The following is a 42,160-nucleotide window of genomic DNA, read 5'->3' on the forward strand; positions in this document are numbered from 1 at the left end:
ATATGGTAATAGAAATGCAACCCGAAACCATAATGTCAATAACCGGAAACAAACACTACCTAAAAATTTTCAATGCGGCATTTTGTATTTAAAATAGTATTACCGCTTCCTGTAATGAAAGTTCAGTGGTATGTTCGTCTTTACCGCCCAGGCATTCGCCGTATAACAAGAATCGTTATCGGGTGATCACTTTGACCGTTTTTTCCACCAAGGCAAATCAACCTCGTTAATTCTGAACTTTTTCCAGTTGTACTTCATAGATTACCGGTCCGTCAGTATCAATAGGATTAATAAAACCGGCCTTCAAAACAGCCGTATAATTGCCCGGTTTTTCAATACGAATCTTTCCAAAACGGTTTATAAATTCAGGCCTGTAGGCTGAACGAATATGACTTATTTGCACTTTTCCCTTAATTGTTCCGGACACTGTCTGATTATCAATTGTAAAGAAGAGCTTATTAAAGTCATTATTATTTTGATATATTGACTCCCATCTCTTTTTGTAACTTTCATAGCTTCTCACTGTTGATACGCTTATAACATTTACATGAAATAATCCCGGTTCTGTAACAAAAAAATCCCATTTTAGATAATCTTTAGTGCTATTCCAGTTTTTCGTGGCAAAATAGGGCCAGTTGTTTGTATCTATTACTCCATCCATTCCTGAAATCTGTAAATTTCCATTATCTCCAATGACTTCTGCCATACCTGCCTGTAAAATTATATTTCCCGAACTCATCTGTCCTGGTCGATCATTTACTTGTAGCTGCCCTTTTATCTTTACCTTAAAAACAGGAAAAATTTTCTCCTTCCAATTATCTGGAACTTTGATTTTTAATTCCGGCAAGTCCAAATCCTTTACTTCCCTGTATTCATAAGGAATTGAAACTTCATTATGGATATCAGTAACTTTAATCACCTCGCTTTTAAGCCCATAAAGTGTTATGGCTTCCATACATTTATCCAAAAGCACAATATATAGAGCGTCTTTCCCTGTAGTAACACGAATACCATCCATTTCCTGAAACCAGGGACTTGGACCATTTTTGTATATTGCTTCTCCGTTTTCAATAACCCATTTACCAATTTCCTTTAACCGATCAACACTTTCCTCAGGGATTGATCCATCATCCTTAGGTCCAATGTTCAAGAGATAGTTAATATTTTTTGAAGATAAATCAATCAGTTGGAGAAGCATATCCTCTCGTGATTTCCAGGCACTGTCAGCACAATGAAAACCCCAGGTATGGTTCATGGTTGCAGGGCATTCCCAAACTCCGTCAAGTACTCCGGGGGGAATCTGGTTATCTCCCATAACTCCATAATCACCCAGGCCTGCCCCTATTCTTGTGTTAATGAGGCAAGCCGGCTGTATTTTTTTCACATAATCATAAATATCTTTAGCCTGTTCTTTTGAGATATCGCCCGGAGTATCGAACCATAAACAAAATATTTCGCCGTAATTTGTGAGTAATTCTTTGAGTTGAGTTTTAACCTTCTTGTCAAGATAAGTCTGAAGATTTCTGTTCGCGTCATTTTTATCCCAGTCCCAATTGTTTCCATACTTATCAACCGAGTGATATTCATCCCAATCCCTTACATGAGAATAATACAGACCTAATTTAATACCCTGGTTTTTACACTCTTCACTAAGTTCCTTCAGAATGTCCTTCCCGTAAGGTGTGCCGTCCTTTATATTGTAATCATCATAATCGGAGTCGAACATGGCAAAACCATCGTGATGTTTGGCGGTAAAAACGATGTATTTCATCCCGGCTTGCTTTGCCAAAACTACAATTTTATGGGCATCAAAATTATACGGATTAAATTTCTTTGCCAGCTGACGGTATTGTTCCTTTGGTATAGACTTCAACCTCATGATATGTTCTGCAACCGTTCCCGAAGGTAATGTATCACCTTCCCAGATACCTGCAGGCAGCGCATAAAGACCAAAGTGGATAAACATTCCAAACCGGAGATCTGTAAATTCCTGTTGGCTCACGGTTTTAGTATGTTCCCTCTCTGATGGAACACAGGAAGACAAAACAATAAAGCAGATGCAGATATAATATAATTGCTTAAGTATAATCTTCATATAAAATCAGTTAATAGAAATCAATTTACAAACAGCCTTCGCTGTCCTTATTCCCACTTCTTTTTTCTGAACGGGATGAATATTGTGCAATTCACCCAAATCCTGAATATCTACCGATACTGTATAACTAGTATTTTGAGCAACAGTAGCCTGAACATCCTGAAGAATTTTCCAAACGTTCAGACTTTCGGTTGTGCCCGGATCATAAACTGGAAGCTGAATTATGGCAAACGGTAAATCAGGCTTGTCAAAGTGTTTTCTGTAGGAAGAAATAAGATTCTTCAGCCAAAAACGGTATTCAGTTGCCTGGCTTACATTGTCAGTATTACTTTCTCCCTGATACCAAACCACACCAGTAAGAGGGAGTTGACCAAACGGACGTATAAGTCTATTAAAAAGCGTTGCCGGAACAGCACGCCCCAATCCCCATTTTGCCAACCTGTGTTGCCCATATGGTTTCATGTCGTCTTCATCCTCTTTGGCAGCTTTTAAAACGAGTGGATCATTAACCAGAGTACTGAACCTGTTTCCGGTTTCGTTATCAGGGAACGCCTCTTCGGGCACCCATGCTTCAATTCCTGTTCCTCCCCTTGCTGCCACAAAAATACCTATCGGTTTCTTTCTTCTTCGCTCCATTTCAGCAGCAAAGAAGAAAGCCACTGCTGAAATACTCTGTACATTTTCGCTTGTGACCTTTTGCCATTGTTTGCCATTGAAGTAACGTATATCAGACGAAAATAAATCCTCTCCGGCTTCGATGGACTCTTTGGAAGATTTAACGTGTATTGCCATATTTGACTGCCCTGCACACAACCATATATTTCCTGAAAGCACTTCTTTTATAACCTTTGTTTCACCATTACAAACAAACACCATATCGGCGAAAATACCAGGTTTTACAGAAGGAAAATTTATTTCCCATAAACCATCTTTATCTGACTTGGTTGAAATTTTTATATTATCAAAACTGACCGATACCTCCTGAAATGGACCGCAACTTCCCTTAAGTATCCAGTTAGTCTCAGAAGGAAATATCATATCATCCGAAATCCACAGTGGCAAACTGAACTCTCGTGATATTTGTCCTTCCGATTTCTGAAAAGAAAAAATCAACAAAATAAAAGCAATGGCTAATACTCCAGCGTACTTCTTATTCAAAGCATTGGCAAGCATATTCTTCAACAATTAATTCTTCATATTATCACATTAGCAGTACCCTACCCATACAATCATTATCTAATTAGTGACTTACAGGTATCAAACTGATACTCTGGAAAGTAAATCCCATATTTCCATCCGACAGCTCTTGTGGTTCTAATGAAAGTGTATATTCTCCAGCCTTTTTAAGATTTATATTACCGCCATCTGTATGTATTTTTTTCCAATACTGGGTACGCTGGTTATATTCACTAAAATCTTTTTTAACAACAAACTCAACTGACTGACCCGATGTCTGTATTTTAACTTTATGTCCTCCCTGCCACAAGGGATTTCCATGAGAACCGGTTTCGGTTGAAACTAAATCAATTTTGTATTGTCCGGGTTCTTCTACTTTAAAATTCCATGTAAGATTTACATTTTCGTCCTTCCAGTCAGCGCCTCCCCCCCTTGCCGTAAATTTTAAATCATAAGGTTTCCCGTCCTTTCTGGCATCTGCCATTGCTCCATGTAATAAAACGCTTCCATCTACATTTTGGCAAATTTCATGTTCAACTTTTGCTTTTCCTTTTATTTCAAGAACAACGACTGAGACTGCCTCATCAGGAGCAGCATCCGGAAGTTCAATCTTTAAAGTATGATGTTTTAAATTCTTATTGTAAATAGATTTAAAAGGGAGTGGTGTTTGATTTGCATCGGATAACAAATATACCTTATTGACCTTGTTTTCAAGCCCTTCCAGATAAAAATCACCGGAAGGCCAGTCAAATATCCCCAGATAGAGTTTTCCGGATTTCTGTGTTATGTTTCCCCATTTAAATTCCACATTAAACGGGTTTGGAAGGGCTCCATATACCGATTCACTGTTTATTTTCATCCAGTCGCCTACATTGGCAAGTATATCAACCGATTCCTGCGGAATCAATCCTTCGGCGGTAGGACCTACATTCAGGAGGTAGTTGCCACCTTTTGCTGTAATATCAAAAAGAAGACGGGTAAGATCTACAGGAGATTTCCAATGATGATCATTCTTTTTATAACCCCATGTATTATTAAGAGTTGCCGGAACTTCCCAATCTCCGGGAACCACGGTTGCCGGGATTACATTATCACCTGTTGACATATAATCAGTTTCAACTCCTCCTCCTAATCTGCCGCTGATTATACATTCGGGTTGAAGTCTCCGTACTAAATTTTTCAGGCTTTGTGCCTGTTCTTTTGTTATACTCATGGGTGTATCGAACCAGATTAACCCCACCGGGCCATAATTGGCTAGCAATTCAGTAAGCTGAGGTTTTACTTTTTCCTCCAGATACTTCTGAAAGTTTCTTTCTTTCGGGAAATCCCATTCATTGTCTAGTCCGTTTGGTTCATTCCAGTCGCGCGATTGAGAATAGTAAAAGCATATTCTTAATCCCTGTTTATGGCATTCTTCAGCTAATGCTTTAATCACATCTTTTCCGTAAGGAGTTGCATCCACTATATTGTAATCTGAAGCGTCAGACTTAAACATAGCAAAACCATCGTGATGCTTCGAAGTGATAGTTATATACTTCATTCCCGCGTTTTTTGCGGTAGTTACAAAATCATATGCATTAAATTTTACAGGATTAAATTCTTTGGCAAACTGGCGGTACTCGGTAGCAGGTATCTGGGCCCGTTTCATAATCCACTCCCCTATTCCTTCAATTTCTTTTCCCTCCCATTCGCCGGCGGGTATCGCGTAAAGTCCCCAATGGATAAACATTCCGAAATGAGCATCGCGCCACCATTGCATTCTTTCGTTTTGACTTACAGACTGTGCCCCGGCAAAGTCTTTTATCCCTATAAGTAAAGCTATCAGAATTAATATCTTTTTCATTATTTGTAATTTTAAAATTGTATATTAGCTATTATTGATTTTTCCCTTCATCAGCACTCCATCTTCTCTTTTCTGTATTTTTTATTTCTTTCCATGATTTTCTATAATCTTTCATTACATCGGAAAACCAACTATCCCACTTCCGTGTCAGTTCGTTTACAATTTCAGGATGATTGGCAGAGAGGTCATACAATTCAGCAGGATCCTCGACTAAATTAAAAAGTTGTGGATTTAATGGAACAATATCTTTCCAATGTGGTATTACTGTATCGCATGGCATTTCCCAGTGTGGTTCCGTGGCTCCTTTCCAAACCGAAGGATTATCTTTATCTTCCTTTTTCATTGTTACCTTTATTCCAGGCCAGTATAATTTCCACTTTCCTTTTACTATTGCAGCATCGGAATGTGGCACCGGGTAATACCTGTTTTTTTGGAAGTACAAATCCCGGTCATAATTTGATTCATTGCTTTTCCCAAGCAAAATTTCGGAAATATCATGCCCATCGGTATTCTTAATTATGCCGGAAGTGTTATTTGTAAGGGATAGTAATGTGGGTAACCAGTCACAACCGTGCACAGGACCGGTAAATATTTTATTTTGAGGAAACTTCCCTGGCCATGAAACAATTGCAGGAACTCTTATACCCTCCTCGAGAACAATACCTTTTGTCCCAGACAGGCCTGCCTGATAACGCAAATTTTCACCAGTATTTTGTGCTCCGTTGTCACTAGTAAATACAATAATAGTATTATCACTTAATCCCAAATCTTTGAGTTCATTTACGACCATTCCAATTCCCCTATCCATAGACTCAATCATGGCGTAAAGTGTAGCCACCTTCTCATTGAACACTCCCTTCCCTTTCTCCATGTATTTTTTTACAAGTCTTTCGGGCGCCTGATATGGAATGTGGGGAGCATGATGTGCAATAAAAAGAAAAAATGGTTTTTCTTTATTCCTCATCATAAATTCAAGTGAGCTTTCTGTAATAACATCTGTTAGATATCTTCCATCGGAAGGGACATTGGTTCCATTTAAATCAAGATTCCAGCTCCAATAATCCTGAATACCATTCAGAAATCCGAAAAAATAGTCGAATCCTCTTTTATTGGGATGATATTGAAGATCATACAAACCGTTGTGCCACTTTCCTATCAAACCGGTAGAATAGCCTTCGCTTTTAAAATAATCTCCCATTGTTTTATAGGAAAGAGCAATCCGATCAATCCCCCTGTTGGATGAAACATCTATTGCCCCAGTCCGGTGATTATACATACCTGTTAATATTGCAGCGCGCGCCGGGGCACAAAGCGGGGCCGGGCTGTAATAATGAGTGAAAAGAATGCCATGATTCGCCAGTTTGTTAATTTCCGGCGTTTCAATGTATGGATTTCCGTAACACTGTAAATCTCCGTAACCTAAATCGTCGGCAAGTATAAATACGACATTGGGTTTCACCGGGCTTTTCTTTTCAGAAGAACAACAGCCTCCCAGCAAACAAAACAGTAATATACAAGATATTAATCTCATTGACCTGAAAGATAGTTTGCAATAGATTCCGAAGTATAAAGAAACCGGTTATAAACCCTGAATAATAAAATATCTCCTTTAAATTCAGACGAAAACCGGACTTTTGGATCACCGTTTACATCCCACATAAACGGATTAAATCGAGCATATCCAAATGGTCTCTCACCTCCATCCCACAAATCACCATTAATAACAAAAGTGAGCATTTTAGACTTTGCATCAACGTTTATTACAATATGATTAACTGTTTTGGGTATTATTACTCCGGATTCAGTTGACCAAATTAACGGCGTCCTGCCATCATCCATTAAAAATTCCAACGCTCCCGATTTTAGAATACTAATTTTAAGCCCATTGCCAATGTATTTTGCTGCATTTTGATAACCTTCGGTCTTTTCGCGACGGGTATCAAGTAACAGCTGGTCTTTTTTAAGATTGTCGGTTTTTAATTTAAATTCCAGAGAAAATCCATCTCCCTTGTATAAATTCCCTATCCCGGGCATTGAAAACTCTCTGCCCTGTTTACAGGATTCTCCTTTAAGATCCAGCACAAGCCCCTCTTTTGTCTTTTGCTTATTAAGCGCCTGGGTCCAAAGCATCTCAAGGTACTCCGCTGGTATTTTATGAATTCGTGCAATCGTCTTTTGTGTTTCTGTAAAATAGTATTCTCCTTCATCTTCAATCCAGTCGGGATAGGAAATCCCATTGAAATAGTTCATGTCATAAAGAAAAACTTCGGGTTGACTCCAGTAAATATATCCATCTTTTTCAATACCTCCCGCAAGCCAGGTTGGATTGCGGTTTCCAAGAGGATGGCTGCTGTAGTTTCGGGATCCGTTGTTATGAAAAAACATCGCATATTTCCCGTTACTAAATTTATAAATCTTGTTAAAACACCGCGGTTGTTTCATGAGCTTCCCACCGGGTGAATAACTAGCCCATTTCGGTGTTGTCCATGTGTGTCCATTGTCTCTGCTATAAACCTGGACATTATGTCCCTGATTGGTTCGATATACACAATACAGGCTTCCATCGCTTAACGAAACAATATTATGTTCATCGGCGACCTGTCCCTGTGGTGGGAGTAATCCTTTGTTTCCATCAGGGAGTGTTTCCCATTCTATTTTCTCAGGATCTTTTTCGTAAAGGATGTTTGAACTTTTCAAAATCGCCCCTGAACCGCTTTCCATAAATCCTTCACCAAAATTACCCACTTTTGAGAGTGGAAAATACACTGCATTTTCATGAACAATTGGCAAGGCCACACTCCAAAAAAATTGAATTTCTCCTTTATAAATATTTTTATCATCGATTTCGAAATTTCGTACAGGGACTTCATAGTGTTTTTCCGACCAGGAATATCCACCATCATCGGAATACTTCATCATCATTTTCCCGAATGTATCTACACGTTTTATCGGAACGCCTTTTGAATTCAGCACCTCACGTCGATTTTCTGAATTGTAAGTATAAAACACATAAATTCGTCCTGATGGAATTATTAAAGGAGTTATCCATGATGCTTCTGGTCCGGTAGCAGGTTCGATATCTATCAACGGACTCCAGGTTTTTCCTTTGTCCTTGCTAATTGTTGAAACAACATGTTGCCCTGGTTGCCCTTCATGACCGGCACCTGTAGTTAAAACAACCACCCACTCACCTTTGCTGTTTATCACGGAATAAGGTTGATCACAGTATCCCTCATCGGGGATAACAGCTACTGCATTTTCAATATTCCTCCAGTCTTTTTCCTGCGAATAAATATCAGTTGAATGTAACAGAAAAACAAAAAACAGTGCCAAACCAATGAAATTGTATATATGCTGTCCTCTCCTGAATTGCTTATTTTCCATTTTTTTCATTTTTTAGTTAGACAAATCCGAATAAATCTTTTACGAAACTCTATTGAACATCATCCAAATATTTTCCCAACAGAAACCTTTTCCGATCGGGATACCAAAGTATTGTTCTTCCCTGAAACTCAGTAATACTGGGATAGGTGCCAATTTCTGCCGACATTTTTGGAGGAACAGCAATATCATGCGTATTAAGCAGTTCCACCGGTTCACTAAACCAAACAGGTTGGTCTCCATCCTGTTTAAATTCCCCAACTGCATAATAAGTTGGATTTCGTACAATATTTGCAACATTTATATACCACTTTTTATCTGCCTGATCGTACCCAAGCCTTTTTCCGTTGTTATTATGAAAAACCAGAATAAAATTTCCATTGTCAAGTTTGTATAAAGGGCATGGCGACATTGGGTGTGGAATTCCCTTTCCATCATCTGAATATTTTAGCATTTTCGGTATTTCCCATGTTTTTCCGTTATCAGATGAAACTGAATAATAAACAAATCCAGTCATGTTTCGCATAACGGTAAATAACCTGCCATCGGGTAATAAAACTACCGCCGGTTCCTGAGCTACCGACATGTGAGGATATACAGGATTTTGAACTTCCAATCCTTGATCATTTTCAGGATACCATTCAATTTTTATTTTTCCAGGAGATGGATCTTCATCGATGTTTACAAATCGCATAAAATAACATCTCGAATCCGCATTTACCCAGTTCTTTTCGCTTTTCATGACAGTTTCTGATGTGATAAGGGTATATCCGGCAATCCACTTCCCTTCGTTGTCTTTAATTGGTTTCTGCCAAACAATCCAGTTCTTTGGATATTTTGCATCAGGATTATCGTATTTTGACCGGGGCATTTCAATTTCTCTGGGTTCCGTCCATGTATGTCCATTGTCATCTGAAAAGATACATCCCATTGTTCCGCTTCCCTGCCTGCTGTTATCATATATTTCGATTTCTTTTGTATAAAAAACGTATATTCTGCCATTTTCTGAAACGACAGGAAAACCCCAGCTAGCCTGCAGACCTCCCTTACCATATTTTGCGCCAACCAAATATTCAGGTTCTGACCAATTGATGGCATCCGAACTTCGTGCCAGAACGAGATGATTGTCGCCCCTACCTTCGACTGAACTTTGTGTCCATAAAGCGATAAGTTCTTCGCTTTTAGGCGCCTTAAACACAAGAAAATGCTCGTTATCCCCATTATAAATCCCGGAGCCTGTTGGGACAAAAACACAAATATCTGGATTGCTTCTTTTCCACTCAACATCCGGGTCCCCGAGTGGTATATCTTTACCATATTTCCCGAAAGGATACCCCATTTCAATAATTTCGTCCCTGCTAAAAAGACTCTTAATTCCTGATTTTTCCTTAATTTTATCCTGTTCAGTGTTTTTTTCTCCTATGTCGCAGGAAGAAATTAAAACAACTAGTACAAAAAGCAGAAATAAGTTACAATTCTCCTTTATTCTAATTTGAAATCTGATTTTTTTATCCATTACTAATTCTGTTTGTATTTTCACAAAACGAAACTATTTTTTCCCTTTCGTCAATGAGTAGTAGTTACCTATTGCTTCTGAGGTTGTAAGATATCTGTTATAAATTCTCAGCATTTTAACCGAGCCGTCAAAAGTAGGGGCAATTTTTAACTGCTTATTTCCATTGATATCTTTAATATCCGGGCTAAACCATGACCAGCCCTGCAAACGGTATCGTCCGCCGTCGCATAATCTTCCGTTTACTACAGACGTAATAAGATTTGCCTGACCATCCATTATAAAGACTACATGATTCTTTCCTTCCGTCACCATTCCAGGGTCAGTATCCCAAAAAATTTTTTGCTCCGCATCCTGCAAACTCAGGCCGATGGTTCTTTGGGGAGTTACTTTAATTGTTATTCCATTCCCGCTTTTATCGGTATTATCCAAAATGACCTGATTGGGTTTTAATTCATCACTATCAATGAGTATTTCAATTGAAACTGAACCGTTTCCCAAATCAGGAAGTTCAGGGGAAGGTAAATCCGTTTTGGAAGGAATATTATCTTTCTCAAATACCAACCCATTTGTTGTTACGTTTTTCATCAATTCCTGATTCCAAATCCCCTCCAGTAAATCCTTATTAATAAGATGAACCCTGGCTACGGTTTTTTGTGTTTCAGTTATCCAGTAATTTCCATTCTCTTCGATTAAATCGGGATAACTCATTCCGCGTATGTCCTGCGGACCATAGAGTAATACTTCCGGTTGCGACCATTTTATTTTTCCCTTAACTTCAATACCACCTGATATCCACACCGGGTTCCGATGTCCGGTATACCCCTTTATATTATTGTTGTGATGCCATAAAAGATATTTACCGTTTGAAGTTTTAAAAACCCTTGGACAAGCTCTCGGATTTTTTATAACCCTACCATCTGCATAAGTAGCATATTCCGGTGTACTCCAGGTTCTCCCGTTATCTGCACTGTAGGAATTTGCAGGGTATCCCTCACTGGTTCTGTACATACAATACAACCCGCCGTTATTCAGCGGAACAACATTATGCTCTTCCTGTGTAACTCCAAGCGGCGTGTAACTAATCCCTGTATTACCCTCGGGAAGAAGTTCCCAGTGAAGTTTGGCCGGATCCTTTTCCGTGTTAATATTATCTGATTTATATAAAAAACCTTCTCCCATATCCTGTGGATGAATACCCATTTTTGTAAAAGAAAAATACATGGATTTCTCGTGAGTGAAAGGTTTTGAAATTCCCCAAAACAATTGAACTTTACCATTCCATGGATTAATATAATCAACTGTGGTTTTTCGCATTGGAATACGGTATCTATTAGACCAGGTACGTCCATTATCATCGGAATATTTATAACAATACCAACCCAATTCTGTATTATGGTTTCTAACAACAGGTTCGCCATTCGGGTAATTTTTAATGGAATCCCCGTTAAAGGTGAAAAAAACATATATACGACCATAAGGAGTTATGTAAGGGATTCCCCATGATGAAGGTGGAGCATCCGACTCTTCAATATCAATTAGCTGCGACCAGGTTTTTCCCTGATCAGAACTTATAGCTGCTACCATATGCTGCCCCACCTGGCTTTCAGTGCCGGGGCCAGTGGTTAAGACACATACCCAATCGTTATTTTTTGCAACTATAACATAAGGCTGATCGGCATAATTTTCATCGGGGATAATTCCCTCAGCATTATCTATAAATCTCCAATCCGTATTATCCTGTGCATAAATAACTTCTGCCAAGCACAAAAAAATTATAAAAATTGCTGTTTTCATATTCATTTTTAAAAATTTCTTTTCGAAGGAAAGGCTATTCAAATGATTTCTATCATAGAACACCCTTTCCTGTAACTAACTAAACTATTTAAATCGAATTTCATTTAATTGCATTATCCTATATACTTTCCCCATATTTTACTAGCCTCATTTTCATCTTGTACCACTGTTATCACTGCCAGTCCTTGCGGTTGGAGGTTACTAAATATCCACTCCAAATCATTTTCCGGAATATCACCCCAAATAATTAATGGCTTATTTTCCATAATTTGAGTATATACAGATTGAAGTGATTCGGCAGATGGTCCACCGCTGTCGATATGTAATTCCAGTGCGGTAAAATCCATATTTACATAATATTCATATGGGAAATAGCCATTGGCATGCTGATGCATAATACACCCATCAAAAACATTTACAATTTGTTCGTCCCATTTTCTGATAAAGGTGTCATACAAATCGGGAGACAAAATTGCTGCAGCATCTTCCTGGTGCCATATTGTGCCTTTGGGAGCCCAGGCATTGTAATAAAACGAACCGATTCCCCCATAAAAATCAGAAATATGTTCAATCTGCATCTTTCCAAACTGAATCCAAAAATCCGTTAGTTTTTCTGCAACAGCATCTACCTCATCCGGTTTTTCAAGCATTGCAAAAATGAGGTTCTCTGTCCCATATAGTAACGACAACAAATCAGATATTCCACGCATACGGGTAGTTGCCAGTGGATAACGTCCGCTACTTCGTTCCGTCATTTGTTCAAGAAACTCAATAGCCTTTTTCACCCACTTATTTTCCAATGAGAACTCAGGGATACCGGCGGCTCCTCTAAAACCCGGTAGAGGCTCAGCATGAATCGAACCGGAAGAATAACTACTAAGGAGTATTGGACATCCAAGCGCGGCTTCGACCCAAGGGATTCCCCAATAAATGCTGGCACTCCAGATAAAATCGCCTCCACATTTTTCATGCTCCTCAAACAAGTAGTCGTAATCGTTTAAATATGCTTCAATACTAAAATGGTCTGGGGAAAGTACAGTTCTTTCGGGAATAGATTTTGCGGCCGGATACCTGTGCACCGGATATTCACTTCCCCAGAAAAATCCCAATAAAGACCGGTCGTTTTTACGAGCATAAAATAATTTGAATTGTTCTACACGTTCTTCTATATTTTTTTTCCAGTCGCTATTCATAATTAAACCAATTCAATTCTCTTTTGAATTCAGATTCAAAAAAAGCTCTTTACCTAAAAAATTACGATGGTTCCCGATAATTTCGGTATTCATTAGCGGTCTGTTATACACTCTCAAAATCTTTAAGGTGCCCTTGGGGCGAATTTGACCACTATTCAAATCACCCACCTCAATTTCTTTAAACGAAATATTTTCCAAATTCGATTTAAATCTGGTCCAGCCAAATTGCCTGAAGTCTCTGCCGTTACAAACGGTTCCATCTACTACGAATTGAATAATTTTAGGCCCATTGTCAACCGATACGGCAACACAATGTTCTCCGTAGGCATTTATTAGTCCGGGATCAGAATTCCATTTTTCTACATTATTCCCGTTTTCTATGATAATTTCCACGGAACCATATTCACCTGTTTGTAAAATAACATCTTTATTATCCTGAGTCTTTGCAGCAAACAGTACCTGCCCCGATTGTATGTCTGTCAAACTAATTTTAAAATCGAATGTAAAACCTGACTGATATTGATTCTTTTCAGTCTGAGGAATTTTGAATGTTCGACTTGTTTTATGATTTTTTTCATTCCATTGGGCAACCAGACCATCTTCAGTTAACGCATTTCTCTCTAATTGAGACCAGATTATATCAAAAAAACCATCAGGGACCGGATGACACCGTGCGTTCTCTTTATTTGTTTCAGTAATCCAGTATCTGCCATTCTGTTCAATCAAGTCAGGGTAACTCATTCTTATGTCGGGCTGCTCTTCATAAATTAATATTTCTGGCTGGCTCCAGATAATTTTACCGTCCTTTTCAACTCCTCCACTGACCCACGCCGGATTTCTCGAATTAAAATCTTTCCCTCCGTTGTTATGATACCAAAATAAATATTTACCGTTTTTACATTTCCAGATTCTCGGACATGCCCTTGGATTTTTAAGTTCTAATCCATTCACATACATAGGTGGAACAGGCAATGTCCATGTTTTTCCTCCGTCATAAGAATAGGATTCAGCAGGAAATCCGGAAACAGTGCGATGCATGCAGTAAATGGAACCATCATTCATTTGGAAAATATTTTGTTCGGCGTTGATTGGTCCCAAATCTGTGTTTTTTAAGCCATCCTGTGATTCAGGTAAATTTTGCCATTTCAGTTTTGTAATATCCCTTTCAGTGTTGATGTTATCGCATCTGAAAAACCAGCCTTCACTGTTGTCAAGCATATATTTACCAATTTTTGTAAAGGCAAACATCATCCCTTCATCCACATCAACCGGTTTGCCAATGCCCCACAGAATCTGAACTTTACCTGCCCAATCATTATCCAAATCGACATTTGTTGTACGAACATCTAAACGATATCTTTCTGACCATGTTTTTCCCTCATCGTCGGAATACTTGTAACAATACCATCCGAGCATGTCTTCGCGTATGTTTTTCCGGGTACCCAGGTCATGGATTCTATCTCCGTTATAGTCGTAAAAAACATAAACCCTTCCGTAATCAGTTAGATACGGCATTGCCCAGGAAGCTGACTCTTTACCTGGTTCTTCAATCCTTACCGGCTCTGTCCATGTTTTTCCCTGGTCATCGCTTAAACAACTTACAATATGTTGTCCCCCGCTTCCTTCATGCCCTTCGTTTGTAGTAAAAACACAAAGCCATTTGCCGTTTTCAAGAACCACAACATAAGGTTGATCGCAATAACCATTTGTATAAATAGACGTGCCATTTTTTGCATTACGCCAGTCTTTTGGCTGCGCCAGAATTGTATTTACAAAACCTGTTTGTATTAGGAGCAAGATTAATATAACTCTACCTGTGCTCATCTTTAACGCACAAATTAGCGGACAGAAAAAACAGAATTTTGTCGGTTGATTTGTTTTAATGATTTGTTTCATATGGTTGTTCTCCTTTATTTTAGCTCAAGCAATAACAGAATCGGATTTTCTCCGGGTTTCATATTGTCAATTAATTCAAATATTTCATCGTTTGTACATTTTGTCCTTCCGTTATCCAAAACCTCCAGAACATCCGCAATCTTTGTTCGGGGAATTTGAACAATAAAGTTGTTCTGATATACACCTGCTATTTCGATTTTTATACCACACTTACACGATGGATCAAGAAGCATGTTATATAGAGTTGAGCAGTTTGTCTCTTTATTGAAGATCCCAATATAATCACCATCTGTACTCGAAAAAGTTGTATACAGTATACTGTCTGATTCAAAATAATCTATATCATAAACATATTGAGATACATCTACGTCACCGCTAAAAAATGCACCGTAAATCTTATTGACAGGTAGAACCGGTTTAGGAAAAGTAAAAGTTGATTTTATGTCACATTTCTTTAGTCCGATTTCGTAGAGGGTGTTTGTTCCTTCCTTTAGAAACATCACATTATCACCTCTTTTCATCAGGGTTATTCTCTTATTTTGTAACGGCTGATTTTCTTTTTGATATTCAAAATATGTGTCTAAAAGTTTATCATTTTCGTCATATACGATGATCTCATCGTTAATATCTGATTCAGCATCTGATTGTATTGTATGTAAAACCACAAATACTTTTCCTGCCTTAACTCCATAAGCTATTTCTCCTGCCAGATAATTGATTGGGGTACTTTTTACAAATCTTCCATCCTCTTTAAAGAATACAAGTTTTTTTTGCTTTTGGTCAAGAAGACAGATATCTCCGGTCACAGGATGAATATCAAAATCGATAATACCGGAAAAACTTTTTGTTGAATTATTTCCACTACTTATTTTATCAATATAATCCCCTGCCTGGGAAAATATGAGAATCTCCTGCCTATTCTCCCAGTGATTAAGAACATAAATATGTTCGTTGTTAATAAGAACTTTCGTGATGACATTAATCTTTGATTCCTCAGCAGTTTCCAGTTTAACGATGGAATAATTGGAGATTGTTTCACTAAAAGTAGATTCACTTAGCTTTTGCATACTGAAATCAATATTACTTTCCTTGTTGCCCTTATCAACACACGAGTATAGTAACATAATCACTACAAAGAATTTGATTAGATTCTTTCCCCGCCTATTATAAATGACATTTGCAATCATCCTAATACTGTTATCTATTAAAGAAGTTTATATTTATTTAAATTCTGAATCAAAAAGTCGGCATATCTTAAAAATCCCAAATCAGTCAGATGAGTGCCATCTACCGTTGCCTCGTGGTCTTTCCCCAGAGCGTTTTTTCCAGCCATATAATAGATATTTTTGAACCCGTCATTTTTTAATTTTTTAAATTCACCTTTCAATGCCAGATTTTTTTCGCTTATGCTTTGCATTATCTTGTTATCCAAATAACTTTTCTCATAAATTAAATTCTCCACAAAAACAACAGGTGTGTTTTTGCGCTTTTCCCTAAGTATTTCCATAAATGGAGAGATTCTTTCCAAAACCTCTTGTTTTGTCATATTGGGCAAACATTCAATTACATAAAATTCAGCATCAATTTCCCTGATTAATTCAGCCAATTCTGGTTCCATTTTTCCGTTACCGCGAAACCCGAGATTTATACATTCTATACCTGTTTTTCTTGAAATTATATTTGTATGAGCCATCCCCGGTCGGGAAGCACATCCCCCCTGAGTAATGCTTGTTCCGTAAAAAACAATTGGTTTACCGGAATCTTGGACTGCTTTCTCAATTTTGCAGCTTTCCTCGACTCCTATTTGGATATCAGTTAATTCAATGTATAGTGGTAAATACAACCTGAATTCCTTCCTCTTGCCATCCATATTTTCAACCAGCAATTCTTCGAAGTCTTTTCCGTTTGGCCTCGCCGTATTAACATATTGCCATTCTTTACCATTTTTAAAATAAAGATCGGCTCCCTTAACTCCTGTGGCGGCCATATGATTTCGATTTGCTATTGAGCTGTTTACAACACTCCACTTTACATAAATATAGGTTGAGTTTGTAAAAAACCGGACAGACATTCCCGATGAACATTTAGATAAGTCCCAAACCAGATCCCTAACTTTTCCATGATATTTATCGGGTAGCCTCTGATAACGATTTTCTTTTACATCATTAGTAAAAGCAGAACCTTCCAGCAAAAACAAATCTCCATTATAATATTTGATTTTGCTTTCATTAATTTGATTTTCCGATTGTCCAAAAAGTGAACAGGAAACAAAACAAACCGTAAATACTATGTGTAATAAGTTACAATTCATAGAATTAAATATCTAATCCTTAGATCTCACCCGTACTTTTTGTAATCGTATTTGTTCCTTACCCTGCGTTGCCTGAAAGTTAGTGATGTATTTTGACAGTAATTGGCTTGTCAGGTCGGCAGTAATTGCATCGTATCCTGGGACACCGGACAGATTGTTTCTTTCTTCAGGATCGTTTATCAAATTAAAGAGATAGCAAACTCCTCCCTGTTCAGGGTCGAAAACCATTTTCCAGCTCGCAGTCCTTATCATAGCGCAGGTACCGAGTTCGGAAAAAACAGCACTACGAAGGGCAGATGGATTACCGTTAGCGATTTCAATCAGATTTTTGCCGGGTCTGTCCATGTCCGAAATATCGACACCGGCAACTGAAAGTATCGTTGGATAAATGTCAAGTGTTGATACCAGCGCCTTTGACCTTACCGAACCAAATCTTATATTCCGTCCTGGAATACCTTTACCGTAAATAACCATAGGCACACCAACACTTTGTTCATAAAAATACCGCTTATCCCAAATTCCGTAATCACCAAGATTATCCCCGTGATCTGAAACAAATAGTATTACCGTATTATCCAAGTATTTCATTGACTCAAGTGTCTCAATAATATTCCCAATATAATGATCTATATTGGCGCACATATCGGTATATACAGCCCTACGCCGGCTTGTATTCAAACTTGGCGGAGCTAATTTGGGTGGTTTAGTATCTTCCGGTTTGGTTTTAACCTCGCCAGGCACCATGTAAGGAGGATGAGGTCCGATAAAACTTACGTTTAAATAGAAAGGCTCAACCTTATCGTATTTTTTTATAAAGTCGGCTGCTTGTAACCCGATAAATCCATCCTCAGAATCATCGGGGGCCAGCGGATGATGTCCTGATTTAATACCCTCATTTACCTCTTTAAAATACTTTTCAAGAAGCCTTTCTTTCTTTAGATAATTTATGTAGTCATCTACATTTTCCGTTTTGTCTTTATTGGGTACGTGTTCCCCCACGTCAAGACATTGGACCAAATAATCTATTCCATATCTACCGATTTCTGCTTTATCCTCTTTGGTGACATCTATTCCTACGGCATACCTGTCGATATAGTGATGCTTTCCAATTAAGGCAGTATAATAACCGGCTTTCTGCAGATGGTTCATAAAGGTTTCATCTCTTAAATCATTATGAATTGGCCCGGTTTGATTGCCGTATATTTTAGTCCGACTTGGATAAAGTCCGGTTATTATTGAGGTTCTTGAGGGCTGGCACAAAGGTGCTGCCGTATATGCATGTTCAAAAATAACACCGTCGTTGGCGAGTGTCATCAATTTTGGCATATGACTCAAATGATCCGGTCGCATCTGGTCAACCTGGATAAGAATGATATTTGGCTTTTTCTGACTGATTTGTGCCCCTGCCGGAATCGATAGGCTCAATATAATTGCTCCAACCAGAAAAAATGAAGTGATATTTATACGTTTAAACATAATCAAAATTTTAGGTAATTAATTTGCTTTAAGACCGGCATTATAATTGGAAATTGCTTCAGAAGTTTTTAATGCACGGTTATACACTTTCATAAGATGAATTGTTCCATCAAACTCTTTATTAAGAACACATTTATTTGTGTCGTTCAATTTCCCTAAATAAGGGTAAATCCTTCCCCACCCGTAATCTCTTGTTTCCACATCTCCGTCGCTAAGTATGCCATCCACTACAATAGTGGCAATTTTTGCAGCACCATCAATTATAAATACAACATGATGTAATTCTTTTTCTGCGATTGTATTTTGATCTGAAGTAAAAATTCTGTTTTGGCGAAGATCTGTTTCCCTGATTTCTCCATCACTTATCTCGATTTCAATTGTATTGTCTTTTTGCAATGAAACCTGCATTCCTTTATGTTCCGGACCGATTGTGCTGAATAATTGTTGTCCTGTTTTTAATATGTTTGCTGTCATCCAAAATTCCATTGTAAAACTACCCCCGGAAGCCAAATCTGGTATTTGTGGGAAGTTTATTTCTTTCTGCGACAGCATTTTCTCATCTGAATTCATAATCAACCCGTCAACTGTTAGATCAGTTACTTTCCCCTGATTCCACATTTCCTCAATTATGTTAGTATTTATTTCGTGAACTCTGGCAGCATTTTTTTGTGTTTCCGTAATCCACAATCGCCCGTCCACTTCAATAAAATCTGGATAACTCATCCCAAGAATAGCAGGATCATTATCATATAAAACTATCTCAGGCTGAGACCATATTATATCTCCCCGTTCTTCTATTCCTCCGGAAATCCATACGGGATTTCGTCCATTGTAAGAATTTTTTCTAAAATTATTATGAAACCAGAACAGGTATTTCCTGTTTGCAGTCTTGAATATTTTAGGACAAGCACGTGGGTTTCCTATACGTTGCCCATTTGCATATGTCATATACTTTGGTTTGGAAAATGTCTTTCCATCATCTGAACTTATCGAATATGCAGGAGAACCATCGATGGTTCTGTAAACTACGTACAAATCACCGTTATTTAGAATAACCATATTATGTTCCGACTGTACTTTCCCAAACTCAGGGTTCCATATCCCTGAATCTCCTTCTGGCAGGGTTACCCATTCAATTTTTTCAGGATTATTATCATAAAGAATATTTTTACTCCTCAGAATAAATCCTTCGCTCCTTTTGAAAAATTCAGGTTGCTTAGGGTCTTTACGAAGTATTTTAGTAAATGTGATATATGCTGCATTGTCTGTAACAACCGGCTTGTCGATGCTCCAAAAAAACTGATGTTTTCCGTGTGTGTAATTTTCTCTATCAATTTGAGTTGTTCTAATGGGAACTTCGAATCTTTTTTCTGACCAGGTTTTACCGTTATCGTCAGAGTATTTATACATAAAAGGGCTACTCATAACTCCTTCTATTCCTTCAAAACCATATTTATTGTAATTATAAAATACGTAAATACGCCCGCCCGGGACTTTTAACGGAACAGCCCATGATGACTGTGGCACACCAGGAGGTTCAACATTTACAGGTTCTGTCCACGTTCTGCCCTTATCATAACTTCTGGTTGCTATAATATTATTCATGTAAGCATGTTCAATTCCTGAAGAGGTTGTTAAGATGCAAAGCCAACTACCGTCATCACATACAATAACATAGGGTTGGTCAGCATAAGTTTTGCTCGGGATTTCGTTTCCATTTCCAATATAGCGCGGATCTGAATTAGACCAGTCAATATATTGTGCAGATACACAAAAATGGGAAATAAGTCCGAAAATAACAAGTAAGATTCTAGTCTTCATCAGGATACAGAAGTTAGTTTTATTATGTAAGGCTCCCTAATTATCCAAATAAACGGCGAGTATGTTAAACGTTTACTATTATTAGGCGAACCGGATATTTCTTTAACACCCGATTCGCTTAATAAAATTACTTATTTGTATCTTATCAAATATATTGGTATCCTACCAAGCAGGGTCTTGTTGTAATACACCTGCCTGAATATCAAGCTCACTTTCCGGTAAAGGCCAGTAATCATTTTTTTCAAGATTAAATACTGCACCTTGCATAAAAGACCTGAATTCTGAGTCTTTGGTTATATATGCAGGAATTACTTCATCCAGTTTTCCCCAACGACGAAGGTCAAAAAACCGGTTTCCTTCCATAGCGGTTTCCAAACGAATTTCCATATGAACGGCCTCCCTGGCGTATTCCTGGCTTGGAAAGCTTGCATACTCCCCTAGCAAATAATTTGCAGCCGGCTGGTCCCAATCAACGTCAGCTCCTTCTGATGATGGAGCATTTGGAAAAACATAGGAAGTACATTTTCCCATAACAAAGTCATTAGCCGACCTTCTTCTAACTTGATTTACCAAATTTTTGGCCAATTCAAGATCATTATCTTCAACTGCACATTCTGCTCTCCACAATAAAACGTGTGCATATCGTATTAACCTTGTATTTAAAGCTGTTGAACGGGCAAAAGCAGCGTGCGAAGCAATTCCAACCAACGATTTTGGGTACATTCTCTTTTTGAGTTCAAATGGCCCACCATTAGCAGGATCACGCGCCCAACCGGTACAAATCCCCCAATCCATAAACGGAATACCGCGCCTGGCAACAGTCCAATCCAAACGAGGATCTACTAAATCGTCTGCCGGAATAAACTCATCATTTGGCCCTAATCCCATATCATTTTTCAAATTTGTATCGTCAAATTTGGGCCCGTTTATACCTAACAGCGGCAATCCATTCTCGTCAACTTTAAAAGCATCTACTAAATCCATTGATGGCTGATACATCCCGCAACAAACAGGTAACCCTGATGTTGTCGGTGGATTGGTTGTCCATATATCCGGAGTCCCATTAAATCCCTGGGCAGTTCCGTCATTAACCGCTCTTTGAATTTCAAAAATTGATTCCTGATTATTTTGATGTTCATAATCAAAGTTATCAAAGTAATGATCGGCTAAACTATACTTTTCACTATTTATAATCTGATCCAGAAGCGTTTTTGCTTCACTGTATTTTCCCTGGTGTAATTGTACATAAGCTTTTAACGCCATGGCCGCATATTTAGTTGCTCTTCCTGGTTCTCCCGGAAAACTTTCAGGCAATAATGATATTGCGTCGGTTAAGTCCAGTTCTATTTCAGACCATATTGGGTGATCATTTGGAACTTTCTCAATTTCTATTTCTTCGTTTGATACAAAAGGAACCTGATAATGCATTCTTTGTAACCTGAAATGATAAAATCCCCTCAGAAATTTAGCCTGCCCCATGGCTGCATTTTTCTCAGCATCGGTCATATCATCGGCCGCCAATATTGCATTTATACAATCATTCGCACGGGAAACTCCATCATATAAAACTACCCATTTATTAACAATATGCGGGTTATTCGGCATCGCGACAAAACGTTCTATTTCTCCCCCTTCTGCAAGATCAGATAAGGTAGATCCTTTATAGGCATCATCTGATGCACAATCCCAAACCCAATTCGTAGGTGAGGCTGAATATGCTTCCCTTGGCCAACCCGATTTTATTGCTGCACCTTTCACCAATGTATAGCTTGCCGTTAAAAGCAAATCAACACCATCTTTAGTGTTAAAATCTTCAAGTGAAACAACACCTGTTGGTTTTTTATATAAAAAATCTTCCCCACATGAAGTGGATAATAATATTGCTATCAAAAGCAACAAAATACTAATTTGCTTTATGTTTGCTATTCTTTTTTTCATGATATATTGATTTATAAATTACAGATTAAAAAGTTACATTTATACCAAACATATAGGTTTTAACAGTCGGCCATCTGCCAGCATCTACACCAAAATTGATACCTGAACTATAGAAGGCCGGGTCAAGACCATCATATCCTGTGATCGTTAGAAGATTCTGCCCAACAACGTATAAACGTAGGTTTTCCAATCCAATATTTTTGATAACAGTATTTGAAAAAGTATAACCAACCTGCAGATTCGTCAATCTTAAATATGAGCCGTCTTCTACATAGTAGGAACTCGGTAATTGACTTACCTGATCGTTTATCTCAGCCAATGGCATTTGTGCATCTGCGTTATTCCCCAGATGTGGACTTCCCCATGATTCATATAACCTTCTTGTCCCTCTCCAAAATTCCATATAGTTGAAATCCAATATACGACGATCAAGATTTAAAACATCATTTCCAATACTGGAATATAACATTGCTGAGAAGTCAAAATTCCTGTACGCAAGATTTAAGTTAAGACCAAGTGTCAAGTCAGGATGCGGATTACCGATCGACGTCCTGTCATCTGAATTAATTACCTTATCATCATTAATATCGGCAAATATAAAATGACCAGCTTTGTTATATGTTGGATCTAATTCATTTGGAAAATATGCATCTGCTTCTCCATCAGTCTGGAATATTCCCAATACTTTATATCCGTAAAATTCAGGAAAAGAAGTACCTTTTTTGGCGTAAGTATAAGATTGATCTCTGTAAATGGAACCGTAATTTACTTCATCTTCCTTATCCGATAAGTTTTCCAGTTCATTTTTATACCTTGAAGCAACCAGGTTTACATGATAGGTGAAATCGTTGTTTGAAGATTTTCCTTTATAGTCAAAAGACAAATCAAATCCTTTGTTCAACATATCGCCAATGTTGACAGACGGTGCAGAAGCATATCCGTATACTGCGGGAATGGCTTTGGGATAAAGCATATCACTGGTTTTTTTATTCCATATATCAAGTCCCAATGAAAATTTTTCCAAAACAGTGATGTCTAGACCAAAATTAATGGTGGTTGTTGTTTCCCATTTTGCATTGCGATTACCAAATGCCCTTGTTTCAAAACCAGAGCTCGGACTATCATTTGACCCATCAATAGGATAATAGGAAAAATTAATATTGGTTTGAAATGTAGAGAAACCATTATATGTTCCAATTCTATTGTTTCCGGATTGTCCCCAACTTGCACGGAATTTTAACAAATCCAGCCAACCAACTGAATTCATAAATTCTTCATTAGAAATAATCCATCCTCCAGCAAACGACGGGAAAGTTCCCCATCTGTAATTTTCTGCAAAAACAGATGAACCATCATGCCTTACAACACCATCAAAAAAGTATTTATTCTTATATTCATAATGTAATCTTCCAAAATACGAAGTAGAAGAGCTTTCTGAATAACCACCACTATTCGTTTGTGTACCTTCACCTGCACTCAATACAAAATATTCTTCGGTTTGTAAAAAGTACTCTTCACGAGAAGCAGTCATATCGTCAGAGCGACTACTTGATGCCTCAAATCCTGCCATAATATCAACTCGATGCTCTCCAAATGTTTTTATATAATTTATCGTGTTGGTCCAATCCCAGTTCCTGGCCTTGCTGGAAGAAACAGTAAGCTTATCAATAGAAGTTCCTGAATAGTTCCATGGATTTGCTTCTGTGGGCTGATTTATCCATCCGTTACCGCCATATACACCAAGAATCGTTTTTGCTGTGAAATCCTTTAAAAACCGAATATTTGCATATACATTTCCCTCCAGTGACAAATATTTATTTGTATAATCACTTTGTCTCCATATCTCTGAAGGTTCGTTCCTATTTGATGAGAATCCAACTAACTTTGTAACAGGAGCCCAATTACCTTCAATATCGTAAACAGGACACAGGCGAGGCATAAGCATAGCCATGGACACAGAACTCCCTTCACCTCCATCGGATTGCCTACCCCAGTCGTCTTGTGACCTAACACCAAAGTTTTCTCCTATTTCCAGCCAATCGAATAGATCTATGGATAGGTTTGTTCGAAAATTAAATCTATCATATCCTGATTCCTTTACCGAACCCAAGTTATCAGTATAACCAAATACAACACCATACGTTAACTTGTCTGCTCCACCAGTAATTGTCATATCATAGTCCTGGGTAATTGCATTCTGATAGATATAATCAAACCAATTGGTTCCTTCGGGAGTCGATTCAACAATTTGATAATCATAAGCACTATATTTGCTTAAGTCAATATCATTGGTAACACTTGGATAAATATATTTAGGTATAACAGGAGTAGCACCATTTCCATAAAGAGGATGGTTAGGCTCCATTCCCGAATTTGCATATGACATCCACAACATTTCACCATATTCTGTTGGGTTTAACATATCATACTGAGGAGGTAAAGCACTAACGCTAGCTCTCGCGTTTACAGTAACCTTTGGCGCTTGTGACTTACTCCCCTGGATGGTTGTTACTACAATTACACCATTAGCCCCCCTTGCACCATAAATTGCAGTAGATGCAGCATCTTTAAGTACCGACATCGACTCAATCTCCGCCGGATTTAAACGTCCAATATCAGACGGAACTCCATCAACAATTACAAGTGGAGAAGTACTATTAATCGTCCCTATTCCCCGGATCTGAATATTCGCACCTGACCCAGGAGTGTTTCCACTATTGGCTACGACTCCAGGTACCATTCCCTGTAATGCGTTTGTAATATTATTAACAGGATTAATCTTCTTTAACTCAGAAGTATTAACATTTACAATACTCCCTGTTAGAGCCTGTTTACTTCTGGTTCCATAACCGATAGCTACTACTTCTTCAATACCTATTGCATCAACCTGTAAAGTAACTTCGAATCTTCGCTGGTCTCCGACAGGTATCTCCTGCTTAAGCATTCCAACAAATGAAACAACGATTGTTGCATCTAATGATGCATTAAGTGCAAACTCACCATCTACATTAGTAACAGTACCATTAGTTGTTCCCTTTTCAACAATTGTTGCCCCTGGAATGAGACTTCCATCTCCTCCTTTTACAATTCCAGTTACTTCAATTTTTTGTGCAAAACTGCTAATTACACTTACCATCAAAACAAGTGTAATCCATAATTTTAGATGAGAATAATCTCTCAAAAGTTTTTTTTTCATATTTACTTGATTAGCAATTAATTAAATCAATGATTATATCACTCAAACGTTTTAGCATTTTAAAATAAAAATAACGATCAGTTATTTCTATCAATAAGTTTTGCTGAATAAACTGTTTTATTTTTCATTCTCTTTGCTCTTTTATTTTTTATTTCGTCGATTAAAATTCTTACACTTTCAATTCCCATTTCTTCAATTGGCTGTAGTAAAGAAGAAACCGGAGGCATCAATAACTTAAAAAATTCATTATCATCAAAACATATTACCGATATATCTTTACCTACTCTAATGTACCGTTCATATAAAATTTGTATTCCTGGAATAGCTGTACTGTTAGTTTGAAAAAAGATAGAATCAATATTTAAGTCTTCTACTAAATGTGGTATATATTCTCCTAATAAAACTTCACTTTTTTCATTATCTAAAAAGGGCACCTCTTTAACCAACTGTCTATCAAAGCGGATGTTGTAGTCTTTTAATGCAGCTTTATAACCATCTAGCCTTTCTGCCATATGAAAAAAATTAGTTGCATAAGAAAATGTCGCGATTCGCTTTTTTCCTTTCTTTATTAAATATTCTGTTGCATCATAGGCTGACTGCCAGTTATTCATAACAACATAGTTTGCATCTATCTTGGGAAAATGTCTATCGACCAACACAAAAGGAATCTTAAGATTGGTTAACTGCGCAATCTTTTCCTCAAGCCCCTCAGCCGGAATTATAATTAATCCGGCAACCTGCTGATTTAAAAAAGTATTGACAACTTCTACACATCTATTCTCGTCCTCATCCGAGCTAGCAAAAAGGACTCGATAGCCATATTTCATTGCTTCTTTTTCTACATAACGTGCTAGCTTTATAAAAAATCGGTTAGAAACATCAGAGATAACAAATCCGATAGTATTCGTCACCCCTCTCCTCAAGCCTCTGGCTAGTGTATTTGGTCTATAGTTTAGCTCTTTCGCTGCAGCCAGTATCCTCTTTTCCAACTCTGCACTTATCCTATTCTCCGCCGCTTTCCCGTTCAAAACAAGTGAAACAGTTGAATAAGAAACTCCCACAAAAGCAGCTATATCTTTAATTGTAACGGACATTTAATACGCTATTATTTTGGATGCTAAGATATGAAGAAAATCAGCCAAAAAAAGAGATATTAAATATGCTTAAAAACATAATATAAATAAAACTCTAATAATCAAAAAGATAAAGTGCTAAAACTTTTTAGCATTTTATCTAGTATTAACCTTCAATAAATTACAAAATTACAATATAAAATCCTATATATAAAAACATTAAGATAAAATGTACATATCCATACCTCTGTAAAGATTTCTATACCGAAACATGATCTAACAATCTACCATTAACTTTTTATTCAAAAGAATAAACTCACTATAATAATATAAATAACTGATAAACAATCAATTTAAAATTAATTTTCAAATTTTGTATTATTATAAAGGAAAAAATATATACATTTGCTAAAACGTTTTTATGATTAAATATGAATTCAATTTCTAAATTTTCAATGTATATAAAAAAAATATCTGACAATATTCTTGCATCCTTATTGGCTCTAATCGTTGCGATTATGTTCACACAGGTTGTATTCAGATATACGTTTAACAACTCGCTTTCCTGGAGCGAAGAGATTGCAAAATTCCTCTTTATCTGGATCACTTTTATTGGAGCCGCGTTGTGCTTTAGAGACTACATGCATCTAGGTGTAGATTTTTTATTAGAAAAGGTATCTGGAAAACATCGATCCTTTTTACTCATTTTTAATACATTCCTCACAACAGCTTTTAACGGAGCTATGATAGTTATCGGATTTATTTGGGTACATGATGTTTCCGGCACTTTAAGCCCCGCAGTTGGTCTTCCATTGAATATAGTCTTTTATGCTGCTTTTCCCTGCTCTGCACTGCTATCATTTATATATGGTTTGGAAAGATTACAATCAGAATTTAAGAAAAACAATCAAAACAAGATAGTCAAATGATATTTCTAATAATATGTATGCTGTTGTTACTGGTACTCGGGGTAAGAATCGCCTATGCGCTCGGCATAAGCTCTTTGCTTTATATCATACTTTTCACAAATATATCTCCGATGGTGATAGCACAACAGATATCAGCAGGCTCAGACTCAATCGTTTTGCTTGCTCTTCCATTTTTTTTATTGGCCGGGGAAATTATGAATGCCGGGGGAATTACCCATCGTTTAATCAGGTTTGCAATGTCATTGATTGGCAATATCAGAGGAGGATTATCATTTGTTGTTGTTATTACAAATATGATCATGGCAGCAGTATCAGGCGCTGCAATTGCCAGTGGGGCAGCAGTTGGTTCCGTTATGATTAAATCAATGGAAGAAAAAGGATATAATAAAGGATTTGCTGGCGCAATAAACGCTGCAGCAGCTACAATTGGACCAGTGATACCCCCAAGCGTTGGTTTTATCATATATGCCTCTGTTTCAAATGCTTCAGTAGGAAAACTATTTATTGCAGGCATAATCCCAGGAATAATCCTTGGTTTGGGAATGATGCTATTTTGCTATATTCTATCGGTCCGCCACAATTTCCCCGCTGGAGAAAAAAGGAACTGGAATGAAGTAGTTTTAAGTTTTAAAAGTGCAATATGGTCATTATTAATGCCGGTTATAATAATTGGAGGGATAATGTCTGGAGCAGTCACAGCTACTGAAGCAGGTGTAATAGCGGTTGTTTACGGATTAGTTGTCGGCATATTTATACACAAGGATATTTCCATTAAATCTCTTCCAGCCATTTTTACCAATACCGCTAAACAAACCGCGCGTATAATGATTGTGATAGCATGCGCTTCGGCATTTGGCTGGATTATTTCCCGAGAAATTGAACCTAGCCTCTTTGTTGAAAATGTTTTGTCTGTTGCTGGTCAGAAATGGATTTTCATGTTTCTCATCATCACAATTATTATTGCATTGGGTACATTCATGGAAGGGGGAAGCATAATGATAATATTAACGCCATTGATACTTCCAATACTGTTGACATTGGGTATTGATATAGTTCATTTTGGCGTAATGTTTCAGCTGGCCATTATGCTTGGACTAATTACTCCGCCAGTTGGAATATTGCTATTTGTTATATCCGGTGCAGGTAATATAGAGATTAAAGATATAGTAATGAATATTTGGCCATTTTATTTGGTGATACTGTTGGTAATAATCACATGTGCGATATTCCCGGAAACAACACTATGGCTAATAAACACACTCGGTGATAAAATAAGCTGAGTTTAAATATATATACAAAGAGATTAATATTGAGATACTAACTCAAAAAAAGGGAATGGTGCGAAATTCAAAACATAGCAAATTTGACAAACCATTGTTGGCTGATTATTTGGCAACACAACAAGTAACAAAATCTCTTTTGGAATATTATTCCCTCAAAAATGAAAGCGAATTACTTAATAAACTTAAATGTGATTTTTATTACCTGTCATGCCGGGATATAAGCCAGAATGAATGTTGTTTTCCATTTTACAGAGGGGCTAAGCTTAAAATATCTGAAACCGAAAGAACTTGTCCTTTAGGGATTCAATGGAAAAGATTGGTATATGATGATAAATTTGGAGTGGATGAAGCAATTAATGGACCCTTGTCTTCAGAATTTATTAAAGAAGACGATATATTAAACTTCAGATTGCCAGATCCCTGTTGGTTCGATTTTTCACCCCTTACTGAAGAATGTGATTTAAATGAAAATAGAATTATTGTCGGGGAACTGTGGTCTGCCATTCATGGTGACAGCTACAGGATGATGGGATATAAAAATTTTCTCTTAAACATTGCATTAAACAAAAACCTGATCCAGCTATTGGTAAATCGAATGACTGACTTTTATATCGAAATGAACTCCCGCTATTTTGAGGTAGTTAAAGATAAAATGGACGTCTTTTTTATGGGCAATGATTTTGGTTCCCAGCCTGGATTAATGACAAGTGAGGACGATTGGTATGATATCTATTACACCAATTATGAAAAACTTATAGACCTTGCCCATTCCTTTAACCTCAAGGTAATGGTGCACTCGTGTGGCTCTATTGAACCGTTAATCCCACATTTTATTAAGCTTGGTGTTGATATAATCGACCCGGTTCAAACAACAGCAAAAGGAATGGATCCGAAAGTTTTAGGAGAAAATTACAGGAAACAAATTTCATTTCTTGGCGCAATCGATACCCAATCAGTAATACCTTATGGAACTTCAGAGGATGTTGAAGCACATGTTTCAAATTTGATACTACACTTAAACAAAAACTACATTGCTGCTCCCTCAAACAATTTTATGACCGCCCCCCCGCAAAATATTGATACCGTTTATGAAACTATTAATAAATTAAAAAATAATGAATTTTTACAATAAAATAATAATACTTCTACTGGTAACATTTATTGTAAGTTCCTGTTCAACAAAAAAGGATTATAAAGAATTCCGGCTCGCATACGTAATGGCTCCCGGAGGTACATCTCATGCTGCAGCCGAAAAATTTGGGGAACTAGTGTCCCAAAAATCTGAGGGAAAAATTAAGGTAAAACTCTATCCGAATGGAATTTTAGGAAACGACAGAATTCTGGTCGAAGGACTGAGTCTGAGAAGTGTTGATATGATTATTGCGGGACCATCTATTATTGGATGGAATGCCCCCAAGTATGGAGTAATCGAAGCCCCATTTGTTTTCAACAGCTACACGCATATGGAAAAAGTAATGTATGGAGAAATAGGAAAAGAGATTGAAACAGCCATTTATAAAAACCGGAAGATTCATTTTCTTGCTTTTCTCCACCGAGGGCCAAGATACTTAACTACGACTAACAAAATTATAAAAACTCCCGATGATCTAAATGGACTAAAGCTTCGAGTTCCTGAATTGCCGATTTACATAAAATCATGGAAGACATTTGGTGCGAATCCTACCCCATTAGCTTACTCCGACATGTTTATGGCACTAAAACAAGGGGTCGTAGAGGGACAGGAGAATCCACTGGAAGTAATTTATACAAGCCATTTATATGAGACACAAAAGTATATCATGAAGACAGAACATCTCATTAGTTTTTATACAGCTTGTATTGGCGATTATTTTTTAAAAAAATTTGATAAAAATGAACAAAAAATAATTATCGAATCAATCAAGGAAGCTGCCAAATATCAGAACGATATGGTAAAAAAATATGAAGAAAAGTTCACGGATGAACTAAAAGCTGCTGGTGTTGATTTTATCGATGTAGATAGAAATGCCTTTGAAAAACTTGCAGTTCAAAAACTACCTGAATTATTTAAAGATACCTGGGCACCGAATATTTACCAACGAATACGAGATGTAAAATAAAACAAATTAGAGCATAATTAAATAAAGTGTAAGACAAAGCTGAAATGATAGGAAATGGCGTTACAAATAGGCCTTAAAACTTAAACTTCCTATTGATTTAGTGAAAGAATAAAAACAAAACTCGTTTGGACATTCACTTTAATAGTGAACACTACACAAGATACAATTGAAGTCTAACCCAAAAAGAACTCAAGTCATACACAGTGAAAATAAAAAGAATTAATAATAACCATATGATAAAACCGAATATAGTTTTAGAGAAAATAAAAAATGGAGTTTTCTCTCTAGGGGGATGGGTTATGTCAAACTCAGTAACCTCTGCAGAAATTATGGCACAGGCAGGATTTGATTGGGTATGCATTGATGCTGAACATTCATCTGTCTCCAAAGAAACAGCAACTAATATGATTAGGGCAATTGAATTACACGGTGCTGAGCCATTTGTCAGAATTAGTCTGAATGATGAAGTAGAAATAAAAAAATATATGGATATCGGTGCCAGAGGCATTATCGTACCCATGATAAAATCTTATAACGAGATAGAAAAAGCAATTTCATTTATAAAATATCCACCGTCAGGAAGCCGATCTTATGCCATCCCCAGATGTACAGGGTATGGAGACTGGTCAAATGAATATTATGAAAATGCCAACGAACAAACTTTTATCGCTATCATGATTGAACATATTGATGCGGTTAAAAATATTGACAAAATATTCTCACATAAAGAGATAGATGCTGTTTTAATTGGGCCTTACGATTTATCAGGCTCAATGAATATCCCGGGGCAATTTGAAAATGAAAAATTTGTGGAAACACTGGATTATATCCACAAAAAAGCAATAGAGTATTCTATTACAATGGGTATACACGAAGTACATCCATCTTTGAAAAAAATTAACAATTTCATCAATCAAGGTTATAAATTTATTGCCTGTGGCATTGATACTCTCTTCATTTTGGAACGGTCAAAAGAATTCGCCCAACTTAATACTTAATAATTTTAAAATACAATCATTTTGATTTTAGGATCGTTAAAAAATACCGAAACAGCTGAAAAAGTCCACTACCTTTTTAAAAAAGCTTTTGACTATATCAAAACTATTGATCTAACTACAGTTCCATCTGACGGAACCAGAATTGAGCTTGAAGGAAACAAACTTTATTTCGTTATCAATGAATATTTAGGTAAGACACGTCAGGATGTAATAGGAGAAGCCCATCGAAAATACATTGATATTCAGGTTTTGTTAGAAGGAACTGAATCGATGGGCTGGATTGAACTATCTGAATGCAGAAAATTATTAAAACTGTATGATTCAGAGAAAGATGCAGTCTTATACAATGATACGCCTTCCTCCTATATTCAGGTCTCTCCCGGAGAATTTGCAATCTTCTTTCCTGAAGATGTGCATGCGCCGGGGATTGGCACAGAAAATATAAAAAAATTAGTTGTAAAAGTGTTGATTTAATGCGTCGCTTATTGTTTATAGCTTCCCGCAGTATTTATATAAAGTTAAAGATTCTGAGGAAGCGAGCTACCCCAATTACAATTTGTGTATTTTTTAAAATAAAGTTATGAATACGAAATACTGGAATACAGACAAGGGACTTTTTGATATAATCAGGAAAGAGTTATATACGGCAGTTATCGGTGACATAATGGACAAGATGAACCTGAAACAACAGTTTCTGCCTCCTCAAATCCGTCCTCTCAAAGAAAAAATGTTCATCACCGGACGGGCGATGACTGTACTTGAGGCTGATTGTTTTGAAGAACTAAGCCCTGGTTCAAATAATCCTTTGATGAATAAGCCTTTTGGGCTCATGCTCGAAGCTCTGGATAATATAAAACAGGGAGAAGTATACATATGTTCCGGCGCTTCGCCCTCATATGCCTTGGTTGGCGAATTGATGATGACAAGGATTAAAATGTGCGGAGGTGCAGGTGCAGTGGTTAATGGTTATTCTCGTGACACATTGGGAATTTACAAAACAGATATTCCTGTTTTTTCATATGGACCGTATGCCCAGGATCAGGCACCAAGAGGTAGGGTAATTGACTACCGTGTCCCGATTGAAATGAACGGAGTACGCATCATTCCGGGAGATATAATTATCGGAGATATTGATGGAGTATGTGTAGTACCGCAAAATCACGAACAGGAAATTATTGTCAGAGCTTTGGAAAAAGCCAGGGGAGAAAAAGCCGTACTAAACGCAATAAAAGGAGGAATGAGCGCCGTTGATGCGTGGAATAAGTACGGAATCATGTGATGAATAAGCTCTTAGAGAAATATTAAAAATTCATTCAGGATGAAAATAACCGATGTTAAGGTTTGGCTGGTTGAAGGGATAAAGTACAACTGGACCATGCTAAAAATATATACCGATGAAGGGTATACCGGTGTGGGAGAAGCAACCAACTGGCCGGGGAGCCAAATTGTTGAAGCTGCCGCAATTGAAGTTGGACAACGAATTATCGGGTATGACCCCATGCGCACCGATTTTATCTGGACCAAATTATACCGCGATTTAAACTGGGTTGGCCCATTTGGGGCCAGTATGTGCGCCATCTCCGGGATCGACATGGCTTTGCTAGACCTAAAGGCTAAAGTACTGGGAGTGCCAATGTATGAATTATTAGGGGGAGCATTTCGGAAAAAAATCAGGCTTTACGCAAATTACTGGTTTACCGAGGGCGGACATAATGCAAAAGATTATACCAGCCAGGCCCTCAGTGTTATAAAGGCCGGATTCAAGGGTGTAAAATTTGACCCGTTTGCCCATGTGAATTACTTCTATGGGGAAGATTTGAATGTAGACCTTGGACTAACTTTTGAGCAGCAAAACAGGGCTTATGAAGTTAGTAAAGCAGTAAGAAATGCCATCGGCCCTGAAGCTGACTTGATGATTGAGACTCATGCCATGCTGAATTTCAAAACAGCAACCGCGATGGCAGAACGTCTGGCAGAATTGGACATTACCTGGTTTGAAGAACCAGCAGGCCCTGAAAGTGCAACTACCTTACGCACAATGCGCGAGCGAATCTCCTCAAAGGTATCGATCTGTGTCGGTGAAAGACACTATACGCGCCACGGTATAAGGGATCTGCTTGAAAAACAGGTTGCCGACATAATAATGCCTGATATTACAAGGTGTGGTGGTCCATCGGAAATGAAAAGAATGGCGACAATGGCGGAAACTTATAACGTACAGGTAGCTCCGCATAATCCTAACGGTCCGTTGTCGACGTTGGCAAGTGCTCATGTCTGCGCGTCAATTCCAAATTTTTTCAGACAGGAATTTATGTTTAACGATGTCCCCTGGCGCGATACTATAATTAATTATTCAATAAACGATTTAATTGTTGATGGTCACCTTGTACTGACAGAAAGACCTGGATTAGGAGTTGATTTAAATGAAAAAGAAATGAAAAAACACCCGGGGGTAAGAAAACCAAGAGTTGGATTTTATATTTAAAATTTAAGCTATTGACAGTTTTACCATGTTAAATTTCATAGTATATGGAAAAAGCTTATAAAACTATAATCACGAGTACGATACCAAAAGAATGGGTCAAAAAACTCTCTTCAATTTCGGAAGTAATCATATGGCCCGGAGGTAATCATTTTTTGATGCCAAGAGATTATCTGATTAAAATTTTGCCCGAAACAGATGCAATTATAAATACAGCTGATGTAAAGGCTGACAAAGAGCTTTTAAACCATGCGTCAAGGCTCAAAATAATATCAAATGCATCGATTGGTTATGATAACCTAAACCTGAAAGAACTTACAACAAGAGGAATCTGGGCCTGCAATACACCTGGCTTTTTTAACTATCCTGTTGCGGAATATATTATAGCAGGTATGTTAACGCTTTCAAGAAAACTTGGTGAAGCAGAAAGATTTGTAAGACAAAATGAATGGAACGCCTTTGAACCAGGTAGGTGGGACGGCAAAAGCCTGAAGGAAATGAGTATCGGAATTGTGGGCATGGGTGCAATCGGCACTGAGCTGATGAATCTGGCAAAAGCATTTGGAATGAAAGTCAGGTACTATGATCATAATAAACAAAAAATACCGGGATACACAAATCTTGACAAACTACTGAATACTAGCGATTTTGTTTCAATCAATGTCCCCTTAAACAGTTCCACAAAACACATGGTAAACCAGAATTTTCTTAACAAATTAAAAGACGATGCAATATTGATAAACACATCAAGAGGTGCTGTTGTAGAGCAGAATGCTTTGATTAAAGCACTAAAATCAGGTCAAATTAAAGGTGCAATCCTCGATGTCTTTGAAAATGAACCTTATGTTCCCACTGACCTGAGAAAACTTGAAAATGTTTTTATTACCCCACACATAGCTGGTGGCACCAAGTCAGCACGTAAAGCAAGCATGGAAAGTGCCGCTTTCAATGTTTTTAGTGTTTTATCCGGTAACAAACCAATTAATTCATTAAACCAAATAGAATAATTATTTCATTCCAAAATACTCACATGAAAATTAAAAATATTGAAATATTTAAAATTCCACCGCGATGGCTTTTTCTAAAAATCACAACAGAATCAGGAATATCAGGTTGGGGAGAGCCTGCGCTGGAGGGTAAAACTGATTCTGTAATAGCTGCCATTCATGACATGAAACAATATCTGATTGGACAAAATGCAGAAGAGATTGAACATATATACAATTTGCTCACTAAAGGAAGCTTTTACAGAGGTGGAGTAATTATGATGAGTGCCGTTTCCGGAATAGAACAGGCGCTTTGGGATATAAAAGGGAAACATTTAAATACTCCTGTCTATAACCTGCTGGGGGGAGCAGTGAGAGAAAAAGTAAGAATTTATGGCTGGATAGGAGGAGACTCTCCAACTGATTTGATCTCTCAGGCTCAAAGAAGAATTGATTCAGGTTATACAGCCTTAAAAATAAATGCATGTGGTAAAACAGAATGGATTGTTTCTCCTTCCGAAACAAAAAGTATAATACAAAGGCTAAAAGAATTGAGAGCAGCAGTTGGAGATAAAATTGAGATCGGTATTGATTTTCATGGAAGAGTTCATAAATCAGCGGTGAAACGCCTTGTTAAAGAATTGGAAGAATTTTGCCCCATGTTTTATGAAGAGCCTCTACTTCCTGAATATATCGATCAACTAAAAGATGTTGCAAATTATACCACCGTTCCCATAGCTTTTGGCGAACGTTTGGTCGGTCGCAGAGAATTTAAAAGTTTAATAAACAATGGAATTGTGGATATTATTCAACCTGACATTAGCCATACCGGTGGTATATGGGAAATACGTAAAATTGCCGCCATGGCTGAAACATCAGACATCGCCCTCGCACCTCATTGTCCTCTTGGTCCCATTGCATTTGCAGCTTCATTACACATCAATGCGTGCTGTCCAAATGCAATTATCCAGGAAACCAGCCAGGGAATTCACTATAACGAAGGGGCAGATATGCTTGATTATATAATAAACAAAAAGGATTTATCAATAATAGATGGTTTCATTCCAAACCTTGAAAAACCAGGCCTTGGCATTGAAATAGACGAGAAGTTTGTTAAAGAAATGTCAAAAATTGGTCATAACTGGAGAAATCCAATATGGTATGGAAAGGATGGAAGTTTACTTGAATGGTAACCTAAAACGCTAACCATGGAAAAAAAAATAATATGTTTTGGTGAAATAATGTTACGCCTGGCGGCACCCGGATACCTAAGATTTAGCCAGGCAAACGAGTTTGTTGCTACCTATTGCGGAGGAGAAGCGAATGTCGCTGTTTCATTGGCGAATTTTGGTATGGATGCAGAATTTGTAACTCGTTTGCCAAAAAATGATATTTCTGATGCATGTCTTAGAAGTTTACATAAAAATGGTGTGAACACAAAAAATGTCATTTTTGGTGGGGAAAGATTAGGTCTGTACTATTTGGAAACAGGCGCAGTAACGAGACCCGGTAAAGTGATTTATGATAGGGCGCATTCCTCTTTTTCTGAAATTAATCCTGGCATGATCGACTGGAAAAATATATTGAGAAATGCCGACTGGTTTCATTGGACCGGGATCACGCCAGCAATTTCAGAAGGAGCTGCTGAAGCATGTTTGGAGGCGATAGAAGTTGCGCAAAAAATGGGATTAATTATATCGACCGATTTGAACTACCGGAAGACTCTGTGGAAATATGGAAAAACGGCAGCTGAAGTTATGCCAAAGCTAGTTGAGAAAAGTGATATTATTCTTGGAAACGAAGAAGATGCAGAAACAATATTTGGAATAAAGCCTGAAGGTTTCGATGCAACAAGAACCCTAGGTAATGTTGATGGAAATGAATTCTACTCGGTTTGTGAAAAGTTAATGGCGAAATTTCCAAATGCAAAAAAAGTAATTATTACTCTGCGCGGTTCAGTCAATGCGAATCACAACACCTGGGCAGGTGTTCTTTTCAACGGGAAGCAATTGCTTAAATCACCCACTTATGATATTACCCACATAGTTGACCGGGTAGGCGGCGGTGATTCTTTTATGGGGGGATTAATTTATGGATTGTTGACTTATCCAAATGAAGATCAAAAAGCTTTGAACTTTGCTACTGCGGCGTCCTGTTTAAAGCATACTATTTATGGCGACTTTAACCTTTCAACAGTTACAGAAGTAGAAAGGTTAATGTCAGGTGACGGGAGCGGACGGGTAAATAGATAAAAAAATTAAAATAGGATTAATCCCGATGAAATACTTTAACCATTATACAACTTCCTATTATTACATTAAAAATCAACAAAATAACAAATGAAGACTTCAACAAAAAGAACAGAATTTTCATGGAATCAATTTAGACAAATGCCTGTTGTCGGAATTGTTCGTGGAATTTCAACCGATGATTTTAAAAACATATTACCTATTTACATAAAGGCAGGCTTTACAACTATTGAGGTAACAATGAATACAAATGATGTTGAGTCACTTGTAAGGCACGCTATTAAAGAGTACCCTGATATAAATGTAGGAACAGGAACAGTTTGTAGTCTCAAGGATTTGGAACATGCATTGAATTTTGGTTCGCAATTTATTGTTTCTCCGATTATAAACTATGATGTTATCAAAACTTGTGTTAAATACAACATCCCAGTATTTCCAGGTGCGTTAACTCCAACCGAGATATATAATGCCTGGGATTTGGGAGCATCAATTGTTAAAGTATATCCGGCAGCTAATTTGGGGGCAGGTTATATAAAGGACGTAAAAGGCCCGTTAAACAGGTTAAAACTAATGCCAACAGGAGGAATAGGCCTTGGAAATATTCAAAGTTTTTTAGAAGTAGGTGTTGACGGTTTAGGCATTGGGAGTCCGTTATTTGACAAATCTCTGATAAAAGCTAAAAACTGGTCTGCTTTAGAAAATCATTTTTCTGGATTCACCCAAATAGTAAAAAACCACAGAAAAAAAATAATAAAATGAAAGTAGTTATACAAAAAGATCTATACGAACGCAGTCTCGAAGTTTTTTCAAAAGCAGCGAGAATCAATGGCATTCAGTTTATTCAAGCCGAAATACTAGATGAGAGTGCGATGCTAAAAGAGCATACCTCGGGTATAAACTGCTTTGTAATTGGCGCCGAAAAATATTCCCATAACTTTTACAACTCATTAAGAAAAGGAACAGCCGTAATACGTTATGGCGTAGGCTACAATGCAGTGCCAATTGATATCTGCATCCAAAATAAGATTAAAGTTGCATATACTCCGGGAACACTAACGGATTCTGTTGCAGAACATGCATTTGCCTTACTATTGGGAGTTGTAAGGAGGATACCTGAATTACATCAGTCAACAAAGTCTGGCAATTGGAAAGGATTAACCGGCCTTGAATTAAAAGATAAGACAATTGCATTAATAGGATACGGACAAATCGGACAGGCCGTAGCTAAAATTGCCAAACTCGGTTTTGGGATGAAAGTAGTCGCATATGATATCAAAGAAATGAATAGTGATGATCTATTAGACAATTATTCTAATGATTTTAAATCAATCGTTAAGAATGCTGATATAATAAGTCTACATTTAGCAACTGTGCCGGACACACTAGGATTTATTAACAAAGAACGAATTGGAATGCTGAAAGATGGAAGCATATTCATTAACACAGCAAGGGGAGAATTAATAATTGAAAAGGATTTTTACGAAGCACTGGATACAGGCAAAATCAAAGCTGCCGGATTAGATGTATTTGAAAATGAACCCTATCATCCAAAATCTGAAGTAGATTTCAGAAAATTAGACAATGTTGTACTAACTCCTCATTGCGGCTCAAATACCATAGAAGCTAGTAACAGAATGGCAAAACTTGTTATTAGAAATATATTGGCATACTATTCTTCAAATGAAATGAACCTTATACCTGAAATTAAAAATAACCGTTAAAAAAAACATTAAGATTGTAAGCTTTCTTGCTTTCCTGTTATATTTTTTCATCAGTGTTTCGTTACTTAAACTCTTTATCACAGCATCATTCCATTCGAACAAAAAGTGAAACATTTTCAGGGGTGATGTTATGGCATTTTATATTTATGTTCTTAACATTTGAAAAGTATTAATGAATTAAAAGAGAGACTTTATCGAGAACAAAATTTATTGACTTTAATAAAAAACTGATTCTAAGCGCTTAAGAAAACACAAAATTGTCCTTTTCTGGGCACCATAAAAATTTCAAATTAAACCAAAAGCACAAAAAAAGTCAATATAAATGAGACTTTACCGAGAACAATTTCACTTGATTTTTTTTATATCCAAATACTGGATTCTGGATATCTGATTATTAAATCTAAACTTCTTCCAGCAGGTTCGTTTCTATTATTTCTCCTGACATGGAATTCATCCTCAGGGTTTTTATTTCAAATGCCCTGAAACTACCGTTCCATTTCTTTCCGGCAAAACGTAAATCGATTGTTGATGATGTTGTGTGTCCTGAGATTTCTACGCAACGGATTATAATATCGCTATTGTCTTCGGCCTGTTTTATCGACGATACAATAACACTGGGATTATCAACACTAAGAAAAGAGCCTGATTTTGGTAACTTTCCTCCATGTATCCCCTGATAGATTGCAACTGGTGGTGCCATTAACTCTTCGGCCTGTTGTGCAATCTTAGATTCAAGCCAGGTACCATTGTGCGGAATAACCACCATTCGGAAAGTATGAATTCCCTGGTCCATCCATTGATAGATCCCATCAGGTTCAATCTTCCTTGGACGATGATGTGCAAAAACCGCAGACCGTGCAATTGAAATTCGCATATCGTTTCCAATTACATTATAGCCATGTTTGGCATCGTTTATTACTGTCAGGCCATAAGCATTTCCGTTTTGAAAGCCACTGACATCAATCCATCTCTGTCCCGGATTTTCATCTCCGTCCGTATCCCTGACAATATGCCCGTAAGGTATTTCGTAGGTTGATTTAGGTGATTCTATATTTACAGGAAATGAAAATTTTAACATTTTCTGGCGTTCATGCCAGTCCAATGTGGTTCTTCGTCAATTTTGGGGAACAAAACCTTACGACCAAACTCACTGTTAATTAATTGATAATCAGTAAGTAATAGTTCTATTTTTATCGTTTTCGGGAGGTCGTTTTTGTATCTTTACATAGTTGATAATCAATCATATATGAACATCAAACACCTTATTGACATCCCAAAAATCATAGTCAGAGCTTTATCGTTAACAGACTCTAGTCAATTATTTTCAGAAACTCAGTACCAGCCCAAATCCATTTTCTGTCATTGCTAATTTTAATTCACTTTTATCCCAAAATGAACTTGTTGGTAAACCTTCATTATAATTGTCTACGGCGAGTTTTGCTTTTTTATTAAAGCCACTACTTATTGGTATAGAAACTGCTATCAATCCAGCGCCAATACCGGCCAATGCCCAGTTAGGCTCACCACCACCTATCGCCGTTCCAACAGGCCAACCAACCATAAATCCACCTGCATAACTAAAAATCATAGCCATTGTGTAGTTTGATTGTGCAGATTTAATTTGCTTGTAAGCCAATTCGTTGGGCTTCATAATTTTTACCAATTGATTCATATTCAATCTTTGTTCTCCCTGGTAAAATTGATATCCACCAAATACTTTCTTCATTGATATGAAATCATTACCTGTTTGACCAAAAGTAAATGTTATACTTAGAGTTAACAAGGCCAGAATAATTGCTGTCTTTTTCATGATGTAAAGTTTATTAATGTTTGAAATAATATTCAAGAGTTTGATGATTTATACTTAATCCCTGTTTGTTTGGGTTGAATCGTTAAAGTACAGGTTCTAGTAATTCCGAATATTACTGCCCTTTTCCAATAAATCAGTTGAAAACAGGGGGTTCATCCCGTTCAATAAAATCCACCTAATACTGCATATGAGAACAGTTTGGTTAACACAAAATGTTGAAGTTATCGATATCAGAGGTTTTAAACTCACATTAATCAGGTTTTTCCCGAAAAGTAATATATTTTTTCACTTCAACTATCGCTATATAATACAAAATTCTGCGAATCTGATTTAAAACATAATTTCGCCTTTGTAAGCGAATTAAAAAAGAGGCTGTCTCAAAAGAGATGGCCTTTATTCATTTTCAGCGAATAGCAGATAAAATAATGCTAGTTGTCACTAATCGCTTTTGTTGACTGTCAGCGATTTATTATCTTCAGGCATGGCAAGGAGATACAGAAAAGTACCATTTAAACCTTATCACGACAAACAGTCGATGCTATTCCCACCGAATATTGATGAACTAGTTCCATCGGGGCATCCGGTGCGTATAGTTGACGGCATAATCGATAAGGTCGATATCCAGTCCATTCTGGATACTTACCCGGGAGGTGGCAGTTCGGGGTACCATCCCCGCATGTTATTAAAAGTATTGGTTTACGCTTACTTGCGTAATATTTATTCGAGTCGCCAGATTGAAGAATCGCTAAAAGAGAATATCCATTTTATGTGGATAAGCGGCATGAGCAAGCCCGACCATAATACCATCAACCGGTTTCGGGGGAAACGCCTGGATGGCAACCTGAAAGAGATATTTGGTTCTGTTGTAGAAATGCTTGCAGCAGAAGGTTACCT

The 42,160-nt window shown here is 37.3% G+C and carries 32 protein-coding genes; 14 read left to right on the forward strand and 18 right to left on the reverse strand.

Annotated features, from left to right (window positions below; all coding sequences use genetic code 11):
• Nucleotides 1–226: 226 nt before the first annotated feature.
• The 16 genes from K5G00_RS25260 to K5G00_RS25335 all read right to left on the reverse strand — a co-directional run bounded on the left by K5G00_RS25260 (nt 227) and on the right by K5G00_RS25335 (nt 26,730).
• Nucleotides 227–2,095 (reverse strand): alpha-L-fucosidase, encoded by a 1,869-nt coding sequence (locus tag K5G00_RS25260; RefSeq protein WP_238769291.1) that lies wholly within the window; start codon nt 2,093–2,095, stop codon nt 227–229.
• A 6-nt stretch (nt 2,096–2,101) separates the two neighbouring features.
• The gene (locus tag K5G00_RS25265) at nt 2,102–3,268 is read right to left on the reverse strand and encodes a sialate O-acetylesterase (protein ID WP_238769292.1); all 1,167 of its coding nucleotides are present in this window, start codon (nt 3,266–3,268) and stop codon (nt 2,102–2,104) included.
• Nucleotides 3,269–3,335: 67 nt separating this feature from the next.
• Nucleotides 3,336–5,114 (reverse strand): alpha-L-fucosidase, encoded by a 1,779-nt coding sequence (locus K5G00_RS25270; RefSeq protein ID WP_238769293.1) that lies wholly within the window; start codon nt 5,112–5,114, stop codon nt 3,336–3,338.
• 31 nt (nt 5,115–5,145) lie between these two features.
• The gene (locus K5G00_RS25275; protein ID WP_238769294.1) at nt 5,146–6,645 is read right to left on the reverse strand and encodes a sulfatase-like hydrolase/transferase; all 1,500 of its coding nucleotides are present in this window, start codon (nt 6,643–6,645) and stop codon (nt 5,146–5,148) included.
• Entirely contained in the window at nt 6,642–8,498 is a 1,857-nt protein-coding gene (locus K5G00_RS25280; protein WP_238769295.1) for a sialidase family protein, read from the reverse strand. Before K5G00_RS25280 ends, K5G00_RS25275 begins: the two co-directional genes overlap by 4 nt.
• 49 nt (nt 8,499–8,547) lie before the next feature.
• Nucleotides 8,548–10,011 carry a sialidase family protein gene (locus K5G00_RS25285; RefSeq protein ID WP_238769296.1) on the reverse strand — a complete coding sequence of 488 codons (1,464 nt, stop codon included), beginning with the start codon at nt 10,009–10,011 and terminating at the stop codon, nt 8,548–8,550.
• 33 nt (nt 10,012–10,044) lie between these two features.
• The gene (locus tag K5G00_RS25290) at nt 10,045–11,805 is read right to left on the reverse strand and encodes an exo-alpha-sialidase (RefSeq protein WP_238769297.1); all 1,761 of its coding nucleotides are present in this window, start codon (nt 11,803–11,805) and stop codon (nt 10,045–10,047) included.
• Nucleotides 11,806–11,918: 113 nt separating this feature from the next.
• Nucleotides 11,919–12,998, reverse strand: a complete 1,080-nt coding sequence (locus K5G00_RS25295; protein ID WP_238769298.1) for a uroporphyrinogen decarboxylase/cobalamine-independent methonine synthase family protein — start codon at nt 12,996–12,998, stop codon at nt 11,919–11,921.
• Nucleotides 12,999–13,010: 12 nt separating this feature from the next.
• Complete coding sequence (locus K5G00_RS25300; RefSeq protein WP_238769299.1) at nt 13,011–14,822, reverse strand: sialidase family protein; 1,812 nt, start codon at nt 14,820–14,822, stop codon at nt 13,011–13,013.
• An 86-nt stretch (nt 14,823–14,908) separates the two neighbouring features.
• Nucleotides 14,909–16,018 carry a 6-bladed beta-propeller gene (locus K5G00_RS25305; RefSeq protein WP_238769321.1) on the reverse strand — a complete coding sequence of 370 codons (1,110 nt, stop codon included), beginning with the start codon at nt 16,016–16,018 and terminating at the stop codon, nt 14,909–14,911.
• An 80-nt stretch (nt 16,019–16,098) separates the two neighbouring features.
• Complete coding sequence (locus K5G00_RS25310) at nt 16,099–17,205, reverse strand: SGNH/GDSL hydrolase family protein (RefSeq protein WP_238769300.1); 1,107 nt, start codon at nt 17,203–17,205, stop codon at nt 16,099–16,101.
• Nucleotides 17,206–17,217: 12 nt separating this feature from the next.
• Nucleotides 17,218–18,681: a sulfatase family protein gene (locus tag K5G00_RS25315; protein WP_238769301.1), complete on the reverse strand. Its 1,464-nt coding sequence runs from the start codon at nt 18,679–18,681 to the stop codon at nt 17,218–17,220.
• Between the two features lie 18 nt (nt 18,682–18,699).
• A complete protein-coding gene (locus K5G00_RS25320; protein ID WP_238769302.1) occupies nt 18,700–20,502 on the reverse strand; it encodes an exo-alpha-sialidase in 1,803 nt (600 codons plus the stop codon).
• A gap of 162 nt (nt 20,503–20,664) precedes the next feature.
• Nucleotides 20,665–22,440: a RagB/SusD family nutrient uptake outer membrane protein gene (locus K5G00_RS25325; protein ID WP_238769303.1), complete on the reverse strand. Its 1,776-nt coding sequence runs from the start codon at nt 22,438–22,440 to the stop codon at nt 20,665–20,667.
• A gap of 25 nt (nt 22,441–22,465) precedes the next feature.
• Entirely contained in the window at nt 22,466–25,636 is a 3,171-nt protein-coding gene (locus K5G00_RS25330) for a SusC/RagA family TonB-linked outer membrane protein (protein ID WP_238769304.1), read from the reverse strand.
• Between the two features lie 77 nt (nt 25,637–25,713).
• A complete protein-coding gene (locus K5G00_RS25335) occupies nt 25,714–26,730 on the reverse strand; it encodes a LacI family DNA-binding transcriptional regulator (protein ID WP_238769305.1) in 1,017 nt (338 codons plus the stop codon).
• 410 nt (nt 26,731–27,140) lie between these two features.
• Between K5G00_RS25335 and K5G00_RS25340 the strand changes: the two genes are divergently transcribed.
• The 13 genes from K5G00_RS25340 (at nt 27,141) to K5G00_RS25400 (ending at nt 39,456) form a co-directional block, all read left to right on the forward strand.
• Nucleotides 27,141–27,638, forward strand: coding sequence for a TRAP transporter small permease (locus K5G00_RS25340; RefSeq protein ID WP_238769306.1), 498 nt, complete (start codon nt 27,141–27,143; stop codon nt 27,636–27,638).
• A gap of 17 nt (nt 27,639–27,655) precedes the next feature.
• The gene (locus K5G00_RS25345; protein ID WP_238769322.1) at nt 27,656–28,918 is read left to right on the forward strand and encodes a TRAP transporter large permease; all 1,263 of its coding nucleotides are present in this window, start codon (nt 27,656–27,658) and stop codon (nt 28,916–28,918) included.
• A gap of 55 nt (nt 28,919–28,973) precedes the next feature.
• Nucleotides 28,974–30,053 carry a uroporphyrinogen decarboxylase family protein gene (locus tag K5G00_RS25350; protein WP_238769307.1) on the forward strand — a complete coding sequence of 360 codons (1,080 nt, stop codon included), beginning with the start codon at nt 28,974–28,976 and terminating at the stop codon, nt 30,051–30,053.
• A complete protein-coding gene (locus tag K5G00_RS25355) occupies nt 30,037–31,020 on the forward strand; it encodes a TRAP transporter substrate-binding protein (protein ID WP_238769308.1) in 984 nt (327 codons plus the stop codon). The genes K5G00_RS25350 and K5G00_RS25355 overlap by 17 nt, the downstream gene beginning before the upstream one ends.
• Nucleotides 31,021–31,223: 203 nt before the next feature.
• Entirely contained in the window at nt 31,224–32,018 is a 795-nt protein-coding gene (locus K5G00_RS25360; protein WP_238769309.1) for an HpcH/HpaI aldolase family protein, read from the forward strand.
• A 21-nt stretch (nt 32,019–32,039) separates the two neighbouring features.
• A complete protein-coding gene (locus K5G00_RS25365; RefSeq protein WP_238769310.1) occupies nt 32,040–32,492 on the forward strand; it encodes a YhcH/YjgK/YiaL family protein in 453 nt (150 codons plus the stop codon).
• 106 nt (nt 32,493–32,598) lie between these two features.
• Nucleotides 32,599–33,297: an RraA family protein gene (locus K5G00_RS25370; protein ID WP_238769311.1), complete on the forward strand. Its 699-nt coding sequence runs from the start codon at nt 32,599–32,601 to the stop codon at nt 33,295–33,297.
• Between the two features lie 39 nt (nt 33,298–33,336).
• Nucleotides 33,337–34,503, forward strand: coding sequence for a mandelate racemase/muconate lactonizing enzyme family protein (locus K5G00_RS25375; protein WP_238769312.1), 1,167 nt, complete (start codon nt 33,337–33,339; stop codon nt 34,501–34,503).
• Between the two features lie 44 nt (nt 34,504–34,547).
• Nucleotides 34,548–35,507, forward strand: coding sequence for a 2-hydroxyacid dehydrogenase (locus K5G00_RS25380; RefSeq protein WP_238769313.1), 960 nt, complete (start codon nt 34,548–34,550; stop codon nt 35,505–35,507).
• 23 nt (nt 35,508–35,530) lie between these two features.
• Nucleotides 35,531–36,679, forward strand: coding sequence for a galactonate dehydratase (dgoD, locus tag K5G00_RS25385; protein WP_238769314.1), 1,149 nt, complete (start codon nt 35,531–35,533; stop codon nt 36,677–36,679).
• A gap of 15 nt (nt 36,680–36,694) precedes the next feature.
• Nucleotides 36,695–37,738, forward strand: a complete 1,044-nt coding sequence (locus K5G00_RS25390) for a sugar kinase (RefSeq protein WP_238769315.1) — start codon at nt 36,695–36,697, stop codon at nt 37,736–37,738.
• Nucleotides 37,739–37,876: 138 nt separating this feature from the next.
• Nucleotides 37,877–38,494 carry a bifunctional 4-hydroxy-2-oxoglutarate aldolase/2-dehydro-3-deoxy-phosphogluconate aldolase gene (locus tag K5G00_RS25395; RefSeq protein WP_238769316.1) on the forward strand — a complete coding sequence of 206 codons (618 nt, stop codon included), beginning with the start codon at nt 37,877–37,879 and terminating at the stop codon, nt 38,492–38,494.
• Nucleotides 38,491–39,456, forward strand: coding sequence for a 2-hydroxyacid dehydrogenase (locus tag K5G00_RS25400; RefSeq protein ID WP_238769317.1), 966 nt, complete (start codon nt 38,491–38,493; stop codon nt 39,454–39,456). The genes K5G00_RS25395 and K5G00_RS25400 overlap by 4 nt, the downstream gene beginning before the upstream one ends.
• 400 nt (nt 39,457–39,856) lie before the next feature.
• On the opposite strand, the gene K5G00_RS25405 is transcribed toward K5G00_RS25400, so the two are convergent.
• Together K5G00_RS25405 and K5G00_RS25410 are read right to left on the reverse strand one after the other, a co-directional pair.
• Nucleotides 39,857–40,558, reverse strand: a complete 702-nt coding sequence (locus K5G00_RS25405) for a glycoside hydrolase family 38 C-terminal domain-containing protein (RefSeq protein ID WP_262921445.1) — start codon at nt 40,556–40,558, stop codon at nt 39,857–39,859.
• 222 nt (nt 40,559–40,780) lie between these two features.
• A complete protein-coding gene (locus K5G00_RS25410; RefSeq protein WP_238769319.1) occupies nt 40,781–41,266 on the reverse strand; it encodes a hypothetical protein in 486 nt (161 codons plus the stop codon).
• A 481-nt stretch (nt 41,267–41,747) separates the two neighbouring features.
• On the opposite strand from K5G00_RS25410, the gene K5G00_RS25415 reads away from it, so the two are divergent.
• The coding region (locus K5G00_RS25415) for a transposase (protein ID WP_238769320.1) at nt 41,748–42,160 on the forward strand (413 nt) is incomplete at its 3' end.

The organism is Maribellus maritimus (genome assembly GCF_022267315.1).
Classification (GTDB): Bacteria; Bacteroidota; Bacteroidia; order Bacteroidales; family Prolixibacteraceae; genus Draconibacterium; species Draconibacterium maritimum.

Coding starts and splice junctions, on each gene's coding strand:
- K5G00_RS25270 (WP_238769293.1), bottom strand. CDS start 5,114: ATGAAAAAGATATTAATTCTGATAGCTTTACTTATAGGGATAAAAGAC.
- K5G00_RS25290 (WP_238769297.1), bottom strand. CDS start 11,805: ATGAAAACAGCAATTTTTATAATTTTTTTGTGCTTGGCAGAAGTTATT.
- K5G00_RS25380 (WP_238769313.1), top strand. CDS start 34,548: ATGGAAAAAGCTTATAAAACTATAATCACGAGTACGATACCAAAAGAA.
- K5G00_RS25410 (WP_238769319.1), bottom strand. CDS start 41,266: ATGAAAAAGACAGCAATTATTCTGGCCTTGTTAACTCTAAGTATAACA.
- K5G00_RS25395 (WP_238769316.1), top strand. CDS start 37,877: ATGCCTGTTGTCGGAATTGTTCGTGGAATTTCAACCGATGATTTTAAA.
- K5G00_RS25315 (WP_238769301.1), bottom strand. CDS start 18,681: ATGTTTAAACGTATAAATATCACTTCATTTTTTCTGGTTGGAGCAATT.
- K5G00_RS25340 (WP_238769306.1), top strand. CDS start 27,141: ATGAATTCAATTTCTAAATTTTCAATGTATATAAAAAAAATATCTGAC.
- K5G00_RS25390 (WP_238769315.1), top strand. CDS start 36,695: ATGGAAAAAAAAATAATATGTTTTGGTGAAATAATGTTACGCCTGGCG.
- K5G00_RS25310 (WP_238769300.1), bottom strand. CDS start 17,205: ATGAATTGTAACTTATTACACATAGTATTTACGGTTTGTTTTGTTTCC.
- K5G00_RS25275 (WP_238769294.1), bottom strand. CDS start 6,645: ATGAGATTAATATCTTGTATATTACTGTTTTGTTTGCTGGGAGGCTGT.
- K5G00_RS25375 (WP_238769312.1), top strand. CDS start 33,337: ATGAAAATAACCGATGTTAAGGTTTGGCTGGTTGAAGGGATAAAGTAC.
- K5G00_RS25345 (WP_238769322.1), top strand. CDS start 27,656: ATGCTGTTGTTACTGGTACTCGGGGTAAGAATCGCCTATGCGCTCGGC.
- K5G00_RS25400 (WP_238769317.1), top strand. CDS start 38,491: ATGAAAGTAGTTATACAAAAAGATCTATACGAACGCAGTCTCGAAGTT.
- K5G00_RS25265 (WP_238769292.1), bottom strand. CDS start 3,268: ATGCTTGCCAATGCTTTGAATAAGAAGTACGCTGGAGTATTAGCCATT.
- dgoD (WP_238769314.1), top strand. CDS start 35,531: ATGAAAATTAAAAATATTGAAATATTTAAAATTCCACCGCGATGGCTT.
- K5G00_RS25280 (WP_238769295.1), bottom strand. CDS start 8,498: ATGGAAAATAAGCAATTCAGGAGAGGACAGCATATATACAATTTCATT.
- K5G00_RS25330 (WP_238769304.1), bottom strand. CDS start 25,636: ATGAAAAAAAAACTTTTGAGAGATTATTCTCATCTAAAATTATGGATT.
- K5G00_RS25355 (WP_238769308.1), top strand. CDS start 30,037: ATGAATTTTTACAATAAAATAATAATACTTCTACTGGTAACATTTATT.
- K5G00_RS25295 (WP_238769298.1), bottom strand. CDS start 12,998: ATGAATAGCGACTGGAAAAAAAATATAGAAGAACGTGTAGAACAATTC.
- K5G00_RS25260 (WP_238769291.1), bottom strand. CDS start 2,095: ATGAAGATTATACTTAAGCAATTATATTATATCTGCATCTGCTTTATT.
- K5G00_RS25335 (WP_238769305.1), bottom strand. CDS start 26,730: ATGTCCGTTACAATTAAAGATATAGCTGCTTTTGTGGGAGTTTCTTAT.
- K5G00_RS25325 (WP_238769303.1), bottom strand. CDS start 22,440: ATGAAAAAAAGAATAGCAAACATAAAGCAAATTAGTATTTTGTTGCTT.
- K5G00_RS25285 (WP_238769296.1), bottom strand. CDS start 10,011: ATGGATAAAAAAATCAGATTTCAAATTAGAATAAAGGAGAATTGTAAC.
- K5G00_RS25370 (WP_238769311.1), top strand. CDS start 32,599: ATGAATACGAAATACTGGAATACAGACAAGGGACTTTTTGATATAATC.
- K5G00_RS25300 (WP_238769299.1), bottom strand. CDS start 14,822: ATGAGCACAGGTAGAGTTATATTAATCTTGCTCCTAATACAAACAGGT.
- K5G00_RS25350 (WP_238769307.1), top strand. CDS start 28,974: ATGGTGCGAAATTCAAAACATAGCAAATTTGACAAACCATTGTTGGCT.
- K5G00_RS25305 (WP_238769321.1), bottom strand. CDS start 16,018: ATGTTACTATACTCGTGTGTTGATAAGGGCAACAAGGAAAGTAATATT.
- K5G00_RS25320 (WP_238769302.1), bottom strand. CDS start 20,502: ATGAAGACTAGAATCTTACTTGTTATTTTCGGACTTATTTCCCATTTT.